At 72.9% G+C, this 55,697-nt stretch carries 57 protein-coding genes (2 of these 57 running past the window's edge); 40 read left to right on the top strand and 17 right to left on the bottom strand.

What is annotated here, in order from left to right; all coding sequences use genetic code 11:
- A protein-coding gene (locus tag MUU72_RS17815; RefSeq protein WP_248014275.1) for an ABC transporter ATP-binding protein crosses the window boundary here: on the bottom strand, positions 1–784 show its 5' portion. Its footprint begins 167 nt before the window's first position; the window shows 784 of its 951 coding nt (coding positions 1–784); it begins with the start codon at positions 782–784; its stop codon lies off the left edge, out of view.
- Between the two features lie 101 nt (positions 785–885).
- Positions 886–1,371: a GNAT family N-acetyltransferase gene (locus tag MUU72_RS17820; protein WP_248014276.1), complete on the bottom strand. Its 486-nt coding sequence runs from the start codon at positions 1,369–1,371 to the stop codon at positions 886–888.
- Positions 1,372–1,426: 55 nt separating this feature from the next.
- On the opposite strand from MUU72_RS17820, the gene MUU72_RS17825 reads away from it, so the two are divergent.
- Positions 1,427–2,230: an exodeoxyribonuclease III gene (locus MUU72_RS17825; protein ID WP_248014277.1), complete on the top strand. Its 804-nt coding sequence runs from the start codon at positions 1,427–1,429 to the stop codon at positions 2,228–2,230.
- A 66-nt stretch (positions 2,231–2,296) separates the two neighbouring features.
- Here the strand turns inward: MUU72_RS17825 and MUU72_RS17830 are convergent, their stop codons facing one another.
- Both MUU72_RS17830 and MUU72_RS17835 read right to left on the bottom strand, forming a co-directional pair.
- Positions 2,297–2,506, bottom strand: a complete 210-nt coding sequence (locus MUU72_RS17830; RefSeq protein ID WP_248014278.1) for a DUF397 domain-containing protein — start codon at positions 2,504–2,506, stop codon at positions 2,297–2,299.
- Positions 2,503–3,345 (bottom strand): helix-turn-helix domain-containing protein, encoded by an 843-nt coding sequence (locus MUU72_RS17835; RefSeq protein WP_248014279.1) that lies wholly within the window; start codon positions 3,343–3,345, stop codon positions 2,503–2,505. The genes MUU72_RS17830 and MUU72_RS17835 overlap by 4 nt, the downstream gene beginning before the upstream one ends.
- Positions 3,346–3,496: 151 nt before the next feature.
- Here MUU72_RS17835 and MUU72_RS17840 point away from each other — a divergent pair, with 151 nt between their 5' ends.
- Entirely contained in the window at positions 3,497–4,381 is an 885-nt protein-coding gene (locus MUU72_RS17840; RefSeq protein ID WP_248014280.1) for an IS982 family transposase, read from the top strand.
- 95 nt (positions 4,382–4,476) lie between these two features.
- On the opposite strand, the gene MUU72_RS17845 is transcribed toward MUU72_RS17840, so the two are convergent.
- Entirely contained in the window at positions 4,477–5,703 is a 1,227-nt protein-coding gene (locus MUU72_RS17845) for a glycosyltransferase (RefSeq protein ID WP_248014281.1), read from the bottom strand.
- A gap of 211 nt (positions 5,704–5,914) precedes the next feature.
- Positions 5,915–7,120 (bottom strand): FAD-dependent monooxygenase, encoded by a 1,206-nt coding sequence (locus MUU72_RS17850; protein WP_248014282.1) that lies wholly within the window; start codon positions 7,118–7,120, stop codon positions 5,915–5,917.
- 140 nt (positions 7,121–7,260) lie between these two features.
- Here MUU72_RS17850 and MUU72_RS17855 point away from each other — a divergent pair, with 140 nt between their 5' ends.
- Together MUU72_RS17855 and MUU72_RS17860 are read left to right on the top strand one after the other, a co-directional pair.
- Positions 7,261–7,851 carry a TetR/AcrR family transcriptional regulator gene (locus MUU72_RS17855; protein ID WP_248014283.1) on the top strand — a complete coding sequence of 197 codons (591 nt, stop codon included), beginning with the start codon at positions 7,261–7,263 and terminating at the stop codon, positions 7,849–7,851.
- A 68-nt stretch (positions 7,852–7,919) separates the two neighbouring features.
- The gene (locus tag MUU72_RS17860; RefSeq protein WP_248014284.1) at positions 7,920–8,471 is read left to right on the top strand and encodes a YciI family protein; all 552 of its coding nucleotides are present in this window, start codon (positions 7,920–7,922) and stop codon (positions 8,469–8,471) included.
- A gap of 48 nt (positions 8,472–8,519) precedes the next feature.
- Here MUU72_RS17860 and MUU72_RS17865 read toward each other — a convergent pair whose 3' ends face one another.
- The 4 genes from MUU72_RS17865 to MUU72_RS17880 form a co-directional block, all read right to left on the bottom strand.
- Positions 8,520–10,103 (bottom strand): alpha/beta hydrolase, encoded by a 1,584-nt coding sequence (locus tag MUU72_RS17865; RefSeq protein WP_248014285.1) that lies wholly within the window; start codon positions 10,101–10,103, stop codon positions 8,520–8,522.
- 216 nt (positions 10,104–10,319) lie between these two features.
- Positions 10,320–10,493, bottom strand: a complete 174-nt coding sequence (locus tag MUU72_RS17870) for a CsbD family protein (protein WP_248014286.1) — start codon at positions 10,491–10,493, stop codon at positions 10,320–10,322.
- A gap of 67 nt (positions 10,494–10,560) precedes the next feature.
- A complete protein-coding gene (locus tag MUU72_RS17875) occupies positions 10,561–10,977 on the bottom strand; it encodes an STAS domain-containing protein (protein ID WP_248014287.1) in 417 nt (138 codons plus the stop codon).
- Positions 10,978–11,053: 76 nt separating this feature from the next.
- Entirely contained in the window at positions 11,054–11,617 is a 564-nt protein-coding gene (locus MUU72_RS17880) for a ferritin-like domain-containing protein (protein ID WP_248014288.1), read from the bottom strand.
- 493 nt (positions 11,618–12,110) lie between these two features.
- Between MUU72_RS17880 and MUU72_RS17885 the strand changes: the two genes are divergently transcribed.
- Positions 12,111–12,278 carry a hydrophobic protein gene (locus tag MUU72_RS17885; protein WP_248014289.1) on the top strand — a complete coding sequence of 56 codons (168 nt, stop codon included), beginning with the start codon at positions 12,111–12,113 and terminating at the stop codon, positions 12,276–12,278.
- 244 nt (positions 12,279–12,522) lie between these two features.
- A complete protein-coding gene (locus MUU72_RS17890; protein ID WP_248014290.1) occupies positions 12,523–13,764 on the top strand; it encodes an FUSC family protein in 1,242 nt (413 codons plus the stop codon).
- A gap of 55 nt (positions 13,765–13,819) precedes the next feature.
- On the opposite strand, the gene MUU72_RS17895 is transcribed toward MUU72_RS17890, so the two are convergent.
- Complete coding sequence (locus MUU72_RS17895) at positions 13,820–14,428, bottom strand: GNAT family N-acetyltransferase (protein WP_248014291.1); 609 nt, start codon at positions 14,426–14,428, stop codon at positions 13,820–13,822.
- A gap of 347 nt (positions 14,429–14,775) precedes the next feature.
- On the opposite strand from MUU72_RS17895, the gene MUU72_RS17900 reads away from it, so the two are divergent.
- Positions 14,776–14,961, top strand: coding sequence for a hypothetical protein (locus MUU72_RS17900; RefSeq protein ID WP_248014292.1), 186 nt, complete (start codon positions 14,776–14,778; stop codon positions 14,959–14,961).
- Positions 14,962–15,143: 182 nt separating this feature from the next.
- On the opposite strand, the gene MUU72_RS17905 is transcribed toward MUU72_RS17900, so the two are convergent.
- Positions 15,144–16,070 carry a LysR family transcriptional regulator gene (locus MUU72_RS17905; protein ID WP_248014293.1) on the bottom strand — a complete coding sequence of 309 codons (927 nt, stop codon included), beginning with the start codon at positions 16,068–16,070 and terminating at the stop codon, positions 15,144–15,146.
- A 114-nt stretch (positions 16,071–16,184) separates the two neighbouring features.
- Between MUU72_RS17905 and MUU72_RS17910 the strand changes: the two genes are divergently transcribed.
- From MUU72_RS17910 to MUU72_RS18040, 27 genes are all read left to right on the top strand, one after another.
- Positions 16,185–17,168, top strand: coding sequence for a DMT family transporter (locus tag MUU72_RS17910; RefSeq protein ID WP_248014294.1), 984 nt, complete (start codon positions 16,185–16,187; stop codon positions 17,166–17,168).
- A gap of 434 nt (positions 17,169–17,602) precedes the next feature.
- A complete protein-coding gene (gene amcB / locus MUU72_RS17915; RefSeq protein WP_248014295.1) occupies positions 17,603–17,866 on the top strand; it encodes a cispentacin biosynthesis acyl carrier protein AmcB in 264 nt (87 codons plus the stop codon).
- A 105-nt stretch (positions 17,867–17,971) separates the two neighbouring features.
- Positions 17,972–19,132 carry a cispentacin biosynthesis acyltransferase subunit AmcF gene (gene amcF / locus MUU72_RS17920; protein ID WP_248014296.1) on the top strand — a complete coding sequence of 387 codons (1,161 nt, stop codon included), beginning with the start codon at positions 17,972–17,974 and terminating at the stop codon, positions 19,130–19,132.
- A complete protein-coding gene (gene amcG, locus MUU72_RS17925) occupies positions 19,125–19,724 on the top strand; it encodes a cispentacin moiety biosynthesis protein AmcG (protein WP_248014297.1) in 600 nt (199 codons plus the stop codon). The genes amcF and amcG overlap by 8 nt, the downstream gene beginning before the upstream one ends.
- 18 nt (positions 19,725–19,742) lie before the next feature.
- The gene (amcH, locus tag MUU72_RS17930; protein WP_248014298.1) at positions 19,743–21,152 is read left to right on the top strand and encodes an adenylate-forming 2-oxoglutaryl-ACP ligase AmcH; all 1,410 of its coding nucleotides are present in this window, start codon (positions 19,743–19,745) and stop codon (positions 21,150–21,152) included.
- A gap of 29 nt (positions 21,153–21,181) precedes the next feature.
- Entirely contained in the window at positions 21,182–21,907 is a 726-nt protein-coding gene (locus MUU72_RS17935; protein WP_248014299.1) for a thioesterase II family protein, read from the top strand.
- Positions 21,904–22,941 (top strand): aldo/keto reductase, encoded by a 1,038-nt coding sequence (locus MUU72_RS17940; RefSeq protein ID WP_248014300.1) that lies wholly within the window; start codon positions 21,904–21,906, stop codon positions 22,939–22,941. The genes MUU72_RS17935 and MUU72_RS17940 overlap by 4 nt, the downstream gene beginning before the upstream one ends.
- A complete protein-coding gene (locus tag MUU72_RS17945) occupies positions 22,938–23,771 on the top strand; it encodes an AfsA-related hotdog domain-containing protein (protein WP_248014301.1) in 834 nt (277 codons plus the stop codon). The genes MUU72_RS17940 and MUU72_RS17945 overlap by 4 nt, the downstream gene beginning before the upstream one ends.
- A 633-nt stretch (positions 23,772–24,404) precedes the next feature.
- Positions 24,405–25,997, top strand: a complete 1,593-nt coding sequence (locus tag MUU72_RS17950; protein WP_248014302.1) for an AMP-binding protein — start codon at positions 24,405–24,407, stop codon at positions 25,995–25,997.
- Positions 25,994–26,245: an acyl carrier protein gene (locus tag MUU72_RS17955; protein ID WP_248014303.1), complete on the top strand. Its 252-nt coding sequence runs from the start codon at positions 25,994–25,996 to the stop codon at positions 26,243–26,245. Before MUU72_RS17950 ends, MUU72_RS17955 begins: the two co-directional genes overlap by 4 nt.
- Positions 26,246–26,257: 12 nt before the next feature.
- Positions 26,258–27,214: an amidohydrolase family protein gene (locus MUU72_RS17960; protein ID WP_505016666.1), complete on the top strand. Its 957-nt coding sequence runs from the start codon at positions 26,258–26,260 to the stop codon at positions 27,212–27,214.
- 113 nt (positions 27,215–27,327) lie between these two features.
- Positions 27,328–28,233 carry a chlorinating enzyme gene (locus MUU72_RS17965; RefSeq protein ID WP_248014305.1) on the top strand — a complete coding sequence of 302 codons (906 nt, stop codon included), beginning with the start codon at positions 27,328–27,330 and terminating at the stop codon, positions 28,231–28,233.
- Entirely contained in the window at positions 28,233–28,550 is a 318-nt protein-coding gene (locus MUU72_RS17970) for a hypothetical protein (RefSeq protein WP_248014306.1), read from the top strand. Before MUU72_RS17965 ends, MUU72_RS17970 begins: the two co-directional genes overlap by 1 nt.
- A gap of 73 nt (positions 28,551–28,623) precedes the next feature.
- Positions 28,624–29,550, top strand: coding sequence for a 3-oxoacyl-[acyl-carrier-protein] synthase III C-terminal domain-containing protein (locus MUU72_RS17975; RefSeq protein ID WP_248014307.1), 927 nt, complete (start codon positions 28,624–28,626; stop codon positions 29,548–29,550).
- Between the two features lie 45 nt (positions 29,551–29,595).
- A complete protein-coding gene (locus MUU72_RS17980) occupies positions 29,596–30,051 on the top strand; it encodes a GNAT family N-acetyltransferase (RefSeq protein ID WP_248014308.1) in 456 nt (151 codons plus the stop codon).
- Between the two features lie 18 nt (positions 30,052–30,069).
- Positions 30,070–31,029 carry a hypothetical protein gene (locus MUU72_RS17985; RefSeq protein ID WP_248014309.1) on the top strand — a complete coding sequence of 320 codons (960 nt, stop codon included), beginning with the start codon at positions 30,070–30,072 and terminating at the stop codon, positions 31,027–31,029.
- Positions 31,026–32,342: a cation:proton antiporter domain-containing protein gene (locus tag MUU72_RS17990; RefSeq protein WP_248014310.1), complete on the top strand. Its 1,317-nt coding sequence runs from the start codon at positions 31,026–31,028 to the stop codon at positions 32,340–32,342. The genes MUU72_RS17985 and MUU72_RS17990 overlap by 4 nt, the downstream gene beginning before the upstream one ends.
- 265 nt (positions 32,343–32,607) lie before the next feature.
- The gene (gene asnB, locus MUU72_RS17995) at positions 32,608–34,449 is read left to right on the top strand and encodes an asparagine synthase (glutamine-hydrolyzing) (protein WP_248014311.1); all 1,842 of its coding nucleotides are present in this window, start codon (positions 32,608–32,610) and stop codon (positions 34,447–34,449) included.
- Positions 34,450–34,500: 51 nt separating this feature from the next.
- A complete protein-coding gene (locus tag MUU72_RS18000) occupies positions 34,501–35,376 on the top strand; it encodes a TauD/TfdA dioxygenase family protein (protein ID WP_248014312.1) in 876 nt (291 codons plus the stop codon).
- The gene (locus MUU72_RS18005) at positions 35,373–36,983 is read left to right on the top strand and encodes a GMC family oxidoreductase (protein ID WP_248014313.1); all 1,611 of its coding nucleotides are present in this window, start codon (positions 35,373–35,375) and stop codon (positions 36,981–36,983) included. The genes MUU72_RS18000 and MUU72_RS18005 overlap by 4 nt, the downstream gene beginning before the upstream one ends.
- Before the next feature lie 112 nt (positions 36,984–37,095).
- Positions 37,096–38,481, top strand: a complete 1,386-nt coding sequence (locus tag MUU72_RS18010; protein WP_248014314.1) for a DUF8614 domain-containing protein — start codon at positions 37,096–37,098, stop codon at positions 38,479–38,481.
- Positions 38,482–38,499: 18 nt separating this feature from the next.
- Positions 38,500–39,195, top strand: a complete 696-nt coding sequence (locus MUU72_RS18015) for a class I SAM-dependent methyltransferase (RefSeq protein ID WP_248014315.1) — start codon at positions 38,500–38,502, stop codon at positions 39,193–39,195.
- 63 nt (positions 39,196–39,258) lie between these two features.
- Positions 39,259–40,548, top strand: coding sequence for a diaminopimelate decarboxylase (locus tag MUU72_RS18020; protein ID WP_248014316.1), 1,290 nt, complete (start codon positions 39,259–39,261; stop codon positions 40,546–40,548).
- The gene (locus MUU72_RS18025) at positions 40,545–41,375 is read left to right on the top strand and encodes a 2,3,4,5-tetrahydropyridine-2,6-dicarboxylate N-succinyltransferase (RefSeq protein WP_248014317.1); all 831 of its coding nucleotides are present in this window, start codon (positions 40,545–40,547) and stop codon (positions 41,373–41,375) included. The genes MUU72_RS18020 and MUU72_RS18025 overlap by 4 nt, the downstream gene beginning before the upstream one ends.
- Positions 41,376–41,378: 3 nt before the next feature.
- Positions 41,379–42,566: an aminotransferase class I/II-fold pyridoxal phosphate-dependent enzyme gene (locus MUU72_RS18030; protein WP_248014318.1), complete on the top strand. Its 1,188-nt coding sequence runs from the start codon at positions 41,379–41,381 to the stop codon at positions 42,564–42,566.
- Positions 42,563–44,047, top strand: a complete 1,485-nt coding sequence (locus MUU72_RS18035; protein ID WP_248014319.1) for an amino acid permease — start codon at positions 42,563–42,565, stop codon at positions 44,045–44,047. The genes MUU72_RS18030 and MUU72_RS18035 overlap by 4 nt, the downstream gene beginning before the upstream one ends.
- Before the next feature lie 92 nt (positions 44,048–44,139).
- Positions 44,140–45,369: an MFS transporter gene (locus tag MUU72_RS18040; RefSeq protein ID WP_248014342.1), complete on the top strand. Its 1,230-nt coding sequence runs from the start codon at positions 44,140–44,142 to the stop codon at positions 45,367–45,369.
- A 12-nt stretch (positions 45,370–45,381) separates the two neighbouring features.
- Here the strand turns inward: MUU72_RS18040 and MUU72_RS18045 are convergent, their stop codons facing one another.
- Both MUU72_RS18045 and MUU72_RS18050 read right to left on the bottom strand, forming a co-directional pair.
- Positions 45,382–46,443, bottom strand: coding sequence for a helix-turn-helix domain-containing protein (locus MUU72_RS18045; RefSeq protein ID WP_248014320.1), 1,062 nt, complete (start codon positions 46,441–46,443; stop codon positions 45,382–45,384).
- Between the two features lie 274 nt (positions 46,444–46,717).
- Positions 46,718–48,364: a DUF885 domain-containing protein gene (locus tag MUU72_RS18050; protein WP_248014321.1), complete on the bottom strand. Its 1,647-nt coding sequence runs from the start codon at positions 48,362–48,364 to the stop codon at positions 46,718–46,720.
- A gap of 407 nt (positions 48,365–48,771) precedes the next feature.
- Between MUU72_RS18050 and MUU72_RS18055 the strand changes: the two genes are divergently transcribed.
- The 4 genes from MUU72_RS18055 (at position 48,772) to MUU72_RS18070 (ending at position 52,737) form a co-directional block, all read left to right on the top strand.
- Positions 48,772–49,314: a cupin domain-containing protein gene (locus MUU72_RS18055; protein WP_248014322.1), complete on the top strand. Its 543-nt coding sequence runs from the start codon at positions 48,772–48,774 to the stop codon at positions 49,312–49,314.
- 10 nt (positions 49,315–49,324) lie between these two features.
- A complete protein-coding gene (locus MUU72_RS18060; RefSeq protein WP_248014323.1) occupies positions 49,325–50,584 on the top strand; it encodes an MFS transporter in 1,260 nt (419 codons plus the stop codon).
- A 25-nt stretch (positions 50,585–50,609) separates the two neighbouring features.
- Positions 50,610–51,872: an ATP-grasp domain-containing protein gene (locus MUU72_RS18065; RefSeq protein ID WP_248014324.1), complete on the top strand. Its 1,263-nt coding sequence runs from the start codon at positions 50,610–50,612 to the stop codon at positions 51,870–51,872.
- 124 nt (positions 51,873–51,996) lie between these two features.
- Positions 51,997–52,737, top strand: a complete 741-nt coding sequence (locus tag MUU72_RS18070) for a L,D-transpeptidase family protein (protein WP_248014325.1) — start codon at positions 51,997–51,999, stop codon at positions 52,735–52,737.
- Between the two features lie 61 nt (positions 52,738–52,798).
- Here MUU72_RS18070 and MUU72_RS18075 read toward each other — a convergent pair whose 3' ends face one another.
- Complete coding sequence (locus MUU72_RS18075; RefSeq protein WP_248014326.1) at positions 52,799–53,302, bottom strand: C40 family peptidase; 504 nt, start codon at positions 53,300–53,302, stop codon at positions 52,799–52,801.
- Positions 53,303–53,553: 251 nt separating this feature from the next.
- Here MUU72_RS18075 and MUU72_RS18080 point away from each other — a divergent pair, with 251 nt between their 5' ends.
- Both MUU72_RS18080 and MUU72_RS18085 read left to right on the top strand, forming a co-directional pair.
- On the top strand, positions 53,554–54,360 hold the full coding sequence (locus MUU72_RS18080) for an SDR family oxidoreductase (RefSeq protein ID WP_248014327.1): 807 nt from the start codon (positions 53,554–53,556) through the stop codon (positions 54,358–54,360).
- Positions 54,361–54,362: 2 nt separating this feature from the next.
- The gene (locus MUU72_RS18085) at positions 54,363–54,866 is read left to right on the top strand and encodes a metallophosphoesterase family protein (RefSeq protein ID WP_248014328.1); all 504 of its coding nucleotides are present in this window, start codon (positions 54,363–54,365) and stop codon (positions 54,864–54,866) included.
- 7 nt (positions 54,867–54,873) lie between these two features.
- Here the strand turns inward: MUU72_RS18085 and MUU72_RS18090 are convergent, their stop codons facing one another.
- Both MUU72_RS18090 and MUU72_RS18095 read right to left on the bottom strand, forming a co-directional pair.
- Positions 54,874–55,383 (bottom strand): mycothiol transferase, encoded by a 510-nt coding sequence (locus MUU72_RS18090; RefSeq protein ID WP_248014329.1) that lies wholly within the window; start codon positions 55,381–55,383, stop codon positions 54,874–54,876.
- A 144-nt stretch (positions 55,384–55,527) separates the two neighbouring features.
- Positions 55,528–55,697, bottom strand: the end of a protein-coding gene (locus MUU72_RS18095) for a hypothetical protein (RefSeq protein WP_248014330.1). The gene runs 319 nt beyond the window's last position; the window shows 170 of its 489 coding nt (coding positions 320–489); its start codon lies beyond the right edge, outside the window; the stop codon is at positions 55,528–55,530.

Below are 55,697 nucleotides of genomic sequence, written 5' to 3' on the forward strand. Positions count from 1 at the left end.
CGCTGAACTGCCGCCCGCTGACCCGCGCCTCGACGACGGTGTGGTGCTCGGTCAGCTCCGGCGGGACCCGGCCGTCGACGGCGAGTCCGGTGACCAGGGTGTGCGCGGGCACCAGCGCGTCGGCCGGGCCGGCCATCCGCAGCCGGCCGTCGGCCAGGACGAGGAGGTGGTCGCACATCTCCTCCACCTCGGACAGCATGTGCGAGGACATCAGGACCGTGGTGCCGTGCTCGGCGGCCTCGGCCATCAGCAGCCCGGACAGCTCGTCCCGGGCCAGCGGGTCCAGGTCGGACATCGGCTCGTCGAGCAGCAGCAGGTCGGGGCGCTTGCCGAAGGCGAGGGCGAACGCGACGCGGGTGCGCTGGCCGCCGGAGAGGGTGCCGACCCGGGCGCTCGGCGCGATGTTGCCGGAGCGGACGATCCGCTCGGCCAGCGCCTGGTCCCAGCGCGGGTTCAGCTCCCGGCCCAGGCGCAGGGTGTCGGCGACCGTGAAGCGCGGGTAGAGCGGCTTGTCCTGCGCGAGGTAGGCGACGCGGGACAGCACCGCGGGGTCGGAGACCGGCACGCCGCACAGCCGCAGGCTGCCGCTGCTCGGCTGCACGAGCCGGGCCGCGATGCCCAGGAAGGTGCTCTTGCCGGCACCGTTGGGGCCGACCATGGCGCAGACCCGGCCGGCCGGGACGCGGAAGGAGCACTCCTGGAGCGCCCACCGCCGCCGGTACCGCTTCCACAGGTTGTCCGCCTCGATCGCCCAGGGGCCCGGGGCGGGGCTGGGGTCGTGCACGCTCAATCCCCCCTTTAACTAGTTCATTAGTGGAATGAGTATGGAAGGCGGCCAGGGACCTGTCAAAGCCGGGCCGGCTCCCCGCTGCTCCGCGCGCGCGGCTACGCGTCGGTGACCAGCGGTTTCCCCATGCAGAGGCTGGATTCGTAGCCCCGGTAGTAGCCGAACTTCGGCACCGTCGCGTAGCCGCTGGAGGCGTAGAGCGCGATCGCCTCGGGCTGCTTGCTGCCGGTCTCCAGCACCATCCGGATGCGGCCGGCGGCCCGCGCGTCCGCCTCCAGCGCGGCCAGGATCCGCCGGGCCAGCCCGCGGCCGCGGGCGCCGGGCACCACGAACATCCGCTTGATCTCGGCGTCCCCGGGGGCGTACCCCTCGGCGGTGTCCTCCTGGACCCGCCACCCGCCGGTGGCCAGCGGGGTGCCGTCCTCGTAGGCGATCAGATACAGGCCGTTCGGCGGGACGAACATCTCCGGGTCGAGCGGGGTGGCGTCCCCGTCGCCGCCGTAGCGCCGCGCGTACTCCTGCTGGACCTCCCGGTCGAGCCGCACCGCGTCGGGGTGGTCGTACCGGACGGGACGTATCTCCATTCCAGGAAGCGTACGGAAGCGCGGGGCCCCGGGGGAGGGCGGGTAGGGTGCCGGGATGCTCACCGTGACCTCTGTGAATGTGAATGGGCTGCGGGCCGCGGCCAGGAAGGGCTTCGTGCCGTGGCTGGCCGGGACCGGTGCCGATGTGGTGTGCCTCCAGGAGGTGCGCGCCGAGACGGCGCTGCTGCCGGCGGAGGTGCGGGAGCCGGCCGGCTGGTACGCGGTGCACGCGCCGGCGGCCGCCAAGGGCCGGGCCGGGGTCTCGCTCTACACGCGGCGGGAGCCGGACGGGGTGCGGACCGGCTTCGGGTCGGCGGAGTTCGACGGCAGCGGCCGGTACGTCGAGGCGGACCTGCCCGGGGTGACGGTGGCCAGCCTGTACCTGCCCTCCGGTGAGGTCGGCACCGAGCGGCAGGACGAGAAGGAACGGTTCATGGCGGAGTTCCTGCCGTACCTGGTGGGCCTGCGCGAGCGGGCCGCGGCGGACGGTCGCGAGGTCGTCGTCTGCGGCGACTGGAACATCGCCCACCGCGAGGCCGACCTGAAGAACTGGAAGGCCAACCAGAAGAAGTCCGGCTTCCTGCCGGAGGAGCGGGCCTGGCTCACCGCCGTCCTCGACGAGGACCGGGGCGGCTACGTGGACGTCGTCCGGGCCCTGCACCCGGAGGCCGAGGGGCCGTACTCCTGGTGGTCCTACCGCGGGCGGGCCTTCGACAACGACGCCGGCTGGCGCATCGACTACCACATGGCCACCCCGGGCCTGGCCGCCCGCGCCCTCAAGGCCACGGTCGAGCGCGCGGCCTCCTACGACCAGCGCTGGAGCGACCACGCGCCGGTGACGGTCACGTACGGGGACTGACGAGCGGCGGCCCCCCTCACCGCCGGGTGAAGGGGGCGTTCGACTGCTCCGGACCGCTGTCCGGGGTCAGCGGGAAAACCCGGCGCCCTTGACGGCCGCGATGAACGTGGCGAAAGAGGCGGCCGGGAACGCGAGGACAGGACCCTCCGGCGTCTTGCTGTCCCGCACCGGGACGTTGCCGGTCGCGCGGGCCGAACTGGGCGCCCACTCCAGGCAGTTCCCGCCCTCCGGGCTGCTGTAGCTGCTCTTGACCCACTGGGTCGGACCAATGATCACGACAGCGACTCCATCTGCTCTTCGATCATGCGGGCGCTCTCCCGCGTGGAAAGCGCCTCGCTGGTCAGTTCATCGTAGGTCCGGAGGGCGGCCAGTACGTGATCGTCTTCATTGATGATGTTGGCAGTCTTGTAGGTTTCGACGCATACCGAGACAGCGTGGTTCGGAGACGTGATCAGCGAGACCGGCCAGTCGATGAAGAGGCTTCCAGGGGCGTCCAGCGGAAGCACCTGGATTCGGACGGTTGGGCGTTTGCCTGCCTCCACGAGGACCTTGAGCTGGCGCCGCATGACGTCCGGAGGGCAGAAGCGCCGACGCAACACGGACTCGCACAGCACCACGCACACGTCCGGAGGGGTATCGCCGGCCAGGAGCGTCTGCCGGTGGAGTCGGTTGTTCACGTCCCGCGTGATCTCCTGCTCGCTGGCACGCGGCGCCCCGGCCGCAAGGAGGTGCCTCGCGTAATCGGCGGTCTGGAAGAGCCCCGGCACGATCGTGGGCGACCACTCCCGAATCGCGACGGCGGACCGCTCCAGCGCCATGCGCTGCCGGAACAGCGACGGGAACGAACGGGCCACGATCTCTTCGTGGAGCCGCTTGAACTTCCCGTCCGTACCGAAGACTTCGTCGAACTTCGCCGGAAACTCCGGGGGGATGGGCCCCTTGCACGTCTCCACTCGGCTGATGGTCGACTTCGACGTCCGCAGCAGCCGGGCCAGCGCCTCCTGGCTCAGCGGTCTGGGGTCATGGAGCTCCCGGGCGCTCCTCAGTTCTTCGGCGAACTCCCGCCGCGCGTCCGTGACCTCGGCGTCTTGTCCACTGTCCAGGCCGTCGCCCATCTCCGCCCCCTGACCGTATGGCCGGTCCAGTGCTCCGGATACTCACGTTCTCGGAGGTCGCGGCGGTTGGCATATGCCGAACCGCCTAGATGAGTGAGTCCGATGTTTGTGCTGGCCGCGACCATGGCGAAGGGCGCCCGTTGGCTCGTGTGTGACTACCAGCCTGGACGCCCTTCTGGCGGCACTGTACGTGTTCATCGACGACCATGTGGCCCCTCGTCGCCGGATCGGGCGACCCCCGAAACTGACGGACGCCGAACTCCTGTGCCTGGCCGTCGCCCAGGTCCTGCTCGGCTTCCCCTCGGCCCGGCACTGGATCCGCTTCGCCCACGCCCGCCTGGGACACCTCTTCCGCTACCTGCCCCAGCAATCCGCCTACAACAAACGCCTCAACGCCGCCGGACCACTGATCAGCCACGTGATCGAGGCCTTGGCCCGGCAGGTGCCGACCTGGCACGACGACCTCCGGCTGATCGACTCAACCCCGCTGCCCTGCGCCGCCTCCCGCGAGACCGCCAAACGCTCCTACCTGGCCGGGCACGCCGGCTACGGCTACTGCCGCAGCCACTCCCGCTTCTTCTGGGGACTGCGGCTCTACCTGGTCACCACCGCCGAGGGCATGCCCGTCACCTGGTGCCTGGCCAATCCCAAGATCGGCGAACGAGAGGTGATGATCGCCCTGCTGGAACGCGATCATCACCTCGTCCGCGAAGGCCAGGTGATCCTGGCGGACAAGGGCTTTGCCGGGCGGGAGTTCGAGGCGTTCCTCACCGAGCGCCTGGGCGTCCACCTGGTGCGGCCGGACCGCAAGGACGAGCCTGTCCGGCACGGCCGTCTCGCCCGGGTCCGTCAGTGGATCGAGGCTGTATTCGCCACGCTCAAGGGCCAGCTTGGTCTGGAACAACACGGCGGCAGAACCCTGCCGGGAGTGTGCGCCCGCACCGGCCAACGACTCCTCGCCCTGGCAGCCTGCATCTGGCACAACTGGACCACCGGCGCCAAGACCAAACGATCCCTGACCGCCTACGACCACTAAGAACATCGGACTCACTCATCTAGGGGCGACGGACGCGGAGTAGGCCCCGGCCCCGGAGGGCCGCGCGGCGCGGTGCGCCCGTCGCCCGCCGCCGGTCAGCGCCGGCGTGCCGCACGGGCCGTGTCGAGCAGCAGGTCCGCGGCCACCGCCGCGCCGTCGGTGCGGATCGTGCCCGCCACGGCCCTGGCCCGGGCCGCGGTCTTTGGCGCCAGGGCCGTGGCGAGCGCGGCCGAGAGGGAACCGGCGGTCGGCGTCGCGCCGTCGTGGGCCGCGCCGATGCCCAACGCGGCGACCTGCGCGGCCCAGCGCGGCTGGTCCACGATGTGCGGCACCACCACCTGGGGCGCGCCGGCCAGGGCGGCGGTCGTCGTGGTGCCGGCACCGCCGTGGTGCACCACGGCGGCCACCCGGCCGAACAGCGCCCGGTGGTTGACCTCACCGACGACGAAGCAGTCGTCCCGGTCGTCGGTCCGGGCCAGGCCGGCCCAGCCGCTGGCGAGCACGACGCGGCGGCCGTGCGCCCGGACCGCCTCGACGGCCACCTTGGCCAGCTCGGCCGAGGTGTGCAGGGCCATGCTGCCGAAGCCCACGTACACCGGTGGCGCGCCGGCCGCCAGGAACGCCGCCAGGTCGTCCGGCAGCGGGCGGTCGTCGGGCAGGAGCCACGCGCCGGTCTGCACGAGGTCGAGTTCCGTCAGGTCCTGCCACGGGCCCAGGACCGGGTCCGCCGCCAGCCACGGCCGGTCGGTGAGGACGTGGTCGCGGACGTTGTCCACCGGCGGCAGGCCGAGCGCCGTGCGGTGGCGGTTGAGCGCCTCGCCGTACAACGCGTTCACGCGCTGGGCGTCCTGCTCCCACAGCACCTTCGGGTCGGTCTCCTCCTCCGGGGACGGGGTGCCCGGCCGTCGCCCCGGCCGGAAGTGCCGGGAGGGCAGTCCGAACGGATGGAAGCACGCGAAGACGTAGGGAATGCCCAGTTTCTCGGCGACCGAACGGGCCCCGGCCGGCATCAGGCCGGTCGCCAGCAGCGCGTCGCCGCCCTCCGCCGCGGCGCTGAGCGTCTCGAACCGTGCGGCGACCAGCTCGGGCGCGAGCCGGAACGCGTCCCGGGCCGTCGGCGGCCGTTCACCGGTCACCACCGAACGCACCGACGGGCCGAGCGGCACCGGTTCCGCGCCGGCACGCGCCAGCAGCGCCGTGAACTCCTCGTCCGGCGGGACGCACACCCGCACCTCCGCGCCGCGTTCGCGCAACCGCACCGCGAGCGCCGCCAGCGGTTGGACATCCCCCCGCGATCCCCACGACGACAACACCACACGCATAGCGCAGATCCCCCTTGAGCTCTCAGGTCCCGGTCAAGGCCGCCCATCCTGCGGCACGACCGGGGCCTTGCCGCAAGCCCCCCTGTGCGCTATATCTTGAAAGTGGCAAGGGGTGTGCGCTCCTTGCCTTTGCTGTGTCCGGGGCGGGGTCCTGGAAGCTCGGGGCGCCTGGATGCCTGGGTGCTGTTCGGTGGGTGCCTGGGTGCCTGGTTCAGCGCGTCGCCTCGCCGGGGCGGTCCGGGGGCGGGGCGGGCGGCCGCCAGTCGAGGACCGGGGCGAGGGAGCCCAGCAGGTGCCTGGCCGGGATCAGGCGCAGGACGCGGTCCCGCACCGCCCGCCCCGGTTCCCAGGCACACTGCGCGACGGCGCCGATGCGGCGGGACCGCCGGGCGATCAGCTGCGTCCGCGGGCGGCGCACCCGGTCGTACGCGGCCAGCGCCTCGGGTACCGAAGCGCGGGTCCGGGGGTCCAGCAGCGTGGCCAGCGTGACGGCGTCCTCCAGTGCCTGGTTGGCGCCCTGCCCCAGGTCGGGGGTCATGGCGTGCGCGGCGTCGCCGAGCAGTGCGACCCGGCCGGTGGCGTACGACGGCAGCGGCGGCAGTTCGTAGACGTCGTGGCGCAGCACCGCCTCTTCGGTGGCGGCCGCCAGCAGAGCCGGGATCGGGTCGTGCCAGTGCCCGAACCGCCGCCGCAGCTCGGCGAGTTCACCGTCCGGGCCGCGCTGCCCGGCGGGTGCGTTCGCCACCCCGAACAGGTAGGTGCGGCCGTCCGGGAGCGGGGCGATGCCGATGCGTTCGCCGCGGCCCCAGGTCTCGCCGCCGGCCGTGAGCGGGCCGTAGCGGGCCACCAGCCGCCAGGCGGTGTACCCGGCGTAGCGGGGTTCGGGAGCCTGCGGCCAGAGCGCCCGGCGCACGCTGCTGTGGATGCCGTCCGCGCCCACCAGCAGGTCGGCCTCCAGGACGCCGCTGCCGTGCCCGACGCGCACCCGCGCCCCGCCGGTCTCCACGGCCGTCACCGCGCTCCCGGTGCACAGCGCGTCCGCGGGCAGGGCGCGGCGCAGGATGTCCAGCAGGTCCGCGCGGTGGATCAGCGCCACCGGGCCGTACCGGCGCGCCAGTTCGGCGGTGTCGGTGCGCGACAGCCAGCGCCCTGAGACGTCGCGGAAACCGGCCTCGGCCTCGGCCAGTGCCTGCGCGCGCACCGCCGCCCCCACGCCCAGCGCCTCCAGGGCGCGCACGCCGTTGGGCCACAGCGACAGGCCGGCCCCGACCTCCCCGAACCGTGCGGCCCGCTCCAGCACCCGCACCCGCCAGCCGCGCCCGGCCAGGGCCAGGGCGGCCGCCAGCCCGCCGATACCGCCACCGGCCACGATCGCGGTGCGCCCGCCCGAACCCCGGTCCGGCGTCTCGTCGTTCATCGGCACTCCTCCCGTAAGCGACCCTCTACGGCTGTAGAGGGGTGCGTGACGGGCGGTACTCTACACTTGTAGAGGTGGTGGGGTGGAACGGCCCCGGAGCGGGCAGCGGTGCGGGGCAACGGACAGGCTGGGAGCGGGAGATGACGGACAGTACGGCACGGCGGCGGCAGGTGGCGGACGCCGCGATCGCGACGCTGGCGCGGGAGGGGATGCGCGGTCTGACCCATCGCGCGGTGGACCGGGCCGCGGACCTGCCGCAGGGGTCCTGCTCGTACTACTTCCGCACCCGGCAGGCCCTGCTCCAGGCGGCGGTCGAGCGCCTGGTCGAGGTGGACACCGCCGACCTGGCCGGGCACCCCGCGCTCCTGGGGCACGGCGGGGGCCCGGCGGAGCTGGCCGCGGCCGCCGCCGACCTCGTCCGGTACTGGACGACCTCGGCCGGCGACCGGATGCGGGCCCGCTACGAACTCATGCTGGAGGCCGGCCGCCGCCCCGAACTCCGCACCGCCCTGGACCGGGCCCGCGCCCACTACCACCGCCTGGCGGAGCAGGCCCTCGCCGCCGCCGGCGCCACCGAACCGGCCGGCCAGGCCCAGGTGTTCATCGCCTTCCTGGACGGCCTGGTCTTCCGTCATCTGACCGGCGCCGACCCGCAATCCGGGCCGCCCGCCGCGCTCGACGACGCCCTGCACGGCCTGCTGCGCGGCTTCGCCGCCCGCCGCCCCGGCTGACCGCCGCACCCGCCCCGCGCGGCGAAACCCGCTCGACCGGGGGCCGCGCGGCGGGAGATCCTGCGGGTATGGAGTTCCTCTGCTACCACCGCGACCGGCCCGGCTCGATGCCGCTGCGGCACGCGCTGCTCGAAGCCCACCGGTCCTACATGGACCGTTACGCGCAGGAGATGATCGCCCGGGGGCCGACCTTCGCGGACGGCGGCGACGTCCTCACCGGCAGCCTGCACCTCCTCGACCTGCCCGATCCCGCCGCGGCGCGCGCGTTCGCCTTCGAGGAGCCCAGCTACCAGGCGGGCGCCTACCGGGACGTGCTGCTGCGGCGGTGGCGCAACTCCCTGGGGCGCACCATGTGGGACTTCCCCGGCGGCCGGACCGGCGGCAACCGGTATCTGGTGCTCGGCCTGGGCGAGGGAGCGGCCGCCGACCTGGCGGTGCCGGCCGACCGGGACGAACTGATCGCCTACGGGCCGCTGCTGTCCGATGACGGGTCCGCCTGGCTGGGCACGGCCGCCCTGGTCCGGGCGGCGGACCCGGCCACCGCCCGCGCCGTCCTGACCCCGGACCGCTACGCCGGCATCGAGGTGCACGACTGGCAGTTCGGCGGGCGCCCGGAGTAGCGCGCGCGGCCGGTTGGCCGGGAGCCGTCCGGCCGGGCCGCCGGGCGGTCACCGCGGCCCGGGTGACGCGGGGGCGGCCGGGGCCGGGAGGGGGTTGGCGGCGCAGGTGGTGTCGGCGGGCGGGACGGCTTCGTCGAGGAGGTAGTCCTCGACGAAGCCGTCGACACAGGCGTTGCGATTCTGGAACTGGCCGTGGTCGCCGCCCCCGGCGACCGTGATCAGCCGGGAGCCGGGCAGCGCCCGGTGGTCGCGCAGGGCGCCCTCGTAGTACGTGGCCGGGTCGTGGGTGGAGTTCACCAGGAGCAGGGGCGGCAGGCCGCGGCCGGTGACCTCGATGCGCGGGGCGGCGGAGCGCGGCCAGGCGGCGCAGACCGCGGAGTAGGCCAGCGAACGGGCGCCCACCAGCGGGTGTTCGCGCGTGTCGCGGGCACTGCGCGCGATCCAGTAGTCGGCGCTGCGGTTCCACGGAGTGTCGTTGCAGACGACGGAGAAGAAGTCCGCCACGAAGGCCGCGTCCATGGGGTGCGCCATGGCCTTGGCGAGCTGCTGCTTGGCGGCGGGCGGGGCGGTGTCGGGGTGCTCCAGGACGGTCAGGGCGGCGGCGAGGCGCGGAAAACCCGGGTCGGCCTGGTACAGGGCGTTGCTGGTGAGGGTGTCCAGCTGGTCGGGGGTCAGGGCCGTGCCGTCGAGGACGAGCGGGGCATCGCGCAGCGCGGCGCGCAGGCGCTCGTAGGACGCCTTGGCCCGGGAGGGCGTGCGGCCCTGGTGGTAGACGTCGTCGTGCCGCGCCAGCCAGGGGAGGAAGTCCTCCTCGAAACGGCGCTGGAAGCTGAACGGCTGGCCCTCCATGAACGACTGCCAGGTGCCGGTGTAGTCGATGTTGCTGTCCAGCACCATGCGGGCCACCCGGTGCGGGAACTCGGTGGCGTAGGCGGCGCCGAGGTACGTGGCGTAGGACGGGCCGTAGTAGGAGAGCGTGTCGGCGCCGAGGAGGGACCGGTAGAGGTCCATGTCGTGGACGGCCTGATCGGTGGTGAGGTACGGCAGCAGGTCGCCGGAGCGGCGCTCGCACTCGCGGACGAAGGCGCGGGCCCGGGCGAAGGTGGTGCGGATCGCCTCGGGGGAGCGGTCGCGCTTGTCGCCGGAGAAGTAGGCGTCGACGGCCGGCTGGTCGGCGCAGGTGACCTTGGTGCTGCTGCCGACGCCCCGCTGGTCGAAGCTGACGATGTCGTACGCCGCGGCGAGAGCGGGAGCGTAGGTGGCCAGGCCGGCGGGCCGCTTGAGACCCGAGGCGCCGGGGCCGCCGGCGGCCATCATCAGCACCCCGCGCCGCGCGGCGGGATCGGTCGCCCGGTGGCGGGAGACCTCGACGGTCAGCGCGGGACCGCGGTCCGGGTGGTGCCAGTCCCGCGGCACGGCCATCGCCGCGCACTCCAGCGCGCCGGCGGCGCAGGGCTGCCAGGCGAGGTGCTGGGTGAGGTAGCGGGCCGGGACGCCGGGGGCGCCCGGACGGGCGGTGTTCGCGGCGGAGGCGGGGTCCGCCCCGGCGAGCGGGAGGGCCGCGGCGGCGAGGAGAACAAAAGCGGCGGCTGCCGCCCGGCGGGCGGCCTTCCCGGGCACGGGTATCGGCATGGGCAGGGTCCCCCTGAGGAATGCCGGCGGGACAGCCGGCGGCGATCTCGGTCCCGTCGATCCTTCACCGGCCGGTACCGGCCGACAAGGCAGCCATCTGCCGTCCTCAGGGTGGTACCAGTGCCACCCCGGCACGGCGAAGGTGGGCCACCCCCCCGGCACGGCGAAGGTGGGCCACGGCGCCGCACGCCGTGGCCCACCTTCGGAGACCTGCCGTCAGTTCTTGAAGGCGTCCTTGAGCTTTTCCTTCGCGGAGCGGAGCGCGCCCTTGGATTCCTTGGCGGCGCCTTCCGCGGCGGCGCTCTCGTTGCCGACCGTCCGGCCGGCTTCCTTCTTCGCCTTGCCGGTGAGCTGTTCGGTCATGGCCTTGCGCTTTTCTTCCGCGGACATGTCGCTTTCCTTTCCTCGGTGTTCGGAATACGTGAACCGGCTTGTCGGTCCGGAGATCTGTCGAGGGTTATGACGAGGATTCGTCAGCCGGAGGTGTTGCGCCGGGAGATGGGTGGGCCGGGAGGGATTCGGCGGCCAGGGCGAACAGAGCCTCTTCGGGGGTGTCCCGGACCGGGGCGGTGACGCTGATGCCCGTCAGGTCCAGCAGCCGGCGCACCACCGGCGACGCGGCGGCCAACTGCACGCTGCCGCCCACCCGCCGGGTGTCGTTGTACGCCCGGATGATGATGTTCAGCCCCGAGGAATCCATGAACGGGACGTCCCGCAGGTCGAGCACGAGGTGGCGCCGGCCGTGCGTGAGCTGGTTGGCGAGGTGGTGGTGCAGGGCGGTGGCGGTCTCCGCGTCCAGCTCCCCGCACACCGCCACCACGGCGGTCCGCTCGTCGATGACGGTGACCTCGACGCTCAGCAGTTCGGCATTCATCAGGTAGGGGCTCCCTCGCCGTGGATCGTCAGTGCGCTGCGCTCCTCCGCTCCCCCCGAGGGGGCGGAGGAACGGGTCAGGCCCGGGCGGCCGACTCTTCCTGGAGCTGCCGGGGGAGCCGCTCCAGCAGACCGCGCAGGTCGTCCGCGTGCTCCTCCTCCTGCGCGAGGAGTTCCTCGAACACCCGGCGGGTGGTCGGGTCGCCGTCGCCCAGCCACTGGGCGATCTCCGTGTACGCGGCGATCGCCACCCGCTCGGCGACCAGGTCCTCCTTGATCATCGCGACCAGGTCGGCGCTGGCGTCGTAGCCGGCGTGCGCACGCTTCGTCAGGGTGTCCGGATCGAAGTCGGGCTCGCCGCCGAGCTGGACGATGCGGCGGGCCAGCTTGTCCGCGTGCTCCTGCTCCTCCGCCGCGTGCTCCAGGAATTCGGCCGCCGCCGGCTCCGAGAGGAGGCCGGAGGCCGTGTAGTAGTGCCGCTTGTACCGGAGCGTGCAGACGATCTCGGTGGCCAGGGCCTCGTTGAGTACCTGGAGCACGCGCTCCAGGTCCGCGCCGTAGGCATCGGTCACCGGGCCCTTGTCGATCTCCTGGCGCGCCCGTGCCCGGATCGTCTCGATGTCCGTGAGGAATTCAGCCATATCCCTTTCCCGTTCGCTATTCCGTCCCGATTCCGCTCGACCGCGGGAGCGTTCCCCGGCGGAATCGGCCGCCGCCGGTACGGCGACCGCGATCGCCGGGCGCCCGTGCGTTCCGGACGGTTGTCGTGCGTGCAATCGGTGACGGTGCATCGCCTGCCCCGGTGATCCGGCGCTATTCCTCGCTTTTCCCGCCGGTGGAATCGAAGGCGTGCTGAACGCCGCTGCGGGGCGGCCGATCCGGACGTTTTCGTACGGTCCTGCCTGCACCGTTGCGGGGCCGCCGGGGCCGCCGGTGAATTTCCCGGCGTGCCCGGCGTTCCACGGGGCACATGGACGGTGACCCCGGCCGGGCACCCCCGTCCCGGCCGGGGCCCTCACCGCACCGGACCCGGGCGGAAGCCGATCCGGGCACTGCGCGGAGATGTCCCGCCCCGGTCCGGCCGGAAACGTGAGGGTGCGATACGGGCAACCATTGGTGTGGAGGTATACGACTATGGGTCCCCTGCTGCTCGTCCTGCTGCTGGCGCTGATTCTCTTCGGCGCCGGATTCGCCTTGAAGGTCCTGTGGTGGGTCGCACTGGCCGTCCTGGTGGTCTGGCTGCTCGGATTCGTCTTCCGGGCGGCCGACGGCGCCGGGCGCCGCCGCTGGTACCGATGGTGACCTGTGCCTTTCGTGGGCGTGGGCCGTCACCCTGCTGTGGGTGACGGCCCACGCCCGTCCCGGCCGCCGCCCGGCGCCGCGACCCGGCGGTCCCGGCTCCGGGCGGCCGGTGTGCGCGTGCCGTACGGGTGCCGGATCGCGGCGCGCGGGTCCGGCGCAGCGGACGCGGGGAACTGCTCGATCGGGATGACGGTGCCGACGGGCGCTCCGGGCGGGCACCGGGACACGGCGGAACGGAGCGGGCATGAGCCACGGCGAGAACACGGCGGGGCAGGAGCCGGCGGCCCGGCAGGGACGGGTCCGGCGGGCGCGGCAGTGGTTCCAGCGGGCCAGGGGCCCCGGGCACGAGCGGCACACCCTGCTCGTCCTCGGCAAGAGCACCCTGGCCGCGACCGTCGCGTGGTTCCTCGCCTACGACGTCTTCGCGGCCCGGTCCCCGGCCTTCGCCCCGTTCTCCGCCGTCCTGACCATGCAGGTGACCGTCTACCGCTCGCTGCTGGACTCCCTGCGCTACGTGGCGGCGGTGGCGGCCGGGGTGGCCGTGCAGGCCGCGCTCGGCTTCCTGGTGGGCCCCGACCTGCTCACCTTCGCGCTGGTGGCGCTGGTCGCCCTGGTCATCGGACGGTGGCCGGCTCTGGTCCCGCAGGGCTCGCAGGTCGCCACCGCGGCGTTCTTCGCCTTCTCCACCTACGTCCAGGCCACCTCGGCCGCCGGCAAGGCCACCCAGCTGGGACAGATCATCCTGCTGGTCCTCGTCGGGTGCGGCGTCGGCGTGCTGATCAACCTCCTGGTGGTGCCGCCGCTGCACTACCGCCGCGCGGAGCACGGCATCCGCACCCTCGCCCACGGGCTCTGCGACCTGATCGGCGACCTCCATCCCGCCCTGCGGGAAGGCGAGTTGGACGCGGAACGGATCCGGCACTGGCGGGCCCGGGCGGAGCGCAGCGAAACGCTGATCTCGCAGGCCAGGTCCGGACTGTCCACAGCGCGCGAGAGCTTGTACTACAACCCCCGCCGGCTGTTCCGCCGGCACCGCGTGCGCGGCGGCACCGGTTTCGAGGGCTACCGCGCGGTGCTGGAGGCGCTGGAGCGGGCGCTGCACCAGATGACCTCGCTCATCCGGAGCCTGGGCCGGTGGGAGACCGACCGGGAAGCCTCGCTGCCGTCCCCCTTCCTCCACTCCTACGCGGACTTCCTGGCCTCGGTCGGCCGCATCACCCAGGTCCTGGCCGGCCTCGACGAGGACCGGCTGTCCCAACAGGCCCGCGAGGTGGGCGAGTTGACCGACGAGGCGTGGGAGTGCTGCCGCCGGGTGTCCGCCGAGGCCGAGGCGTCCGGGCTGCCGCTGGCCGACCCGGCCCTCCCCTACGGCGTGCTGGTCGTCGAGTCCGCGCGGCTGATGGAGGAGCTCCAGCACACCGGCGACGTCCTGCGCCGCTACACCGAGCGCGGCGCACGGGGCCGCCGGACCGGTACGCGCCGGTGACGGGCCCGGTGCGCGGCCCGGCCCGGACGGCTCCGGGGCGCCCCGCGCGGCCGGTTCAGGCCCCCGTCGCACCGGGCCGGCGCGTCATCGCCCAGGTGTACGGGCCGCCGCCGGGCAGCGGGTACGCGGCGGTGACCTCGAAGCCCAGGCGCCGGTAGAAGCGCACATTGCCCTCGTCGGAGGTCTCCAGGAACGCCGGCACCCCCGCACCGTCCGCGGCCCGGAGCCCGGGGCGGAGCACCGCCGCCCCCAGGCCCCGCCCCTGCCGCGCGGGATCGATCCCCAGCGCGCCGAGGAACCACACCGGTCCGGTGGGCCGGTGCGGCCGCATCGCGGCCTCCGCCTCGGCCGACGCCCCGGCCCGGTCGCCGCAGATCTCGGCGAGCCGCGGCCCGAGCTCGGCGAACGCCTCCGCCGCGGCGGTCTCCGGGGTGGTCCACACGGCCACCGCCGTCCCGTCGTCGGCCACCCACACCCGGCCGTGGTCCAGGCCGATCCGGGAGACGAACAGCTCGTGGAACCGCGCCAGTCGCGCCGGGTGGTCATCGGCCGCGAGGGTGTGGCGGGTCAGGGAGTAGTCGGCGAAGGCGCGCCCCAGCGTACGGACGATCCGGGGCAGATCCGCGCGGGTGGCGGGGCGGACGGCGGGCGGGTGCGTGGGCATCGGTGCTCCCGTTGGTGGGCGGTGAGGGCGGTCAGGGGCATGGTGCCCGGTCCGCGCCCGGCGGCGCGCAGGCGGGTGCGGAGCGCGGTGCCGGCCTCGGTGGGGGAGTGGCTGCTGACCGGCTTCGGCCTGCTCGTCGTGGCCGGCGCCGCCGCCGTCCTGCGGCGGGTCGCGCTCCGCCCGAACCGCGGCACGGACGCGCTGGTGCGTCGCCCCGACCCGCGGATGCGGTCCGGTCCGCACCAGGTGTCCGCCTCCGGCGCCCCGGCCCTGCGGCGCCTGGCCCGGGAGTACGGGGAGGGCACACCGGCGCACCGCGTGCTGACCGAACGCGTCGCCCGGCGGGAATGGGCCGGCAGCCCGCCGCGTTCGTCCTCCTCGACCTCGACGCGAAGCCGTGGGGCGCCCGGCGCTTCCTCGACCCGCGCAGCCGTGCCCCGGTCCTCCGCTACCGCGACGGCAGGATACGGGTGGCGCACACCCGGCCGCGCCCGGGAGGTGACACGTCGGCGGACGAGGAGCGGGGGAGGTGACGCCCGTCCCGCTCAGCGTGCCAGAGGGGGCGGGGGTGCGGGGCGGCGGAGCTGTGCAGGAAGCTGCCTGGCAGGTTGCTGCACGGGGGCCGGCGGAAGCGCGCGGGTACGGTGCCGGCGGCGGCGGCGCAGCGGGGAGGGGAGGGGGGACGGGGAGACCGCGCAAGGCCCCTGGCGGAGGCTCAGGCGGCGGGCGCGGACGGCCCGGTGGAGAGCTGGTCGCCGACCGCGGCCAGCGCGTTGACCGCGGCCCGGACGGAAGGGCGCACCGAGCCCTCGGCCCGCCACACCGCGTAGACCCGGCGGGTCAGCCGGGGCTCGACGGGAACGACCCGGACGCCGTCCGGGAGCGTGCCGAGGCCCAGGGTGGGCACCATGGCCAGCCCCACGCCCGCCGAGACCAGGGCGAGTTGGGTGGGGTGTTCGTTGACGGTGTGCACGATGCGCGGTTCGGTGCCCTGCTCCCGCATGGTGAACAGCAGCCACTCGTGGCACGTCGAGCGGCGCACCCGGCTGATCCACCGCTCGTCGACCAGCTCACCGATCCGCACCGTCGGCCGGCCGGCGAGCCGGTGGTCGTGCGGGAGGGCCACCTGCGCCATGTCCGTCATCAGCAGCTTCTTGCGGACGGTGGCCGGCCAGTCGATCGGGACGTGGTCCCAGTCCTGCACCAGACCGACGTCCAGGTCCCCGCGCTCCACCTGGATCATCGGGGAGTCGAAGTCCATCTCGCGGATGTGCAGCTGGAGCTCCGGGGCACGCTCGGCGAGCAGCCGCAGGGCGTGCGGCACCAGGCCGCGGGCGGCGGTGGGGAAGGCGCCGAGGGTGAGTTCGCCCAGCGGGGCGCTGCGGTACGCCTGGAGCTCGGCCTCGGTCTCGTCCACCAGGGCCAGGATCTGTCCCGCCCGGACGGCCAGCAGCTGGGCGATGAAGGTCAGTTCCACGCCCCGGCCGCTGCGCTTGACCAGCTGGTGCCCGGTCTCCTGCTCCAGCTTGCGGATCTGCTGGGAGACGGCCGAGGTGGTGACGTGCAGGACCTCGGCGGTGCCGCTGACGGAGCCGTAGGTCGCGATGGCCTTCAGGATGCGGAGACGTTCGAGATTGAGCATGTTGAAGCAACCCTACAGTCAGCTCTCAGTTTTTCTCGCTTGTCCTTTGATGTAGCGAACATCAGAGTTTCGGCCATGGACTCGTCCCTCCCTGCGACCGAGGCGGGCGGAGCCGTGGCTCCACCGCCCCCCGTCCCCGCGGCGCGCTCCAGCGACGCACCCCCTCCGGCACCCGCCCCCCGCCTCGACTGGCGGATACGCTTCGCGCTGCTGGCGCTGGTGTGGGGGCTGAGCTTCCTCTTCGTCAAGGTCAGCGGCGCGGCGTACGCACCGCTCCAGGTGGCCCTGGGGCGGGTCGTCTTCGGCGCGCTCACGCTGCTCGCGGTGCTCGCGGTCAAGCGCGAGGCGCTGCCCAGGGACCCGCGGTTGTGGCTGCACCTGGCGGTGGCCGCGTTCCTGCTCAACGCGCTGCCGTTCACGCTCTTCGCCTACTCCGAGGAGCGCATCACCTCCGCGCTGGCGGGCATCTGCAACGCCACCACCCCGCTGTTCACCCTGCTCGTCGCGGTCAGCGCACTGCCCGGAGAGCGGCCGAACCGGAACCGGCTGGCCGGTATGGCCCTGGGATTCCTCGGCGTCCTGGTGGTGTTCGGGATCTGGAACGGCGCGAACGTCGGCGACCCCGTGGGAGCCGGGATGGCCCTGGGCGCCGCGCTGAGCATGGGCGCCGGCTGGGTCTACGTCCGCCGCTTCCTGACCGACTCCGGCCACTCCAGCGTGGCGCTCTCCGCCGCCCAGGTCACCGCCGGAGCCGTCGAACTCGCCGTCGTCACGCCCTTCCTGACGTCGGCCCCCACGCACTTCCCGCTGGTCCCGACGCTGTCCCTGATCGTGCTCGGCGCGCTGGGGACCGGTGTGGCCTTCCTCATCCAGTACGGGCTGGTCCGCGACGCGGGCGCCACGGTGGCGTCCATGGTCACCTACCTCGTGCCCGTCGTCTCCACCGCCGCCGGGGCGGCGGTCCTCGGCGAGGTGCTGAAGTGGCACCAGCCGGTGGGAGCGCTCGTCATCCTGGCCGGCGCGGCACTGTCGCAGCGGCCGGCGCCGTCCGCCGCCGCCAAGCGTGCGGCCCGCGGCGCCGAACTGCCCGATAAATGACCCTTTTTGAAGGTTTTACAGGCACCTGACCGTCGGCCGCCTCCGGTGAACACCGTCGTTCCACCGGTGGCGGCCGCCGCCGGCCGGTGCCTTCCGCCGTGTCCGCGGCGCCGGTGCCCGGCTGTCACCTGCCTTCTCCCCTTCCGCCCCACGGCGTTCGCCGACCGGTAACACAACGGAAACTCCTCGGAATTCCCCGCGGAATGTTTTTGTCGTTCCGTTGATGCGCCGACCCGTCCGCACCTGCCGCGGTGAGATCTTCCCCACGTCGCAGGCAATTGACGTCCGGGCTTCGTTGAATCTAGCTTGGAAATGCCTTCGGGGAATCCCGAACAAGCGAATCGGTGTTACCGGCGCACTTTTTACGTGCGCATTCTTCCATCGTCATTCCACTTCCCGAATTTCCGTTTCGGGGGAACCGGAAAGGGTTTCTCATGGCTATCGCCGAAACCATCAAGAACATTCTCGTCTCGCATGTCTACGTCGAGGTCCCCACCGACCAGATGGGCGAGCACGACAGCCTGCGGGACGTGCTGGGGGTGGACTCGCTGGGCTTCGTCGAGCTCCGGGTGCAGGCGGAGGAGGCGTTCGACATCACCATCTCGGACGAGGACTTCACCCCCGAGCACTTCGCCACCATCGCGTCCCTGACCGCGCTCGTCGAGCGCCGGCAGCAGGTCGCGGCAGCCGCCGTCTGACCGCACCGCCACACCGCGCGCCGATGCGCGGGCGGTGACCGGCTGCCGTGTGCCGCCGGGCACCGCCCGCGCCCGCGGCGCTCCACTCCAGGGGGAAAACGGGGAATGGACAACTTCATCGAATCGGCTCCACGGGGCCATTGCGTCGTCACCGGAATGGGCTGGGTCACCCCGCTGGGCAACTCCGTGCCCGAAGTCTGGCACGCTCTGCTCAAAGGTGAATCCGGAGTACGGGAGACGCCCTCCGAGATACCGGTCCGCAGCGCACTTGCGGCCGTCGTGCCGGATGTCCCGCTCACCGAAAGCCCGCACCGGCGCCAGCTCGACATCACGATTTCCGCAGTGAATTCCGCGCTCGCCGACGCCGGAATTTCTCTCGACGCCGACGGCGTGGAACTCATTCTCGGCACCAGTTATGCGGGAAACCTCGACGACCCGGACGTCCCCTCGCTCTCCGCATGGGCCGGCCAGGCCGCGGACCGCCTCGGGTTCCCCGGCCGCCCGCTGTGCGTCACCACCGCCTGCTCCGCCGGCTCCGACGCCGTCCTCATGGGCGCCGAACTCATCCGCTCCGGCCGCCGCGAGGTGTGCGTCTGCGTCGGTGCCGACGTCGTCACCCCCGCCAAACGGCTCGGCCACTCCCTGCTCGGCACCATGACCGACGAAGCGCTCCGCAGCTTCGACGCCCGCCACAACGGCATGGTGCTCGGCGAGGGCGCCGGTGTCCTGATCCTCGAATCCGCCGACCACGCCCGGCGCCGCTCGGCACCCGTACGGGCCGTACTGCGCGGCGCCGGCTCCGCCAACGACGCGGCCGGCATGACCGCCCCCGACCCCAGCGGGACCAGCGTCGTCCTGGCCGTCGAACGCTCCCTGGCCGGCAGCGGACTGACCGCCGTCGACATCGCGGTGGTCAGCGCGCACGGCACCGGCACCCCGGTCAACGACGCCGTCGAGGCCACCAGCCTGCGGAAACTCTTCGACTCCGGCGAGCGCGGCCCGATCGTCTTCGGCACCAAGGGCGCGCTGGGCCACAGCCTCGGCGCCTGCGGCACCATCGAGGCGATCACCGTGATCAAGGCACTGGAGGACGGCCTCGTCCCGCCCGTCCAGGGCCTGGACACGCCGATGGCCGACTTCCCGCTCCCGCTGCCGGCCGGCGGCCCCGGCCCGGTCGCCGGCACCGCGGGCCTCAGCCTGACCCTCGGCTTCGGCGGCTTCAACACCGCACTCCTCTTCTCACGCCCCGGGAGCGGCCATGAGTGACGACCCCCGCGCAACGGCACCGCGCCACCCCCTCCGCACCACGGGCTACGGCGAAGTCCTCACCACCGACCCCCACAGCCACTCGCGCAACGGCTCCTCGCTGTTCGCCGACCCGGTGGCCTGGCTCATGACCGAAGCCGTGGCCCGCGCCGCCGCGGACTGCGACACCGACCTGACCGCCGCCGGCGACCACGTCGGCCTGATCGCCATCAGCGACCTCTGCACCATGGACACCATGCGGACGATCGCCAGGGCCACGCCCCGGGGACGGCTCTCCCCGCTGAAGTTCGCCGGCGCCAACCCCGGTTCGGTCGCCGGACTGCCCTGCATCCGCCACGGCTTCCGCGGCCCGACGCTGGCCCTGGCCATGCCTCCGGCACCGGCGCTCCCCGCCGCCCTCGCCATGGCGGAGGGCTGGATCGCCCGGGGCAGCGCCCGCCACGTCCTGATCGCCGCCCACCGCCGCGACGGGGACGCGCACGGCGCCCGCGCCTACGTCCTGGAGTCCGCCCGCACTCCGCAGCCGTCCACGGAGCCCGATCTCTCCCGCCTCGCGGCCCCGGTCCCGGCACCGGCCGCCGCGGGCCGCTGACCGAGGAGACCGCCCGCCATGCTGACCCGAACCCCGGCCCCGGCCCTGGGGATCAGCCGCGACGACATCGTCGCCCTGCTGTCCCGCACCACCGACCTCACCCACCCGGAAGGCGCCGACCCCGGCCCGGCCTTCGACGAGGCGCTCGCCGACCTCCGGCGCCTGGACCTGGCCCCCGGCACCCCCGTCATCATCGCCCTGTCCAACGGCACCCACCTGCTCCGGCACTACTTCGCCGCGCTGCTGAGCGGCTGCGTCCCGCTGGCCGTGTCCCCCGCCACCTCCTCCGCCCGGATCACCGCCCTCGCCGAGCACCTCAAGGCCGGGGCCCTGATCGCCGCCCGCATCGACCCCGCCCGCTACGGCGCGGACCGGGTCCGCCCGGCCGGCACCGAACAGGCCGTCCCGCTCCCCATGGGCGGACCCCAGGGCGCCTACCGGCCCGGCGAGGTGCTGATGCTCACCTCCGGCACCTCCGGGATGTTCAGCGCCTGCCTGCACCGGCTGGACTCGCTGCTGCGCAACGCCCGCCGGCACAGCACCGCGGTCGGCGTCCGCGCCGACGACCGGCTGCTGATCAGCCTGCCGCTGTACTACTCGTACGCGATCGTCGCGCAGGCCATGACCGCCCTGGTCACCGGCGCCCACCTGGTCCTGTCCGGGCCGCCGTTCAACCCGGCCGCCTACCGGGCCACCATCGAACGGCACCGCGTCACCTCCTCGTCCATCACCCCGACCATCGCGCGCCAGCTGCTGGAACTCGGCACGCCGCTGCCCGCCCCGCTGCGCTCCCTGGCCGTCGGCGGCGACCGGCTCACCCCCGAGCACGTCGCCGGCCTGCTCGACCTCAACCCGGGCGGCGAGCTGTACGTCACCTACGGGCTGACCGAAGCCGGCCCCCGGGTCGCCACCCTCGCCGCGCACCGCGAACCCGCCCACCGCCACGCCTCGGTCGGCCGCCCGCTGGACGACGTCACCGTCGCGCTGCGCGACACCGGCCCCGACGGCGTGGGCGAACTCGTCGTGACCACCGACACCGCGCTGCTGCGCAAGGTGGGCCCCTCGGCACGCCAGCCGCTGCTGGCACCGGGCCGGGTCGCCACCGGCGACCTCTTCCGCCGTGACGCGGACGGCTACCTCTACTACCGGGGGCGACTCTCCGACTTCGTGGTGGTCCGCGGCGAGAAGGTCTCCCTCTACTCCATCCGCCAGGCCGCCCAGACCATCCCCGGCGTCGCCCGCGCGGTCCCCCGGGTCGCCCGGGACGACGACGGCGAGAACTGCGTCGACCTGGAGATCCACGCCTCGGAACCGGTCCTGGTCACCGACGCGATGGTGCACGACGCCCTGCGCCCCCTGCTGATGCGCAGCGAACGCCCCCGCCGGATCACGGTCGTCCCCCTCGCGGCGGCCGCCCAGCACAAGTGACCCCAGGAACCCCAGAGAGGACCGGCACCGTGCCGAACACCCCACGCACCCAGCTCTTCTGCGTGCCCCACGCCGGCGGCTCGGCCGGCGTGTTCCGCCCCTGGCAGCGCAGCTTCCCCGAGGACATCGAGGTCGTCCCGCTGGAGCCCGCCGGCCGCGGGGTCCGCCGCGGCGAACCCTTCGCCACCGAACTCACCGACGCAGCCGCCGAGTTGAGCGCCATGATGCTGGACCGGCTCACCGGCGACGACTTCGTCCTCCTCGGCCACTGCATGGGCGCCCTCCTCGCCTACGAGATGGTCTGCCACCTCGAACGCCACGGCAGGCAGACCCCGCGGACCCTGATCGTCTCCGGCCGCAACCCTCCGCACCTCCAGACCGCCTGGGGCAAGCGGGTCGCGGGCCTGCCCGACGACGCACTCTTCGCCGAGCTGTCCGCCGTCGGCGGCGTCCCCAAGGGCCTGAGCCGCGCCATGGCCCAGGGCTTTTTGGACATCATCCGCAACGACCAGCGCATGGTGCACGCCTACACCCCCGCGCAGCCCGTCCACCGCGTCACCACACCGGTCCGCGTCCTGGCCGGCAGCGAGGACGAGATGACCCACGCCGACCAACTGCCCGGCTGGTCCGCCTACACCACCGGACCCGTCGGGGTCGACTACCTCCCCGGCGGCCACTACTTCCTCTACGACTGGCCGGAGCAGGTCGCCCTGCGCGTGGCCGGCACACCGGCGCCGGGGGTCGCCACCGCATGAAGTACCGCTATCTCGGCACCACCGGTATCCGCGTCAGCCAGCTCTGCCTGGGCACCCTGATGTTCGGTTCGTGGGGCGACAACACCGCCGACGACTCGATCCGGATCATCGAGCGGGCGATGGCCGCCGGCATCAACTACCTCGACACCGCCGACTCCTACTCGCGCGGCGAGTCCGAGGAGATCGTCGGCAAGGCCCTGGCCCGCTCCGGCAAGCGGGACCGGATCGTCCTCGCCACCAAGTGCCACGCCCCGATGGGCGTCGACCCCAACTCCCGCGGTAACAGCCGCCGCTGGATCCACCAGGCGGTGGAGAACAGCCTCCGGCGGCTGGGCACCGACTGGATCGACATCTACCAGATCCACCGCCCCGACCCGCACACCGACATCGACGAGACCCTCGGCGCGCTCACCGACCTCGTCCAGGCCGGCAAGATCCGCTACCTGGGCAGCTCGACCTTCCCGGCGCACCAGATCGTCGAGGCCCAGTGGGTCGCCGAGCGCCGCCACCGCGAGCGCTTCGTCAGCGAGCAGCCGCCCTACTCCCTGCTGGCCCGCGAGATCGAGGCCGACGTCCTGCCGGTGTGCCAGAAGTACGGCATGGGCACCGCCACCTGGAGCCCGCTGGCCGGCGGCTGGCTGACCGGCCGCTACCGCAAGGGCCAGGACGTCGCCCCCACCCGGCGGGCCGGCCGCTGGGGCAAGCGGTACGACATGTCGCTGGAGGCCAATCAGCGCAAGCTGGACGCCGTCGAGCAACTCGCGCGGCTCGCCGAGGAAGCCGGGCTCACCCTGATCGAACTGGCCCTGGCCTTCGTGACCGAGCACCCGGCCGTCACCTCCGCGATCATCGGCCCGCGCACCCTGGAGCATCTGGAGAGCCAGCTGCGCGGTGCGGACGTCCGGCTCGGCCAGGACGTCCTGGACCGGATCGACGAGATCGTCCCGCCCGGCCGGACCCTCAACAGGGAGGACGGCGGCTGGACACCCCCGGAGCTCACCGACCCCGCCCTGCGCCGCCGGAGCGCACGATGACCGCCCCCAATTCCCAGCCGACCCGGCCGAACCAGCGGACGCGGCAGGCACACCGGGCGCCGGCCGACCTCCAGGACCCGGCCGCCGGATTCTCCCTGCACGGCTGGGAACGGCTGGGCGAGCACCACTTCGAGGTCCGGGGCGCCTACCGGCACGGCGCCCAGCCGCTGGCCGTCGTGCACGCCGTCCGGCAGAGTGCGCTGCTGCTGGCCCACGAGGCGTACGGTGTGCCGCGCGGGCACCACTGCGTCTTCCGGTCGCTCACCTGCACCACACCGGCCGGAGCGGACGCCCGGCCCGCGGCCGGGACGGAGGTGGCGCTGCGGCTGTCCTGCCCGGACCCGGACCTGCGGCGGGGGCAGCTGGTCGGTGCGCGGTTCCGCGGGGAGGCGGTGGACGGCGGGCCGGCGTTCGGCCGGGCCGAGGTCGACTTCGCCTTCCTGTCCCCGGCGGTGTACCGCTTCGTCCGCGGCTCCGGCGAGGAGGCGGCGGACGAGGGGGGCGAAGCGGACGCCGGGGGCTTCGAACTGCGGCCCACCGTCGAGCAGTTGACCTTCCGCGGGGCCGCCGTCGACCACATCCCCGGCATGGTGCTCGCGCAGGCTGCGCTCGACGCGGCCACCGGGGAGGCGGCCACCGGCGGGCGCCCGGTCGGCCTGACCGCGGTCTTCACCGGCTACACCGCGCCGGACGCACCGTGCCGGTTCCACACCCGCCCGGCGGCCGCGCCGGCGGCGGACGCCCGGTACGGAGCGCCGCGGGGCGCCACCGAGGTGTGGGCCGTCCAGTCCGGCCGGCGGGTCTTCGAAGGCACCGTCCACACCGCGTAGGTCGCGCCGCCGACGGCGCGCGTCATCGGCTCCCAGGCCCTGGGAGGCCCGGTAACCACCGGGTCTCCCAGGGCCTTTGCGCTGGGCGCGCGGGGGCCGGCCGGCGGGTCGGGTGGCACGGACCGCGGCCGACTGCCGGTACGGTGGTGATCAGTTGCCCCCGCCGGGCGGCCGGCGGCAGCGGGCCGCGGCCGCACCCCAGGGCGGGAAATGCCGCTTATAGGCGATTTATTGCCGTACTTCCCTCGCGCATCAAGCTGCCATGCAGCTTGATGCTTCCCGCCACTGAACCCGCGGGTTCCGAATTCTGGCAGCCTGAAGCAGGTCAGTTCCGCACCGCCGAATACCAGGGAGCGGACGACCGGCATGACGAAAAAGGCCAGAAGAGAAAGTGTTTGGGGGGCGGGTGAACCACCTGAGCAAGGCCCCGGGAAACGGCCGGGCAGCGCAATTGGGCCGGGGTGACACGGGCTGGGGCCGCATGGTCGTCAACGCGGAGCGGGTGGCGGGCTGGAGGTGCCAGGCCGTGACCGGAACCAACGACACCGGCTGGGGCTGACCGGCTGACCGGTACCGCACCGGAACACAGCACAGGGACAACGGAACTCTCCGCGAAACGGCCAAGGATCACCATTGTCTATCAACGGTCTGCACCACAAACTGGCGGCACATCCGGACCGTCAGATGCGTTTCCTCGCCCTCGACGGAACCCTGGTCACCAAGAAGTTCTCCGCCGTCCACGCCGATGTGGAACGGACGATCTCGGAACTGCGCGCCAGCGGAATCGGCGCGGGCGACAAGGTCGGGATCCTGGGCCCGAACTCCTACGCGTGGGCCGTCGCCGATCTCGCACTCCTCGGACTGGAATGCGTCTCGGTGGCGCTGCCGGCCGAACGCGGGGAGCCGGTGGACGCCGCACACCTCTGTGCGCACTACGACCTCAGCGCCCTGCTGTTCTCCGCACCGCCGGCGGCCGGCACCGAACTCCCGCCCGAAGCGGCCGTGGTGGGGGAGCGGCCGATCACGCTCACGAAGCGCGCGGAAACCGGAAAGGCCCATCCGCGGCTGCCCGAGGAGGTGTTCTCCATTGCCTTCTCCTCCGGGACCTCCGGCACCAAAAAGGGCCTGCTGATGTCCAGGAAGGGTGTCGAGAACACCATTGTGACCTCCGGCCGGGCCTGGCGGATCCGCGAGGACGACAACATCCTCATCGTGATGCCGTTCTCCAACTTCCAGCAGCGGTACCTGCTCTACACTGCGGTCTGGTACGGCTGCGACGCCACCGTCGTCGCCCCGGAGCGCATGTTCCAGAAACTCCGGGAATTTGAGCCGACCATCATCCTCGGCCCGCCCTCCTTCTTCGAACTCGTCCACAACCGGGTGCACGCCGCGGACGAGAAGGAAAAGCTCCCGTACCATCTCGCGGCCGCCCTGCACGCCCTGGGCCCGGACCGGCTCACCCGCGGCATACGGTCCCGGCTGGGCCGGAAATGGACCGCCCTGTACGGCTCCCGGGTCCGCCTGATGCTCACCGGATCGGCACCGGTCCCACCGCGCACCGTGAAACTCTTCCAGCAACTCGGGGCACCGCTCTTCGAGGTGTACGGAAGTACCGAAATCGGCTGGATCGCCTTCAACCTGCCGGGCCGGCACCGCATCGGCTCCGCGGGCCGCCCGGTCGACGGAATCGACGTCACGGTGGCCGAGGACGGCGAGGTCGTGGTCACCACCGCGGCCCGGCAGGCCCTGGGATACGTCTTCGAAGGGGTGGAATCCCAGGAAACCGTTTTCCGGCCGGACGGCCGGGTCGCCACCGGGGACCTGGGGCGGTTCGACGCCGCCGGATTCCTCCGGCTCGTCGGCCGGAAGAAAAACGTCATCATCACCCGCAGCGGCGTCAAGATCAATCCCGAGGAACTGGAGGCGGACCTGGAGCAGAACTGCCCCATCGCCCGCGCGATCGTCCTGTCACCGGGCCAGGAAGGGCTGCTGACCTGCGTCGTCTGGCTCGACGACGCGCAGGCCGCGGAACCGGTGGCGGACGTGGAGGGCTACCTCGCCCAGGCGAATCGGCAGCGGGCCGCCTCGCACCGGATCACCGACGTGGTCTTCCGCCCGGCCGCGGAACTGACGGCGGAATCCGGTCTGCTCACCAGAAATCTCAAGGTCGACCGGAACGCGGTCGTCCGGACCATTCTTGCCGACAGCAAGCAGGTGGGAAAATGAACAAGGGCCCCGTGACCGATGAGGCGATCTGCCGGATCATCGGCAGCGTCATTCCCAAGGCGGCCGCCCAGGGCGGTGTCACGCCGGAGATGGATCTGCGGGCGGACCTCGGTATCGACTCGCTCGCCCTCATGAGCATCGTCTTCGTCCTGGAGGAACAGGTCGGCATCGACGCCTTCAGCAAGGTGGAGCAGTTCGTCGGCGCCGAAGCGGTATCCGACATCATCGACATCGTGCGGCAGAGCTGAAAGGCCCGGACCATGAGCAGTGCGCCGGAAATCATTGACTTCCATTGCCATATCGCCTCCGAAATGTGCTTCCCCCGCTCCTTCCAGAGCGGCGTCGTGGACAACATGACGGTGGCACTGGCGAGCCAGGGCCTGCCCGTGACCAAGGAGAAGGTCGCGAAGATGCACGCCGGCACGCTCCGCGACCCGCTCTGCGACGAACTGGTCAAGCAGATGGACGAGGCCGGGATCAAGGAATCGGTGCTCCTGGTACCGGACTTCACCTACGCCCTGAAGGACAGCACCCACACCATCGCCGAGATCATCGACCACCACAAAGAGGTCGTGGACCGGCACCCCGGACGGTTCCGGGTCCTGGTGGGCGTCGATCCCCGGTGGGGCAAGGACGGTATCGCCCTGTTCGAGAAGGCGATCGTCGACTACCGCTTCGACGGGATGAAGCTCTACCCGCCGTGCGGGTACAAGCTCTCCGACGACCTGCTGTACCCGTACTACGAGATCTGCGCCCAGTACGGCCTGCCGGTCCTGTCGCACATCGGCGCCACCTCCCCGGTCCTGGATTTCGAGATCGCCCAGCCGATCTTCGTCGACAAGGCCGCCAAGGACTTCCCCGGCGTCGATTTCGTGCTGGCGCACGGCAGCGTCCACTATCCGGACGAATGCGCGATGCTGTGCAACAACCGGCCCAACATCTATGTCGATGTGAGCGGTTACGAGGCGGCCGGCACCGCGGCGCTGAACACCTTGTTCCGCCGGGGCATCAACCACAAGATCCTCTTCGGTACGGACTGGCCGGTGTTCCGCCTCCAGGGCCGCCAGATCGACCTGGTGGAAAAGCTCACCAAAGAGGGTGCGTTCCCCGAGACCATGTCCGACGCGGACCGGGCGCTGTTCTTCCACAAGAACGCGGAACGGCTGCTGGGCAAGAACACACTCAAGTCGCCGCCGGCCGCGGCGGACCGCGGCTGATTTCTCGGCGGACGAGAACGCGCGGCCCCCCGCGCCTTCTCGCAGGGCAAGTGGCAGGAACACGCGCGCATCCGGTGCGTCATCCGAAGCGCTGACCGCAGAAAGGCACGAAAGTGACTGAGACCACGTCCTTGGGATTGACCGACGAGCAGGTGGAGTTCTTCCAGCAGAACGGCTTCGTCGGGCCGTTCGACCTCTACCCCTCGGAAGAGGCCCCGCTGCTGTGGAACCAGGCCATGATCGAAATGGTCATGTCCGAGAACAAGCCGCACGACTCCACCATCATCAACTACGACCGGCACCTGGACTGCAACACCCTCTCCGCGCACGTCAGCCGCCCGGAGATCGTCCACAAGCTGCGCAGCCTCATCGGCGACGACATCCTGTGCTGGAAGACCAACATCTTCCAGAAGGAGCCGGGCGCCACCGGCACCGGCTGGCACCAGGTCGAGACCTTCGTCGTCGGCGAGACCACCACCAGCTCCACGCCCTCCCTGAAGTACACCGAGGAGAGCCGGTACCTCACCCAGGAACTCACGGTGTGGACCGCGTTCTCCCCGGCCGCCAAGGAGAACGGCTGCCTGCGTTTCATCCCCGGCAGCCACAAGAAGTGGTACTACGACGAGAGCAAGTCCCTGACCCGGAACGTCGAGAGCAAGTCCCACGACTTCTTCGGCTACGACTACTCCGAGCTCAAGCTCGACAAGGACTGGGACCCGAGCCAGGAAGACGTCTTCGACATGGAGATGAAGCCCGGCCAGTTCGTCATCTTCCTCGCCAAGTGCATCCACGGCTCCCTGCCCAACGTCAGCGACACCACCCGGCTGGGCTTCGCCTCCCGGTACGTCTCGCCCTCGGTCAAGGTCTACGAGAACGTCGAGCAGCTCAGCGAGTTCGGCGACACCATCAGCCTCGACTACCACGGCAGCGTGCTGGTCTCCGGCGAGGACCGCTACGGCCACAACCGCCTCCACGAGAAGAACCTGAACGGCTTCCCGTTCAAGAAGGTCGGTCCGTGATGAGCGCCGTCCTTCGCACCGAACAGGAGCCCGCCGTGCCCGACGACGCCGAACTGCGCAAGTTCGCCGACTTCCTGGCCACCCAGCCGGCCGCCGCCGGCGTGACGTACGACGACGTCGCCCGGGCGAAGACCCGGGAAGAACTCGGCATCAGTTCGCTCAACATGATTCTGATCATCGCGAACTACATCAAGGAGCACACCGGCGGCACGGTGACGCTCAAGCCGGAATGGGTGTCCCGGCTCAACGACGTCGAGGGCATCGTCGCGGTCTTCCGGGAGATCGACCGGGAACACCGCACCGCGGCGTCCGCATAGCCCCCGGCCCGGCGGTCCGCCCGCTCCGGACCGCGACCGCCGGGCCCGCCCGCCCCTTTCCCGCGAGGAACGCATGACTTCTGCACAGGACCGCGTCAGCATCGGCTCGTTCGCCTGCGCCTTCGGCGATCGGGAACGCACCCCGCACGACATCCCGGACTTCGAGGCGCTGTGGCGGGCGGAGTCCCCGGACACCGATTTCGGCGCGATGGGCTGCGGCACCTTCCGGACGATGTCCGGACCGGTCACCGCGTACGCCACCGCGGCGCTCCGGCAGACGCTGCACGTCCACGCGGTCCCGGCCTCCGCGGTCGACCACGTCGTCTTCGCGACCAGCGACGCCGTCCTCGGCGCGCTCGGCCGTGACGCCGTGGTCGAGATCCTCACCGCCGCCGGCCTGACGGACAGCGTCCCGGTGCTGGTCTCCGGCCGGCAGTGCTGTAGTTCGCTGGCCGCGCTGGCCCACGGCTGGAGCCTCTTCGCCGACCCCGAGACCACCAACGTCGTCCTGGTCTCCCTGGACTTCACCCCCGACGACCGCGCCCGGGTCCGCTCGTTCGCCCTGTTCAGCGACGCGGTGGCGAGCTGCCTGATCAGCCGGGAGCACCCCGGCGACGTACGGCTGCTGGCCTCCGCCGCCGGCACCGACCCGGCGGGCCTGGCCGGCGAGGACTCCTTCGCGTCCCGGCAGCAGGTCGCCCGGGCCGCCCTGACCAAGGTCCTGCGCGCCGGCGGGCGGCGGCTCGACGAGGTCGCGAAGGTCTTCCCGACCAACCTCTACCAGCCGGTGACGCAGTTCAGCGCGATGGCCGCCGGGATCGACCGGGAGAAGCTGCACTTCACCGAGACGCTGCGCGCCTACGGGCACTGCGGCAACGCCGACTGGCTGATCAACCTCGCCGACTACCGGCAGCGGCGGGGCCTGCGCCCGGGGGAGACCTACCTCGCCCAGTCCTCGGCCCCCGGCTTCTCCGCCAGTGCCCTGCTCGCCGGGGTGTGACCGCACCCCGCACCCACTCCACCGACCCGAACGAAGGCAAGCGGAATGCACATCGTTGTCGACGACCTGTCCGGACCGGAGATCGCCGAATTCCTCGCAGCGCACGTGGCGGAAATGCGGCAGATCACCCCGCTGGAGAGCAAGCACGCCCTCGACCTCGACGGGCTGCGGCGGCCCGAGGTCACCTTCTGGTCCGTACGGGACGACGGCGCCCTGATCGGATGCGGCGCGGTCAAGCGCCTCGACGCCGGCCACGGCGAAATCAAATCGATGCGCACCGCACCCGCGCGCAAGCGGTCCGGAGTGGCCTCGCGGCTGCTGGCGCACATCGTCACCGAATCCCAGCGGATGGGCTACCGGCGGCTCAGCCTGGAAACCGGATCGACCGCATTCTTCGCCCCCGCACGCGCCCTGTACCAGAAATTCGGGTTCGACTACTGCGCGCCCTTCGCGGACTACCGCGAGGACCCCAACAGCGTCTTCATGACGCGCACCCTGTGACCGGAAAGGGCGTAGCACATGCAGGATGCCATCTACCCCTATGACCGGGAGCTGTACAGCCGGCTCTTCCTGAACTGCTCCCAGCGGCAGTCCTCGGTCATGCTCGCCGAGCGCACCCCGCACCTGCACCACCTCTTCCACCGCGGGCTGGTCAGCACCGACGCCGTACTCGACCAGGTCATCCGGCAGCAGCGGCCCAAATTCGACTTCGAGAGCGGGTACCTGGCGGCGGAGGACCTGGCCCGGATCGGATTCGTCCGGCAGGAATCGTCCTTCGAGACCTACGCCGAAGCCCGCCCGCTGCTCCTGGAAACGGTCCGCCGGGACGGCTACGCGATCATGGTGGGCGACGTCTACTACTGGCCGCACTGCCCCGAGTACCGCAGCAAGCACCTGACCCACACCCTCACCCTACGCGCACACCACGCCGACACCGGTGAGTGGTCGGTCATCGACGACAACCCGGCGAGCCTGCTGTGCACCTACCGCTATCCCGAGGACGTCATCGCCGCCGGTTTCGACCACGGTGAACTGCGCCGCGTCCGCCACTTCACCAGCCAGCCCTACGACGTCGCCGAGGCCGAGCGCGGCACCCGGGAGTCGTTCTCCGCGCTGCTGGCCGGCCATCGGGACAGTCACCGGCTGTTCGAGGACCTGCCCGACCTGCTGGCCTCGCCCTGGATCGCCCCCGAGCGGGCCATCGCCGCCCTGCACGACGCGTTCGCGCTCTACCAGGGCTCCCGCATCCTGCTCCGCGCCTACCTCGCGCCCACCGCCGCCGACCCGGAGGCCGCGGCGCTGGCCGGCCGGGCGGCGGGGCAGGCCGCCGCGGTGCAGAACCAGCTGCTGCTCGGCAGGGTGACCGGCACGGTGGACGCGACCGGTCTGCACAGTGCCGCCCGCGAAGTGAAGGAGACCGAGCAGAAGCTGGTGGATCTGCTGCGGACCCTCGACGGAGTGCGCCCGGGGGAGCGGTGACCGAACTCGATGTGGCGATGCTGCTGGCCGATATCGCCCTGATCCTGGTGATCGCCCGGGTCGCCGGCCGGATCGCCCAGGCACTCGGCCAGCCGGCCGTCCTCGGCGAGATCGTCGGCGGGCTGCTCGTCGGCCCCACGCTGTTCCACGGCGCCCTCGCGGCCACCCTCTTCCCGCCCGAGGTGCGGCCCTACCTCAGCGTGCCGGCCAACCTCGGCCTGGTGCTCTTCATGTTCGCCGTGGGGCTGGAGTGCGACTTCGGGCGGATCCGGGGCAGCGGGCGGATCGCGGCGGGCACCGTCCTCGGCTCCACCCTCGTCCCCCTCGCCCTCGGCGCGGCGCTCGCCTTCCACCTGCTCCGCGACCGGCATCCCGCCAGCCGCCCGGGCTTCGTGCTGTTCATCGCGGTCGCGGTGTCGGTCACGGCGTTCCCCGTGCTGGCCCGCATCCTGGCCGAACGGCGGATGAGCGGCACCTGGCTGGGCACCGTCGCCCTCTCGTCGGCGGCGGTCTGCGACCTCGCCGCCTGGTCCGCACTGGCCGTCGTCCAGGTCGTCGCCGGCGGCGGCCGCCAGGACCACTGGCAGGTCCTGCTGGTCGTCCCCTACGCGGTGGCGCTGTTCACCTGCGTGCGCCCGCTGCTGGAGCGGCTGCTGAGCCGGCGGGGACCGGACCGCATGATGTCCGCGGGCAACCTGGCGGTGGTGCTCACCGGCGCGCTGGTCTCCGCCGCGGTGACCCAGGCACTGGGTCTGCACTTCGTGCTCGGTGCGTTCCTCTTCGGCCTGGTCATGCCGCGCATGGAGGACGTCGGATTCCGCGCCGAACTCCTGCACCGCACGCAGTTCACCACCACGCTGCTGCTGCCGGTGTACTTCATCCTCGCCGGCCTCAACGTCGACCTCTCGCAGATCGGCTCCGCCGGCTGGTGGGACTTCGCGCTCATCATGGCCGTCGCGGTCACCGGCAAGTTCGCGGGCACCTGGCTCGGCGCCCGGTCCCAGGGCCTGCCGCCCCGGCGCGCGGCCCTGCTGGCCACCCTGATGAACACCCGCGGCCTGACCGAACTCATCGCGCTCGGCGTGGGGTTGGAGACCGGGCTGCTGGACCACCGGCTCTACTCGGTGATGGTCCTCATGGCCGTCGTCACCACCCTGATGACCGGGCCGCTCATCCGCTGTTTCGCCAGGCCGGAGGACAGCGCGGCGCCGGACGCGGACGAGGACCGCCCGCCGCGGGCCCCGGCCGGCCGCACCGGCCGGGGGAGCGCGGACCGGGCCGGCGCCCCCGCGGGCCGGGAAACCCTCTGGTGAGGACCGTTGTCTGAATTGCGGGGATGCGTCCGCCAGGCATCAAGCTGCACGGCAACTTGATGCTCCGCCGGGAACGACCCGTCGCGCAGCCCGGTCTGGCAACCTGATGCGCATCACCGCACGCGGCCGCGAACGGCCGCCGACGCGACGGACCCCCTCCCCGCGGCCCCGCCAGGGCGTCCCCCCGGCCGGGCCGCCCCCGGGCACGCAGCACTCCGGCACCAAGCCACTCGGAAACGACAGCAAGCACCTCGGAGGTGACCGCATGGGCGGCATGGTTGGCTGGCTCGACTACCGGCACGACCTGGGCGAACAGGGCCCCGTGGTCCACGCGATGACCGACACGATGCAGCACCGCGGCCCGGACACCAAGGACGTCTGGATCTCCCGCCACTTCGCGCTCGGCCACCGGGGCCTGCGCACCTCGGAAGCGCCGGACCGGGCCGAGCCCGCCCGCGTCGAGACCCCCGGCGGCACCCTGGCCGCCGCGCTCACCGGCGAGCTCTACAACACCGCCGAACTCCGCCGCGACATCGAGGCCGCCGGCGCCACCCCGCGCACCGGCGCCACCGCCGAACTCCTGGCGCACGCCTACCTGTTGTGGGGCAACGCCTTCATCACCCGGCTCAACGGCGCGTTCGCCCTCGCCCTCTGGGACGGCCGCACCCGCCGCCTCGTCCTCGCCCGCGACCGGATGGGCGTCAAACCGCTCTACTACACCACCTACCCCGGCGGCCTGCTCTTCGCCTCCGAACCCAAGGGCATCCTCGCCAACCCCCGCTTCACCGCCCGGCTGGACATCCAGAAACTGCCCCTGGTGCTCCAGCCCCGGCTCGCGCTGCCCGGCGAGACCCCGTTCGCCGGACTGCACGAGGTGCCGCCCGCCCACCTGCTCACCTTCTCCGAGGCCGGACCCGTCCAGGAGCGCTACTGGCAGCTCACCAGCCGCCCGCACCACGACTCCTTCGACGACACCGCGGCGCACGTCCGCGAACTGCTCGCGGACACCGTCGGCCGGCAGCTGGCCACCGGCGTCCCGGTGGGCGCGATGCTGTCCGGCGGCGTCGACTCGACCTCCGTCGCGGCCCTGGCCGTCCGGGCGCTGCGCGAACGGGACCCCGGCGCCGCGCTGGACACCTTCTGCGTGCAGTTCGAGAGCGACCCCGCGCACTTCGTGGCCACCGAACTCCGCCCGGACGTCGACGCCCCCTACGCCGCCGAGGCCGCCGCCCACATGGGCACCCGCCACCACACGCTGACCGCCTCGGTGCACGACCTCCTCGACGTCATCCCGGCCACCCGCCGGGCCCGGGACCTCCCCGGCTGGGGCCAGTTCGACGCGTCGATGTACCTGCTCTTCCGAGAGATGCGGCGGACCTGCACGGTCGCCCTGACCGGCGAGGCGGCGGACGAGGTCTTCGGCGGGTACCCCTATTTCTTCAAGCCCGAGGTCCTGCACCGCCACCACTTCCCCTGGCTCGGCCAGGGCCCGAAACTCTCCGACTACCTCTCGCCCGAGCTGACCGCCGCGATAGACCCGCGCGAGGACGAACGGGCCCGCTACGCCGAACTCCTCCGCCACGTCCCCCGGCTCGACGGCGAGGACCCGGTCAACGCCCGGATGCGGGAGATCTTCTACCTCGGGCTGTCCGGCCCGCTCGCCGTCATCCTGGACCGCAAGGAGCGGATGAGCATGTCCCTCGGCCTGGACGTGCGGGTGCCGTTCTGCGACCACCGGCTGGTCGAGTACGTCTGGAACGTCCCCTGGTCGGTCAAGTCGCACGGCGGCGTCAAGGGCCTGCTGAAGGCGGCCATGGGCGACCTGCTGCCGGCCGGCACCGTCAACCGCCGCAAGAGCGCCTACCCGCACGTCCAGAACCCGCAGTACGACCAGGGACTCATCCGCGAGGCCACCTGGATCGCGAACGACCCGCGCTCGCCGCTCGCCGCGCTCTTCGACACCGCGCGCCTGAACGACCTGATCCGGCAGATCGAGGCCCAGGAGATCCGCTCCGAACTCCCGGGCGGCTCCAACCAGGCGGCGCTGCTCATCCAGCTCGTCGAGATGCACCACTGGATCGCGGAATACCAGGTGGCGCTGGCCTGACCGGCACCGCTCACCTGACGCACTGTTGGCAGTTCAAGGGAGCCCCTCCTCATGCTCGAGCTCGTCCCCCTCACCGACGGCATCGGCACGGAAGTCCGCGGTATCGACGTCACCGGCGACCTCTCCGACCGGGACTTCGAGCGCATCCTCCGCGCCTGGACCGACACCACCATCCTGCTCTTCCGCGGCCAGCGGATGACCCCGGAGCAGCACATCGCCTTCACCCGGCGGTTCGGGGAGGTCTACACCTACACCCGCTCGCAGTTCAACCACGCCGACCACCCGGAAATCCTGATCCTGTCCAACATCACCCGGGACGGGAAGCCGATCGGCTCCGCCTACAGCGGCCGCGTCTGGCACAGCGACGGCCACTACCTCGCCAACCCGCCCATCGGCTCCATGCTCTACGCCCTCGAAACGCCGCCGACCGGCGGCGACACGTGGTTCGGCAACATGATCGCCGCCTACGAGGCGCTGCCGGCGCGCGTCCAGGAGCGCATCGAGGACCTCAAGGTCATCATCAGCCGGGTCCAGTCCCGGCCCTACAACTACCCCGACCGGCCGGCCCCGACCGCCCAGGAGATCGCCGAGTGGCCGGACGTCGCCCAGCCGCTCGTCCGGGTGCACGAGGTCAGCGGACGCAAGGCGCTCTACGCCGGCGGCAACGTGCCCTGGCGCATCGAGGGCATGCCCCCCGAGGAGAGCGCACCGCTGATCACCTTCCTCCAGGAGTTCGCCGTCCAGCCCCGCTTCACCTACCGCCACCGCTGGCAGCCCGGCGACATCATCCTGTGGGACAACCGCAGCGCCATGCACCGCGCCACCTACTACGACCACGTCGCCCACCGGCGGCTGATGCACCGCACCACGCTCTCCGCCCCGCAGCCCGCCACCGCCGGGCCGACCGCGGGAGCCGCCCGGTCATGAGGACCCACGACTACATCATCGTCGGCTCCGGCGCCGCCGGCTCCGTCCTGGCCGGCCGGCTCACCGAGAACCCCGCCATCAGCGTGCTGCTGCTGGAGTCCGGCCGGGAGCGCCGCAGCCCGCTGCTGACCATCCCCGCCGCCGAGACCGTCCTGATGGGCAACCCCGCCTACGACTGGTGCTTCGAGACCGACGCCGACCCCACCATCGAAGGCCGCAGCCTCAGCATCCCGCGCGGCCGGCTGCTCGGCGGCTCCAACGCCATCAACGGCATGATCTTCGTCCGCGGCCAGCGCGAGGACTACGACGACTGGGAGCGCCTGGGCAACCCCGGCTGGTCCTGGGACGGCGTCCTGCCCTACTTCAAGAGCATGGAACGCGCCCCGCAGCTCGGCGGCGGCACCCGCGGCCGCACCGGCCCGATCTCGGTCGGCCTGCCCCGCGACCGCGACGAACTGTGCGACGCGTTCCTGACCGCCGCCGGCAAGGCCGGCTACCCGGAGAACCCCGACTACAACTCCGGCGACCAGGAAGGCTTCGGCTACTACCAGGTCAACCACGAGGGCGGGCGCCGCTCCTCGGCCGGCCGCACCTACCTCAGGGACGCCCGCCGCCGCCCCAACCTCACCCTCGTCACCGACGCCCACGTCGGCACCCTCCGCTTCGACGGCACCCGCTGCGTCGGCGTGACCTTCCGCCACAACGGCACCGAACACCGGGCGGACTGCCGCCGGGAGGTCATCGTCAGCGCCGGGGCGGTCCAGTCACCGCAGCTGCTGGAGCTGTCCGGCATCGGCTCCGCCGAGGTGCTCGCCGGCGCCGGCGTCCCCGTCGTCCACCACCTCCCCGGCGTCGGCGAGAACTTCCAGGACCACTTCGCCGCCCGGCTGCGCTGGCGGGTACGGCAGCCCATCACCTTCAACGAGCGCTCCCGCGGCCTGGGCCTGCTCCGCGAGGTCGTCCGGTACGCCCGCACCCGGCACGGCCTGCTCAGCCTCCCCATCGCCCTGGGCTTCGGCTTCCTGCGCACCTCGGACGCCGAGCAGCGCCCCGACATCCAGTTCCACTTCGCCCCGGCCAGCTACGGCGAGGGCGCCAGCCGACGGCTGGACACCGCCCCCGGCATGACCCTCGGCGTCTACCCGCTGCGCCCGGAATCCCGCGGCAGCATCCACATCCGCTCCCGCAACCCGCTCACCGCCCCGGCCATCCGCCCCCGCTTCCTCGACGCCGAGGCCGACCGGACCCGCCTCGTCGCGGGCATGCGGCTGGCCCGCACCATCGTGGAGCAGCCCGCCCTCGACCCCTACCGGGCCGCCGAGCTGGTGCCCGGCGCGGACGTCCGGACCGACGACGAACTCCTCGCCTACGCCCGCGCCCACGGCGACACCTCCTACCACCCGGTCGGCACCTGCCGGATGGGCGACGACCCGATGGCGGTGGTCGACGCCCGCCTGCGGGTGCGCGGCGTGCACGGCCTGCGCGTCATCGACGCCTCCGTCATGCCGGTCATCGTCTCCGGCAACACCAACGCCGCCAGCATGATGATCGGCGAGAAGGGCGCGGCGATGGTCCTGGAGGACCACCGCACCAGCACCCGCGGATGAACCGCCGCAGCCCGCGGCCCGCAGCCCGTACACCCCCGCCGCCGCGCCGCCGCGCGCACCGGCGGAACGGCACAGCCGGACTTCCCACCCGTATGCCGGAACGGACCCTCACATGACCGAAAAGCTCACGGCCGACCGCTTCGACTACCCCACCAACCTCGCCAAGGCAGGCACGTACCGCACCCACCGCAGCGCGTTCTGGCCGCCCGCCGGCCACTACCGGCTCGCCTGCCTGGACCTCGCCGGGGACACCCCCGACCTCGGCGACGGATTCCGCCGCGACCTGGCCGCCCTCAAGTCCGCCGTCGAGGCGGAATGGCAGCGCGTCAAGGACCACGGCGTCCCCGCCCGCCGGCGCTTCAACGAGCCCCGGCCCACCGCCGAGGCCCTGCGCGCCCTCGCCGGCCACCTGCCCGGCGACGCCGACCGCCGCGCCCTGGAGCTCCGCGCCAACGCCGTCGAGCACGGCTACGACGACGCCATCCTCAAGGAACTCGCCGCGCTGAAGGAGGAGTTCACCGTCGTGGCCGGCCAGCTCTCCACCTGGTACGGCAAGGAGGTCAAGGGCCTGCCGACGGCCTTCGCCTGCCGCGCCGACCGGGCCGGCCAGGACCTGGTGGACCGCGCCCTGACCCACGCCGACGACGTCACCGCCTACCTCCGCGGCCTGCACCCCGCCCTCCGCCTCGGCGACCTGCCGGCCTTCGGCGCGGCCCGGCTGTTCTTCATGGCCGGCGAGGGGAACCTCCACCCCAAGCACATCGCCTACTTCCTCCCCGAGGACGAAGGCGTGAAGCACTCCCCGTTCAAGAAGACCTACTACTTCCGCAACGCCCACCGCGCCCTGCTGGAGTCCGTCTCCGCACCGCTGGCCGCCGCCCACCTCTCCGGCGACCGCACCTTCGACCCGGCCGGTGCGCGCTTCGCGGCCATCCCGCTGCTCGGCGTCCTCAGCCACGAACTCGGGCACTTCGTCCACCGCCCGGGACACGACTTCAAGGACCTCAACGCCGCCGACCGCTGGGCCTCGGTCGTCCTCCAGGAAACCGCCGCCGACGTCTTCGGCATCCTCGCCCTCGCCGACGTCTGGGCCGAACCCCTCGGCCTCGACCCGGCCGACGTCATCGCCTACTACCTGGCTGAGTGCCTGCGCTACACCGACCGCGGCCTGGGGCACTTCCCCGACAGCGACGGGATGTTCCTCCAGCTGTCGTACTTCGTGCAGCTGGGCGCGCTCACCCTCGAGACCGGGCCCGGCGGGCCCCGCCTGACCGGCGACTCCCAGACCGTCCTGGCAGGGCTGCGCTCCCTGGCCAGGGTCCTGGCCGACTCCCTGCTCGCCGGCACCGCCGAGCCCGCGACCGCCCTGCACCGCACCTTCGGCCCGGCGACCCCGGAGCCGCTCGCCCCCCTGGTCGACGCCCTGCGCACGGCACCGTTCGCGTCCGTCGAATACACCCAGGAGCACCTCCACCTCCCCCGCAACGCGGCTGTCTGAACAAGGAGGCACCACACGATGATGCAGACCAAGCAGAACCTCGACCGGGTCCGGGAGTACTACACCGCCGAGCGCCAGGTCGGCGAGGAAGCCACCAGCATCTACGCCATCTGGGAGAAGGGCGGGGCGTTCAACGACTCCATCACCCCCTCCACCTACGTCCCCGAATACCGCTCCCACATGGCGCTCAAGCTGCTGTCGCTGACCTCCGACGGCTCCACCGTCTTCTCCCTCGGCTGCGGCAACGCCGCCGTGGAGGGCGTCCTGTCCAACCTCAACCGCTCGGTGCGCGCCATCGACTGCAACGAGGAAGCCGTCCAGCTGGCCCGGCAGAAGGGTGTGGACGCCGGCACCGCCGACTACTTCAGCCTGCTCCCCGCCGACGTGGCCGGTGCCGAGGCCCTCTACGCCGACGGCTTCCTCGGCCACCTCTTCGACGCCGAGGAGGAGATCAAGCCCGCCCTCGGCAAACTCGCCGACCTCGAACTGGCCTCCGGCACCCACCTGGTGTTCTCCAACGACGCCCCGCGCGACCCCGCGGCGGCCTTCGCCCCCCACGAGAAGGTCCAGGACTTCTGGTTCATCGCCAAGGACTACCTCCAGGACCAGCTCGTCGCCCACGGCTTCCTGCCCGTGGAGAGCTACTACTTCCCCTACCTGCGGCCGCTCAGCGGCATGCGCAACCGCACCGTCTGCGTCGTCCGCGTCCCGTAGCGGCCCGCGCCCACCGCGACCGCCCGCACCCACCCGCCCACCGAGGAGCAGAGAGGGGGAGACGTGCCCGTACAAGAGGGGTTCGCGCAACGGCTGCTGCCGGTGCTCGAAGAGCTCGTGGCCGGCTACGGCACTCCGTTCCACATCTACGACGCCCGCGGGATCACCGAGACCCACCGCGCGATGACCGCGGCCTTCGGCGAGGAGCCCTTCCGGCAGCACTTCGCGGTCAAGGCCCTCCCCAACCCCGCGGTCCTGTCGCTGCTGCTCGCCGAGGGCAGCGGCCTGGACTGCGCCTCGCCCGTCGAGCTGGAACTCGCCGCCCGGCTCGGCGCGCGCGGCGAGGACGTGGTGTTCACCTCCAACAACACTGCGAGCTGGGAATACGACCTGGCGCTCAAGGCCGGCGCGCTGATCACCTTCGACGACCGGACGATCTTCGACCGGGCCGATCCGCTCCCCGAGACCGTCGCCTTCCGGGTCTCCCCGCACGGCCTGGCCGCCGGCTCGGCCCTGATGGGCGACGCCGCGCACACCAAATTCGGCGTCCCCGCCGGCGAACTGGCCGACGCCTACCGCGCGGCCCGGCACCGCGGCGCCACCCGCTTCGGCATCCACGGCATGATCTGCGCCAACGAACTGGACGTCACCCGCGCCGCCCGGGCCGCCGTGGACGTGATCGAACTGGGCGCCGCGGTCGCCGCCCAGGCCGGGATCACCCTCGACTACGTCAACATCGGCGGCGGCCTGGGCATCCCGTACCGCCCCGGCGAAGCCCCCCTGGACTTCACGGAGTTCGCCCGCGCCGTCCTCGACGCCCGCCGCCGCTGCTTCCCCGCCGGCCCCGCCCCCCGCATCCTCATGGAGTGCGGCCGCTACGTCACCGGCCCGCACGGCGTCCTGGTGACCCGGGTCATCAACCGCGCCCGCAAGGGCCGGGAGATCGTCGGCGTGGACGCCTCGATGTCCGCGCTGATGCGCCCCGGCTTCTACGGCGCCTACCACCACGTGAGCCTGCCGTTCGCCACCGGCCGCCCGGAAGGCACCTTCGACGTGGTCGGCGCGCTCTGCGAGAACATGGACAAGTTCGCCGTGGACCGGACCCTGCCCGAGCCCCGCGACGGCGACCTCCTCCTCGTCCACGACACCGGCGCCCACGGCCACGCCATGGGCTTCACCTACAACGGCCGCCTCCGTCCGGCCGAACTGCTGCTCACCGCCGACGGCGACATCACCGAGATCCGGCGGGCCGAGGAGTTCGCGGACTACGTCGCGACCGCCCGGTGGCAGCCCGAACCGATCCTCCGCGCGGCGTCCGCGCACACCGCACAGAAAGCAGGCAACCCACGGTGACCAGTGACCAGAACCGGGCGCTGATCGAGGACCTCTTCGCGCGCCGCGCCGACCTGACCGAAGCGGACCTGCGCGCGGCCGCCCCGCACGTCGCGGCCGGGATGGCCGCCCTGGACCGCGGCGAACTCCGCGCCGCCCGCCCCCAGGACGGCGACTGGGTGGTGGACACCTACGTCAAGAAGCTCATCCTGCTCTCCTTCCGCACGCAGCACAACGTCCCCGCCCGGTCCGGCGCCGGCCGGCCCGCCAGCTACGACAAGGTGCCGCTGAAGTTCGAGGACTGGCAGGAGCCGGACTTCGAGAAGGCCCGGGTCCGGGTCGTCCCCGGCGCCGTGGTCCGGCACGGCGCCCATGTCGCGCCCGGCGCGGTCCTGATGCCCTCGTTCGTCAACGTCGGCGCCTACGTCGGCGCCGGCACCATGATCGACACCTGGGCGACGGTCGGCTCCTGCGCGCAGATCGGCGAACGCTGCCACATCTCCGGCGGCGCCGGCATCGGCGGCGTACTGGAACCGATCGGCGACGACCCCGTCATCATCGAGGACGACGTCTTCGTCGGCGCGCGCAGCGAGGTCGCCGAGGGCGTCCGCGTCCGCCGCGGCGCGGTCCTGGGCATGGGCGTCTTCCTCGGCCGCTCCACCCCCCTCGTCGACCGGGCCACCGGCGAGGTCACCTACGGCGAGGTCCCCGAGAACGCCGTGGTCGTCGCCGGCAGCCGCACCGACCCCCGCCGGCCCGGCCTCTCGCTCTACGCCGGGGTCATCGTCAAATACGCCGACGACCGGACCCGCGGCAAGACCGCGCTGAACGACCTCGTCCGGGACTGACCGGTGCAGCCCGCCCGCAGCGCCTTCGCCCGCCTGCGCCACCTGCTCCAGGACGTCCCGGCACCGCCCGGCCTCGACCCCGTCCAGCTGCACCTCGGGGAATCGCGGCTGGACACCCTCGCCGCCGACACCGCACCGCTGGCCGACCCGGACGGCTGGACCCGCTACCCCCGGCCCGGCGGCACCCCCGCCCTGCGCACCGCCTACCACGGCTGGCTGGCACGCCGCTTCGGCGTCCGGCGCGCCCTGGCCGACGGCCGGCTGGCCACCGAGCCCACCCCCGGCACCAAACAGGCCCTCGCGGTCGCCCTCGCCCAGGCCGTCCGCCGCCACCGCGGCCCCGGCACCCCGGCCGTCATTCTCCCCAACCCCTTCTACCCCACCTACCTCGCCGCCACCGAGGAGGCCGGCGCCCGCCCGGTCTTCTACACCCTCGACGACCCCGCCGACCCCGCCCCGCTCGCCGCCGCCCTCGACGCGGCGGGCGGGCACGCCGCCGCGGTCATCGTCTGCAACCCCGGCAACCCGCGCGGCGAGATCCTGCCCGCCGGCGCCCTCGCCCGGGCCGCCACGGCCGCCGCGGCCGCCGGCGCCCTGCTCCTCGTCGACGAGTGCTACACCGACCTGTCCTACGGGCCCCCGCCCCCCGGCTACCTCACGCTGACCGAGCACGGAACCGGCGGCCCCGGCCCGTTCCTCGTCCTGCACAGCCTCTCCAAGCGGTCCCGCGCCCCCGGCCTGCGCAGCGGCTTCGCCGCCGGCGACCCGGCCACCGTGGCCGACTACGCCCGCTACAACCACCTCTGCGGCGTCTCCACCCCGCTGCCCGTCTGCGACGTCGCCGCCGCCCTGTGGTCCGACGACACCCACGTCCGGCACGCCCGCGGCGCGCTCGCCGCGAACTGGGACGCCGCCGACACCCTCCTCGCCGCCGTGCCCGGCTACCGGCGCGCCGAAGCCGGCTTCTTCCTCTGGCTGCCGGTCGGCGACGACGAGACCACCGCCCGCCGGCTGTGGCGCGACCACGCCCTGACCGCCATGCCCGGCCGCTACCTCGCCGCCGACGGCCCCGACGGGCACAACCCGGGCACCGGCCACCTCCGCATCGCCCTCGTCCACGACCGCCCCGTCATGCGGCAGGCCCTGGACCGGCTGCGGGACGCCCTCACCCCCGACCGGGCCCACCGGTGACCGCCGACGGGCCGGCCACCGCACCGGCACCCCACGGCACCGGACGGGACCGGGCCGACCGCCCGCCGCACCCCGAGGACACCGGGTACCGCAAGACCCTCAAGCCCCGCCACCTGACCATGATGGCGCTCGGCAGCACCCTGGGCACCGGCCTGTTCCTCGGCGCCGGCGGCCGGCTGGCCTCCGCCGGCCCCGCGCTGTTCCTCGCCTACGCCCTGGCCGGCGGCTTCGCCTGGTGCGTCGTCCGCGCCTTGGCCGAACTCATCCTGCACCGCCCCACCTCCGGCTCCTTCGTCTCCTACGCCCGGGAGTTCCTCGGCGAGAAGGGCGCCTACACCGCCGGCTGGCTGTACTTCCTCAACTGGTCCACCGGCGGCGTCGCGGACATCACCGCCGCCGCCCTCTACAGCCGCTACTGGAGCCGCTTCACCACCGTCCCGCAATGGGTGCTGGCCCTCCTCGCCCTCGCCGTGGTGCTCGCCCTCAACCTCTTCTCCGTGCGGGTCTTCGGCGAGCTGGAATTCTGGTTCGCCTTCGTCAAGGTCGCCGCGCTCACCGCCTTCATGGCCCTCGGCCTGGTCCTCCTGGCGACCCGCCACCCGGTGGGCGGACAGCCGCCCGGCCTCGGCGTCCTCACCGGCCACGGCGGCCTCTTCCCGCACGGCCCGCTGCCCGTCGTCCTGGTCCTGCAAGGCGTCGTCTTCGCCTACGCGGGCATCGAACTCGTCGGCGTCACCGCGGGGGAGACCGCCGCCCCGCGTGCCGTCGTACCGCGCGCCGTCACCGCCCTCACCTGGCGCATCGCCCTCTTCTACGCCGGCTCGGTGCTGCTGCTCGCCCTGCTCCTGCCCTGGGACCGCTACGACGGCGCACAGAGCCCGTTCGTGACCGTCCTGACCCGGATCGGCGTCCCGATGGCCGGCGACGCGATGAACCTCGTGGTGCTGACCGCCGCGCTCTCCAGCCTCAACTCCGGCCTCTACTCCACCGGACGGATCCTGCGCTCGATGGCCCTGGCCGGCTCGGCACCGCGCTTCACCGCCACGATGAGCCGCCACGGGGTGCCCTACGGCGGCATCCTGCTCACCTCGGGTGTGTGCGCGGCCGGCGTCGGCCTCAACTACCTCGTTCCGGAGCGGGCGTTCGAGATCGTCCTCAACCTCTCCGCCCTGACCGCCCTGGGCATGTGGAGCGCCATCGTCATCTGCCACCTGGCGTTCCTCCGCCGGGCCGGGGACGGACGGGTCACCCGGCCCTCGTTCCGGCTGCCGCTGGCGCCGGTCACCGACTACGCCACCCTCGCCTTCCTCCTCGGCATCGCCGTGCTGATGTGGCAGGACCCCGGCACCGGCCGCGCGACCGTCCTGGCCGCCCCCGTCCTCGCCGCCGCGCTCACCGCCGGCTGGTTCGCCGTCCGCCGGCGCGTCACCGCCCCCGGCGCGGCCCCACCCCCCGGCCGGCAACGAAGGGACACCCCGTGACCAGGCCCTCCGGCACCACCGCCGCCGGCACCGGCGACCGGCCACCCCACGACGGCCCCGCCGCCCCCGCCCCGCCCAGCCGCCGCCGCGCCCTGGCCGCAGCCGCCATCGGCAACGTCGTGGAGTGGTACGACTGGCACCTCTACACCTTCCTCGCCGGCTACCTCACCGCCGACGTCTTCCCCGCCGCGGCCGGCACCTCCCTGGTGCCGCTGCTGTCGCTGTTCGCCGTCTTCGCGGTCGGCTTCTTCATGCGCCCGGTCGGCGGCCTGCTGCTCGGCGCCGTCGCCGACCGCCACGGCCGCCGCACCGCCCTGACCGCCACCCTCCTCATGATGGGCGGCAGCAGCCTGGCCATGGCGCTCACCCCCGCCTACGCCACCGCCGGCCTCCTGGGGCCCGTCGTGCTCACCCTCGCCCGCCTCCTCCAAGGGCTCTCGGCCGGCGGCGAGTTCACCGCCAGCACCACCTTCCTCGTCGAATCCGCGGGGCCCGGCCGGCGCGGCCTGTTCGCCAGCTTCCACTACCTGGCCGCCACCGCCGGCCAGCTCCTGGCCTCCGGAACCGCCGCCCTCCTGGTGGCCTGCCTGGACGACCGCGCGATGCACGCCTGGGGCTGGCGCCTGCCGTTCCTGCTGGGCGCCCTGCTCAGCCTCGTCGGCCTGTGGATCCGCCGCGGCGTCGCCGAACCCCGCAGCGCACGGCAGCGGCAGGAACGCCCCAAGGTGTTCGACGCCCTCCGCACCCACCCCAGGGAATCCCTGCTGATCTGCGGCATCACCATCGGCGGCACCGTCGCCTTCTACACCTGGACCTCCTACCTCCCCACCTACGCACACCTCAACGCCGGAACCGACCAGGGCACCGCCCTGCTCGCCGGCACCCTCGCCCTGCTGCTGTTCGCCCTCGTCCAGCCACTGGCCGGCCTGCTCTCGGACCGGATCGGCCGCCGCCCCCTGCTGCTCGGGTTCGCGGCCGGCTCCGCCCTGCTCTGCGTACCGCTGCTCAACCTGCTGACCGGCTCGTTCCTCTCCCTCCTCCTCGTCCAGTGCGCCGGCCTGCTGCTGCTCACCGGCTACACCGCCATCGCCGCCGCGGTCAACGCCGAGGTCTTCCCCGCCCGGGTCCGCGCCGCGGGCATCGGCTTCCCCTACTCCCTCACCGTGGCGCTCTTCGGCGGCACCGCCCCCTACGTCGGCACCCTCTTCGCCCAACTGCACCTCCCCGACGCCTTCCCCTGGTACGTCGCGGCCCTCTGCCTGCTGTCCGCACCGGTCTTCCTGCGCCTGCCCGAGACCGCGCACCGGCCCCTGGAACGGTGACCGGCCATGACCTCACGACACGTGGTTCTGCAACGCCAGCAGATATCCGGCCTGAAACCGGCTCTCGGCATCGAGCGCGGCCATGATCTCGGCCACATGGCGGCGGCAGGTCCGCACCGACATCCCCAGCCGCCGCGCGACCGCCGCGTCCGTCATGCCCTCCGACAGCAGCCGCACGATGGCCTCCTTCAGGTCATCGGTGATCTCCGCCTGGGTCTCCGCGTCGACCACCAGCGGATCGGCGGCCAGCCACAGCCGCTCGTACGACTCCACCATGAACGCCACCACATGCGGATCCCGCACCAGCGCCGCCGCGTTGGGATTGTCCGGCACCGGGATCAGCGCCGCCTGCCGGTCGAAGACCAGCAGCCGCATGAACTGGTCGTCCAGCGTCCGCACCTGCGCCCCCAGCCGGGTCACCTGCTCCACGTACGAGGACGTGCCCCGGCTGTACCGGGCGGTGTGCTGGTAGAGGATGCGCATCTCCACGCCCTTGCGGAGCGTCGCGATGTCCCGCGGCGCCGCCTCCTGGAGGACGTCCTCCCGGCGCCCGCCACCGGGCTGCGCCGTCAGGATCTCCGTGGTGCTCTGCTCGACCAGCTCGGCGATCACCGCCCGCACCTCGTCGAGGCTCTCCAGCAACTCGACCTGGTGCCCGCCGCGCCGCGCCGACCGGCCGGCCTCGAACAGCGGCAGGAACGCCATCAGCCGCCGCCGCTGCTCCTCTATCTGGAGCCGCCGGGCCCGGATCTCCCGCTCCAGGGGACCCAGCAGCCGGCTCACCGTCACGTCGGGGGAGACCGGCACCAGCTCCTGATCGGGACCCGTGCGCAGCAGCCCCCAGGCCGTCAACTGGTCGACGGCCGCCCCGAACTCCGCCGGGGACAGGCCGAGCAGCCCCGCGGCCGCCGCACCGTCCAGCTCCCCGCCCAAGGGGCGGGCCACCACGTACTCGTAGACCCGCTCCAGCGTCTCCTGGCTGGGCGGGCACTGCTCCACCGGGCCGGCGGGCTCCGGGGCCGGACCTGGTGGCGGCCCGGCATGCCGCCACCCGAGCTGGGTCGGGGGAATCATGACCATTTCTGATGCACCTCCTGGCACAGCGCTGCCGCATGACGCCGCGACGCGGTGGCCGACTTCGGGGAGCGAATCCGATGAGGGGATCCCGACCACGACCTTGGGGGCGGGGAGGCGGCCGTGGGCCCACGACCTCGGGGGCACGGCGCAGCCACGGCAGGAGCGCCGTCGCGCACGGTTCCTCCGGGAACCATGGTGGCGCCCCAAGACACGGATAAGGGGTGGCTTTTGGACGATTCTGGCACGCGCGCACCGCGGCGCACAGCAGGGCTCAGAGCCGTGCCAGCTCCGCGGTGAGCAGATCCAGCCCCATCGGCCCCAGCCCCAGCGCGTCCCGGTGGAACGCCTTCGGATCGAACGCCGCCCCCTTGGCGCGCCGCTGCGCCTCCCGGGCCCGCAACCACACCCGCTCACCCACCTTGTAGGCCAGCGCCTGGCCCGGCAGCCCCAGATACCGGTCGATCTCGAAGTCCAGGTACGCGGCGCCCTCGGGCACCCGTCCGCCCAGGAACTCCCGGCCCAGCTCCCGCGTCCAGCGCTCCCCCTCGTGGAAGCCGGTGCCGCGCGGGATCTCCAGCTCCAGATGCAGGCCGATGTCCAGGACCACCCGGGCGGCGCGCAGCTGCTGCCCGGACGCCAGCGCCCCGAGCCGGTGCGCCGGATGCCGGAAGCCGCCGAGTTCGGCCATCAGCTGCTCCGCGTACAGGCCCCAGCCCTCGGCATGCCCCACGTGCAGCTCCGACGCCACCCGCTGGAACCGGGTGAGCGCGGGGTTCAGCACCGTGCCGCCCAGCTGGAGATGGTGGCCCGGGACCCCCTCGTGGTACATCGTCGCCGGCACCGTCCAGGTGGGTATCACCGCGTCCGGGCCGGGCACCGTCCACCAGACCTGGCCCGGCCGGGACAGGTCCTCGGCCGGCGCCAGGTAGGAGATCCCGCCCGCGCCGGTCGGCGGGATCCGGCACTCGATCCGGCGCAGCGCGGGCGGGATGTCGAAGTGCACCCCGGCCAGCTCGTCCAGGGCCCGCTCGGCCAGCTCCTGGAGGTGGCGGCGGAACGCCTCGGCGCCGCGCACCTGATGGGCGGGGTCGGCGTCCAGGGCGGCGAACACCGCGGGCAGCGGCTCACCCGGCAGGATCTCCCCGCCCAGCTCCGCCATCTCCCGCTCGATCCGGGCCAGTTCCGCCCAGCCCCAGGCATAGGTCTCCTCCAGGTCCAGCACACTGCCCAGGTGCTTGCGGACCTCCAGGGCGTACCGGTCCCGGCCGACGGCGTCCCGCTCCGGCGCGTACGGCAGCAGCTCGCCGGTCAGGAAAGCGGCGAACCCGGTGAGTGCCGCCCCGGCGGCCCGCGCCGCCCGCTCCGCGTCCGGCCGCAGCCGGTCGTCGGGGCAGCGGGCGGCCAGCTCGGCGAAGTACCCGGCGGTCGGCGCGCACTGCCCGGCGGTGCCGGCGACCTGCCGGCGCGCGGCCACCCGCCCCTCCCGGCGGGCGGCGCCCAGGCTCTCCCGGTGGCCCGCCAGCGCCGCCGGAATACCGCGCAGCCGGGCGGTCACGTCCGGCCAGACGGTCCGCTCGCCCTGGTCGAGGAGTTCGACGGCCTGGCGCAGGCGCTGGAGCGGCCCGTCCACGACATTGACGTCGGCGTCCGGGATCCGGGCGTCGGCCAGGGCCAGCTCCACCTCCAGCCGCTCCCGCAGCACCCGCGCCGCGATCCGGTCCCGCTCGCCGGCCACGGGGAGGGCGGTGAGCGCGGACAGGGTGCGGCGGGCCAGACCGGTCCTGGCCGCCCAGCCGGCGGGGCCGTAGTCGGTCAGCGCCGACTCCTGCCCGGCGATGCCCATCATCGCGGCCTGACACGGGTCCAGGCGGGCGAATTCCCCGGTATAGGACGCTGCGAGATCATCCAGAGCGGTCATGGAGGTACGGTAACCGCCCGTCGACCTGCTGTGATCACCTTGCGGCCGATCGCACCGTCCTTTTACTTTCCCTATTCCTCCGGCCCGCTTTCCTGTGACATACGCCACCTTGTGACCGCCGAGTGCGGCCCCATAGCCTGGGAAAGCCCTTATGTTTCCCGGCATTTGACCGCGCGTAAGGTATTCAACGGCCCGGCGGCGGAGTCGCGGCCGACGTCCTTTGCGACGGGTTTCCCCGCGTGCACCGGATGCCCTCGATATGGCCGGAACGCACAGGGTCCCGGCCCCCGGCACCACCCCGCTGGCCAGGCACTTGACCCGGCCGGACACCCTTTGCCCGGACAACCCCCGCGCCCCCGCAGCGCGCTGTTCCTTTCCTGCCCCTTCAGCACCTGGAGCAATAACGGATGACGATTCAACCCCGCCTCGTGGTCACCGGCCGTCGTCCCGACGACACTTCCGTGGTGCTCAGTGACGGACCCGTCGAACCGATTACCGTCGGCGCCATTCCCGGCTCGGAGTTCTATCTGCTGTGGGGCACCGAGGACGGCCACGCCACCGTCGGGAATAAGCCAACCGAGCCAAAGATCCTGCCTTTCTTCGCCGGTACCGGCGGTACCCGATTCCTGCTGGCGCGCTATGCCCCCGAGTCCCGCACCCCCGAACCCGCCGGCGACCCCGCCCTCCTCGCCGCCGAGGTGGCCGAAAAACTCCCCGGCCTCACCGACGTCCTCGAACCCGACGGCGCCGGCATGCACACCACCGACACCCTCGACTACGCCATCTGCCTGGAGGGCGAGCTGCACCTCGAACTCGACGACGGCGCCGAGGTCCGGCTCACCCCCGGCACCTGCGTCGTCCAGCAGGGGACCCGCCACAACTGGCACAACCGCGGCGACAAACCCGCGCTGATGTGCTTCATCGGGATCGGTGCCGCACGCGAAGCCTGAGGAACGACCGGTGAAGACCTACCTCACGGTGCTCCGCATCGCCGACTACCGGAAGCTGTGGCTCGGCGCGGTGGCCAGCCTGATCGGCGACGGCGCCAGCTGGATCGCGATGTCCTGGCTCGCGGTGACCACCGGCGGCGCCGGCAGCCTGACCATTCTGGGCGCCTGCTACTTCGCCCCGGTCATCATCGGCGGCCTGCTCGCCGGAAAGCTCGTCGACCGCTTCTCCCGGCGCCTGCTGCTGGTCACCGACAGCCTCGTCCGCGGCGCGGTGATGCTCTGCATCCCGCTGCTCGCCGCCCTCGGCCACCTCGCCCTGTGGCACCTGTACGCCGTGGCCGCCGTCTACGGGCTGTTCAAGATCCTCCCCATCGGGATCATCCCCACCGTCATCCCCGACCTCGTCCCGGCCCGCCACCTCAGCACCGGCATCGCCCTCGAAGCGGTCGCCACCGGTGCCGCCGGCCTCCTCGGCCCGATGGTCGGCGGCGCCCTGGTGCCGCTCATCGGCGCCAACTGGGTACTGGCCGTGGACGCCGCCAGCTACGTCGCCTTCGCCCTGGCGGTCCTCGGCATGAAGGCCCGGCTGGGCCGGCCCGCGCCCTCCCCGGACGGTGCCGCCGCGGCCCGCCGCACCAGCTGGGCGCCCGTCGTCGGCTTCCTCCGCCGCGACCGGGTGATGCTGGTCATCACCGTCACCTTCACCCTCTTCAACATCTCCCTGGGCATGCTCACCGTCGCCCAGCCCTGGCTGGCGCACGAACGGCTCCCCGGCGGCGCCACCATGCTCGGCGCCCTGGCGGGCGTCCTGGCCGGCGCACAGCTCACCGGCTCGGTCATCGCCGGCGCCCTCCGGCCCGCCGCCCGCCCCATGCTCCGCATCGGTACCCTGCAACTCCTCGCGGCCGGGGGCCTGTTGCTGCTGCTGGGCGCCCACCCCGTGCTCGTCCTCGTCGGCCAGGTGGTCTACGGCCTGCCCGACGCCATGGTGACCGTCTCCTCGCAGACCGTGCGGTACGCGCACACCCCCGAGGAACTGCGCGGCCGCACCATGACCCTGATGCGCACCCTCATGCTCAGCGCCCTCCCGATCGGCTCGGTCCTCGCCGGCCCGCTGCTCGACTCCGGCAACTACACCGCGATGGTCCTGGTCATGACCCTGCTCGCCGCCGTACCCGGCGTGCTCAGCCTCCTCGCCGCCCGCCACGACCCACCCACCGACCCGCCCGGCACAGCCGCACCCGCCCACCCCCACCTCGTCCAGGAATGACCCCCACAGACGAAGGACGCTCCGTATGACCCGGCCCGACCCGATGCCCCTGCTGCTCCTCGTCACCAACGGGCTGCGCGCGTACCGCGCCTACCTGTTGCGCTCGATCGCCACCCGCTACCGCGTCCACCTGATCAACAACGCCGAACCCACCTGGGAACGCCGGTACCTGGACGGCTTCACCGCGGTCCCCGACACCGGCGCCGACGCCGTCCTCGCCGCCGCCCGGCGGATCGCCGCCCGGCAGCCGGTGGACGGGGTGCTGAGCTGGCACGAGGAGCACATCGTGCAGGCCGCCCTGGTCGCCGAGGAGCTCGGCCTGCCCGGCACCCGGCCGGACGCGGTCCGCCGCTGCCGCGACAAGTTCGCCACCCGCACCGCCCTGGCCGCGGCCCGGCTGCCCCAGCCCGCGTTCGTGGTGGTCTCCGACCTGGACGAGGCGGCCGCCGCGGCCGAACGCCTCGGCTACCCGGTCGTCATCAAACCGCGGGCCGCCGGCGGCAGCCAGGGCGTGGTCCTGGTGCGGGACGCCGCCCAGCTCGCCGACCAGTTCACCGCCACCCGCGACGTTCCGGTCCCGCACACCCCGGTCTTCGACCAGGGTGTCCTGGTCGAGGAGTTCGTCGCCGGCCCCGAGGTCAGCGTGGACGCGGTGGTCCGCGACGGACGGGTGACCCCGCTGTTCCTGGGCCGCAAGGAAGTGGGCTTCGCCCCGTACTTCGAGGAGACCGGGCACCTGGTCGACGGCGGCGAACCCCTCCTCGCCGACCCGGACTTCACCGCGATGCTCCAGGCGGTGCACACCGCACTGGGCTACACCGACGGCTGGACGCACACCGAACTCAAACTCACCCCGCAGGGCCCCAAGGTCATCGAGGTCAACGGCCGGCTGGGCGGCGACCTCATCCCCTACCTCGGGATGCGCGCCACCGGCATCGACCCCGGCCTGGCCGCCGCGGCCGTCGCCTGCGGCCGGGAACCGGCGACCGCCGCCGCACACCGGTCGGTGGCCGGCGTCCGTTTCTTCTACCCGCCGCACAACGACGCGGTGATCGGGTCGGTGGGCTTCGACCGGACCGGACTGCCCGGCGCCATCGACCTGCTGGTGCCCCTGGTCGCCCCCGGCGACGTGGTCTCCCCGCCCCGCAAGGGCCTGATCGACGGCCGGGTCGCCCTCGCCACCGCGGTGGCCGGCACCCCGCAGGACCTCCGCGCCGCCCTGGACCGGGCCCAGGCCGCCCTGCGGCTGCGGATCGACGGCCACGCCGGGGCACCGGCCCCCGCCTGACCGCCGGCCATCCCGCCCCGCACTCCCCGCCAACTGTCGCCGTACGCCCCGGATTTTGGCGGATAAGGCACGGCGCCCCGTACACTGCCGCAACCGCACCGGCGGCTCAGGAGTCCTACCGGACATGAAGCCACGCATACCCTTCCGGCTCCGCAGAACCGCCACCGGCGCCCTCGGCCGGCGAGCGGGCGCGGCACTCGCCGTGACGTCCCTGACCCTCCCGCTGACCGTCGCCCTCGGCGGCACCGCGGAAGCCGCCGGCTCCGCGGGCTGCTACGGGCTCCGCGGTCCCTACCAGCGGCAGGCCGAACAGTTCCTCGGCCTCCGCGCCGACGGCCGCCAGTCGACCGCCGACTGCCGCGCCATCCGCGCCTTCCAGACCAGCCACGGCATCACCCCCAACTACGGGTACGCCGGCCCGGTCACCTGGAACGTGATGCAACTGGTCGCCAAGCAGCGGGCGGCCGGGCGGAATCCCAACAGCGCCCACAAGTGCCCCACCAACAAGGGGCGGATCGCCTGCGTCGACCTGACCCGCCAGCTCAGCTGGATCCAGGACGGCGGACGGCTGGTCTACGGGCCGGTGCCCGTACGCACCGGCCGCAAGGGCGGCGCCACCCGCACCGGTCTGAAGCGGATCTACTGGCGGCACCTGAACCACGTGTCGACCATCTACCACACGCCCATGCCGTACAGCCAGTTCTTCGACGGCGGGGAGGCGTTCCACGCCATCAGCGGCAGCGTGTGGTCCGCCCCCGGCTCGCACGGCTGCGTCAACATGCGGCCCAACGACGCCAAGAAGTACTGGTCGCTGCTCCGCACCGGCGACGACGTGTACGTCTACGGCCGCAAGGCCGGCACCTGACCGGACCGTCCCGGTGCGGGCGGGCCGATGCCGGCCCGCCCGCACCGTGCCGTGCGCGGCCTCAGCGGGCCAGCAGGGTGTAGAGCGCCATCGGCGTCACATAGCCCGGCCACCGGCCGTCGGCGAAGAGGTGGACCCCGGCGTCCTGGTAGCACTGGTCGACGAGCTGGGAGCAGATCATGTGCCGGGTGCTGGCCACATAGCGGCGCAGCCCCGGCACGGGCAGACGGAAGCGGTGGGTGGCGATCGCCAGATAGTCGAGGAAGCTGTAGGGCACGCCCACGTAGCGGTCGGACGCCGCGCAGATCCGCTCGCGCTGCTGCTCGGTGAGCCCCTTCGGGCACACGTAGAGCACATCGGAGCCGTGGTACGCGCTGAGCGAGCGGATGCGGGCGCCGCCCGGCTCGGCCTCCAGCAGCCGGTCGCCGGGCAGGACGAGGAAGGCGTGTTCGTAGTCGGCGAAGCCGTCTCCGTTGATCCACTGGCCGAAGCGGATCAGCCGGCCGGTGACACCGGATATCTGGGTGAGACCGATGTCACCGGGCAGGGGATGGGTGTGCTTCATGAGCGGCTCCAGGGCGCGTAGAAGCGGATTCCCCCTGGTGATACCCGCTCTCCGGCCGCCCGCACCGCGCCCGCGGGGCCCGCCTGCACCCCCCGGCGCGCACCGCCGTGGCCCCCGGGACAGCGGTGGTTGATGGTGCGTCAGCTGACGGAACGGGTACGTCTCCGGCGACCCGGACCACGCCCCGTCGGCGACCCGACGCCGCGGCCCGGACGCGAACGGCACCGACGGCGAAGGAGCGCGAGACCACCATGGCCCCCGGCACCACCGACACCCCGGCGACCCCGGCCCCCACCGCATCCGACCGCACCCCCCTGGCCGGCACCGTCGCACTGGTCACCGGCGCCTCCAGCGGCATCGGCGCCGCCACCGCCTGGGCCCTGGCCCGCGCGGGCTGCGCACTCGCCCTGGTCGCCCGGCGCGCCGACCGGCTGCGCGACCTCACCGCGGCCCTCACCGAGCAGGCCGGCGGCCCGGCGGCCGCGTTCACCGCCGACCTCGGCGACCCGGACCAGCCCCGCCAGGCGGTCGCCCGGACCGTGGAGCGCTTCGGCCGCCTGGACGTCCTGGTGAACAGCGCCGGGTACGCCGCCCGCGGCGCGGTGGACGAAGCCGACCCCGCTGACTGGGACCGGATGATCGACCTCAACCTCAAGGCGGTGCTGCGGATGTCCCACGCCGCCCTCCCGCACCTCCTGCGCGCCGCGCGGACGGGCCCGCGCGGCGTCGCCGACCTGGTGACCGTCAGCTCCGTCGCCGGCCGGGTACCCCGCAAGAACAACGGCGTCTACTCGGCCACCAAGCACGCCGTGGGCACCTTCAGCGAGGCGCTGCGCCAGGAGGTCACCGGCCGCGGCGTCCGCGTCGGCCTGGTCGAACCGGGCCTGACCGTCACCGAGATGACCGCCGGCGGCCGGATCACCTCCTCCGACGGCATGCCGGAGGACGCCTGGCTGCACGCCGAGGACATCGCCCGCAGCATCGCCTTCATGGTCACCCAGCCGGCCCGGGTCGCCCTCAACGAGATCATGGTCCGGCCCACCGCCCAGGAGCGCTGACCGTGCGCCTGCTCCTGACCTCCGACACCCACGTCCCGCGGCGCGCCAAGGTACTCCCGGCGCAGCTGCTCGACGCCCTCGCGGCCGCCGACGCCGTGGTGCACGCCGGCGACTGGACCGACACCGCCACCCTCGACCTGTTCCAGGCCCGCGCCCGCCGCCTGATCGGCGTGTACGGCAACAACGACGGCCCCGACCTGCGCGCCAGACTGCCCGAGGTGGCCCACGCCGAACTGGACGGGCTGCGGTTCGGCGTGGTCCACGAGACCGGCCCGGCCGCGGGCCGGGAACGCCGCTGCGCCGACCGCTTCCCGGAACTCGACGTGCTGGTCTTCGGGCACAGCCACATCCCCTGGGACAGCACGGCCGGCAACGGGCTGCGGCTGCTGAACCCCGGTTCGCCCACCGACCGCCGCCGGCAGCCGCACTGCACCTACATGACCGCGCAGATCACCGGCGGCCGGCTCACCGGCGTGACGCTGCACCGCCTGCCGCCCCGCCGGTGAGCGCCGTTCACCGGCCCAGCAGCCCCCGCACATAGGCCGCCTGGCCGGCGTGCTGGAGGCCGTCCGCCAGCACGCTGACCAGGCGGACGCCCAGGGTGACCGGGGGCGACCAGTTCCGGTCGACGACCTGCCCGAGGTCCTTCACGGCGACGGTGCGCAGATAGCGCACCGTGCTCTCGTGCACCGCCGCGTGATAGCCGGTCAGCAGCTCGGCGGTCAACCCGCGGACCCGCGCCACGTCCTTGCGGCTGTGCCCGTAGCCGGTGTCCTCCTCGGGGAACGGCAGCCCGAACGCCTCGTACCACTCGTCCGCGCTCCAGATCTGCTCGGTGCCGGCCACCCCGGCGACGTGGTCGTCCTGCACCCGCGTCAGGTGCCAGACCAGCCAGGCGAGGGAGTTGGCGCGGGCGTCGGGGCGGGTGGCGAGTTCCTCGGTCCCGAGCCCGTCGACCGCCTCCTCCACGGCCTCCCGGACGCGGCCGAAGGCGTCGACGAGCAGATCGGTGCTGGCGGACATGGCGGCTCCGTAGGGGTGGGGGAGGGGCGGCCCGGCGGCCGGGCCCTCCATCGTCGCAAGCCCGGCCGGGCGCCGCCGCCCGGCGCACCCCGGGCGGCCGGCCGGTCCGCCGCATGGCCGAAGCCCGCGCCGGATGACGCCGCGTCAGCGGGCGGACCGCACCGCGAGGGTGTCGAGCAGGGCCTGCGCCGGCCGCAGGGCCCGGTCCCCGGCGCCGACCACGCCGAGGATGCGGGGGAGCGGCTCCACCACGCGCACCAGGCGGCCGGCCCGGAGGTAGGGGTTCGGATCGCGCAGCGCGGCCTCCAGCGCGG

It is taken from the genome of Streptomyces rhizoryzae (assembly GCF_023155275.1).
Lineage (GTDB): Bacteria > Actinomycetota > Actinomycetes > Streptomycetales > Streptomycetaceae > Streptomyces > Streptomyces rhizoryzae.

Bases quoted from the DNA above. Each gene is read 5' to 3' on its own strand.
- MUU72_RS17820 (WP_248014276.1), bottom strand. From the start codon at position 1,371: ATGGAGATACGTCCCGTCCGGTACGACCACCCCGACGCGGTGCGGCTC.
- MUU72_RS17825 (WP_248014277.1), top strand. From the start codon at position 1,427: ATGCTCACCGTGACCTCTGTGAATGTGAATGGGCTGCGGGCCGCGGCC.
- MUU72_RS17835 (WP_248014279.1), bottom strand. From the start codon at position 3,345: ATGGGCGACGGCCTGGACAGTGGACAAGACGCCGAGGTCACGGACGCG.
- MUU72_RS17845 (WP_248014281.1), bottom strand. From the start codon at position 5,703: ATGCGTGTGGTGTTGTCGTCGTGGGGATCGCGGGGGGATGTCCAACCG.
- MUU72_RS17850 (WP_248014282.1), bottom strand. From the start codon at position 7,120: ATGAACGACGAGACGCCGGACCGGGGTTCGGGCGGGCGCACCGCGATC.
- MUU72_RS17855 (WP_248014283.1), top strand. From the start codon at position 7,261: ATGACGGACAGTACGGCACGGCGGCGGCAGGTGGCGGACGCCGCGATC.
- MUU72_RS17860 (WP_248014284.1), top strand. From the start codon at position 7,920: ATGGAGTTCCTCTGCTACCACCGCGACCGGCCCGGCTCGATGCCGCTG.
- MUU72_RS17865 (WP_248014285.1), bottom strand. From the start codon at position 10,103: ATGCCGATACCCGTGCCCGGGAAGGCCGCCCGCCGGGCGGCAGCCGCC.
- MUU72_RS17870 (WP_248014286.1), bottom strand. From the start codon at position 10,493: ATGTCCGCGGAAGAAAAGCGCAAGGCCATGACCGAACAGCTCACCGGC.
- MUU72_RS17875 (WP_248014287.1), bottom strand. From the start codon at position 10,977: ATGAATGCCGAACTGCTGAGCGTCGAGGTCACCGTCATCGACGAGCGG.
- MUU72_RS17880 (WP_248014288.1), bottom strand. From the start codon at position 11,617: ATGGCTGAATTCCTCACGGACATCGAGACGATCCGGGCACGGGCGCGC.
- MUU72_RS17885 (WP_248014289.1), top strand. From the start codon at position 12,111: ATGGGTCCCCTGCTGCTCGTCCTGCTGCTGGCGCTGATTCTCTTCGGC.
- MUU72_RS17890 (WP_248014290.1), top strand. From the start codon at position 12,523: ATGAGCCACGGCGAGAACACGGCGGGGCAGGAGCCGGCGGCCCGGCAG.
- MUU72_RS17895 (WP_248014291.1), bottom strand. From the start codon at position 14,428: ATGCCCACGCACCCGCCCGCCGTCCGCCCCGCCACCCGCGCGGATCTG.
- MUU72_RS17900 (WP_248014292.1), top strand. From the start codon at position 14,776: ATGGGCCGGCAGCCCGCCGCGTTCGTCCTCCTCGACCTCGACGCGAAG.
- MUU72_RS17905 (WP_248014293.1), bottom strand. From the start codon at position 16,070: ATGCTCAATCTCGAACGTCTCCGCATCCTGAAGGCCATCGCGACCTAC.
- amcB (WP_248014295.1), top strand. From the start codon at position 17,603: ATGGCTATCGCCGAAACCATCAAGAACATTCTCGTCTCGCATGTCTAC.
- amcF (WP_248014296.1), top strand. From the start codon at position 17,972: ATGGACAACTTCATCGAATCGGCTCCACGGGGCCATTGCGTCGTCACC.
- amcG (WP_248014297.1), top strand. From the start codon at position 19,125: ATGAGTGACGACCCCCGCGCAACGGCACCGCGCCACCCCCTCCGCACC.
- amcH (WP_248014298.1), top strand. From the start codon at position 19,743: ATGCTGACCCGAACCCCGGCCCCGGCCCTGGGGATCAGCCGCGACGAC.
- MUU72_RS17940 (WP_248014300.1), top strand. From the start codon at position 21,904: ATGAAGTACCGCTATCTCGGCACCACCGGTATCCGCGTCAGCCAGCTC.
- MUU72_RS17945 (WP_248014301.1), top strand. From the start codon at position 22,938: ATGACCGCCCCCAATTCCCAGCCGACCCGGCCGAACCAGCGGACGCGG.
- MUU72_RS17955 (WP_248014303.1), top strand. From the start codon at position 25,994: ATGAACAAGGGCCCCGTGACCGATGAGGCGATCTGCCGGATCATCGGC.
- MUU72_RS17960 (WP_505016666.1), top strand. From the start codon at position 26,258: ATGAGCAGTGCGCCGGAAATCATTGACTTCCATTGCCATATCGCCTCC.
- MUU72_RS17970 (WP_248014306.1), top strand. From the start codon at position 28,233: ATGAGCGCCGTCCTTCGCACCGAACAGGAGCCCGCCGTGCCCGACGAC.
- MUU72_RS17975 (WP_248014307.1), top strand. From the start codon at position 28,624: ATGACTTCTGCACAGGACCGCGTCAGCATCGGCTCGTTCGCCTGCGCC.
- MUU72_RS17980 (WP_248014308.1), top strand. From the start codon at position 29,596: ATGCACATCGTTGTCGACGACCTGTCCGGACCGGAGATCGCCGAATTC.
- MUU72_RS17985 (WP_248014309.1), top strand. From the start codon at position 30,070: ATGCAGGATGCCATCTACCCCTATGACCGGGAGCTGTACAGCCGGCTC.
- asnB (WP_248014311.1), top strand. From the start codon at position 32,608: ATGGGCGGCATGGTTGGCTGGCTCGACTACCGGCACGACCTGGGCGAA.
- MUU72_RS18000 (WP_248014312.1), top strand. From the start codon at position 34,501: ATGCTCGAGCTCGTCCCCCTCACCGACGGCATCGGCACGGAAGTCCGC.
- MUU72_RS18005 (WP_248014313.1), top strand. From the start codon at position 35,373: ATGAGGACCCACGACTACATCATCGTCGGCTCCGGCGCCGCCGGCTCC.
- MUU72_RS18010 (WP_248014314.1), top strand. From the start codon at position 37,096: ATGACCGAAAAGCTCACGGCCGACCGCTTCGACTACCCCACCAACCTC.
- MUU72_RS18015 (WP_248014315.1), top strand. From the start codon at position 38,500: ATGATGCAGACCAAGCAGAACCTCGACCGGGTCCGGGAGTACTACACC.
- MUU72_RS18045 (WP_248014320.1), bottom strand. From the start codon at position 46,443: ATGATTCCCCCGACCCAGCTCGGGTGGCGGCATGCCGGGCCGCCACCA.
- MUU72_RS18050 (WP_248014321.1), bottom strand. From the start codon at position 48,364: ATGACCGCTCTGGATGATCTCGCAGCGTCCTATACCGGGGAATTCGCC.
- MUU72_RS18055 (WP_248014322.1), top strand. From the start codon at position 48,772: ATGACGATTCAACCCCGCCTCGTGGTCACCGGCCGTCGTCCCGACGAC.
- MUU72_RS18065 (WP_248014324.1), top strand. From the start codon at position 50,610: ATGACCCGGCCCGACCCGATGCCCCTGCTGCTCCTCGTCACCAACGGG.
- MUU72_RS18070 (WP_248014325.1), top strand. From the start codon at position 51,997: ATGAAGCCACGCATACCCTTCCGGCTCCGCAGAACCGCCACCGGCGCC.
- MUU72_RS18075 (WP_248014326.1), bottom strand. From the start codon at position 53,302: ATGAAGCACACCCATCCCCTGCCCGGTGACATCGGTCTCACCCAGATA.
- MUU72_RS18080 (WP_248014327.1), top strand. From the start codon at position 53,554: ATGGCCCCCGGCACCACCGACACCCCGGCGACCCCGGCCCCCACCGCA.
- MUU72_RS18090 (WP_248014329.1), bottom strand. From the start codon at position 55,383: ATGTCCGCCAGCACCGATCTGCTCGTCGACGCCTTCGGCCGCGTCCGG.